Consider the following 57671-nt stretch of genomic DNA (forward strand, 5'->3'; position numbering starts at 1 on the left):
AAACATAATGTTGAAAAAACTGAAATTCCTGTAGAAAAACGTTGGGTTGGACCTGCAAGTGTTGAAGAAGTAACAGTGAAATTATTTGCTAATGATAAAGATACTGGAAAAACTTTAACTTTAAAGAAGAGTGAAAATTGGAAAGGCAAATTTACAAATCTTGACAAGTATAAAGATGGTAAAAAAATAGTTTATACAATAAAAGAAGTTAAAGTTGACGGATACGATAGCAAGATAGAAGGAAGTGCAGAAAATGGCTTTGTAATCACAAATAAGAATGTAGCAAAGACAAAAATTCCTGTAGAAAAGAAATGGGAAGATAATAATAACCAAGATGGTAAGAGAGTTAAAGAAATAATTGTAAAATTAGTAAAGAATGATGTTCCTACTGATAAGACAATAAAATTAAATGAACAAAATAATTGGAAAGGCGAATTTACTGATCTTGACAAATATGATGCACAAGGAAACGAAATTAAATATACTGTTAAAGAAGAAACAGTAGTAGAAGGATATGATACTGAAATAGTTGCAGGACATGTAGATGGTGCTGCTGGATTTATAATCAAAAACAAACATAATGTTGAAAAAACTGAAATTCCTGTAGAAAAACGTTGGGTTGGACCTGCAAGTGTTGAAGAAGTAACAGTGAAATTATTTGCTAATGATAAAGATACTGGAAAAACTTTAACTTTAAAGAAGAGTGAAAATTGGAAAGGCAAATTTACAAATCTTGACAAGTATAAAGATGGTAAAAAAATAGTTTATACAATAAAAGAAGTTAAAGTTGACGGATACGATATCAAGGTAGAAGGAAGTGCAGAAAACGGCTTTGTAATCACAAATAAGAATGTAGCGAAGACAGAAGTTCCAGTAGAAAAGAAATGGTTAGGAAAAGCTGTAGATGAAATCGAAGTAAAACTTTTAGCTGATGGAAAGGAAGTACAAACAGCGAAGTTAAATGAAGCAAATTCTTGGAAACACACATTCAAAGATTTACCTGTATATGATGAAAACGGAAAAGAAATAGAATATACAGTAAAAGAAGTTAATATTGACGGATATGAAAGCAAGATAGAAGGAAATGCAAAAGACGGTTTTGTAATTACAAATAAGAATTTAGCGAAGACAGAAGTTCCTGTAGAAAAGAAATGGATAGGAAAAGCTGTAGATGAAATCGAAGTAAAACTTTTAGCTGACGGAAAAGAAGTACAAACAGCGAAGTTAAATGAAGCAAATTCTTGGAAACACACATTCAAAGATTTACCTGTATATGATGAAAACGGAAAAGAAATAGAATATACAGTAAAAGAAGTTAATATTGACGGATATGAAAGTAAGATAGAAGGAAGTGCGGATAAAGGCTTTGTAATCACAAACAAGAACTTAGCAAAGACAGAAGTTCCTGTAGAAAAGAAATGGATAGGAAAAGCTGTAGATGAAATCGAAGTGAAACTTTTAGCTGACGGAAAAGAAGTACAAACAGCAAAATTAAACGAAGCAAATTCTTGGAAACATACATTCAAAGATTTACCTGTATATGATGAAAACGGAAAAGAAATAGAATATACAGTAAAAGAAGTTAATATTGACGGATATGAAAGTAAGATAGAAGGGAATGCAAAAGACGGTTTTGTAATTACAAATAAGAATTTAGCGAAGACAGAAGTTCCTGTAGAAAAGAAATGGATAGGAAAAGCTGTAGATGAAATTGAAGTAAAACTTTTAGCAAATGGAAAAGAAGTACAAACAGCGAAGTTAAACGAAGCAAATTCTTGGAAACATACATTCAAAGATTTACCTGTATATGACGAAAACGGAAAAGAAATAGAATATACAGTAAAAGAAGTTAATATTGACGGATATGAAAGTAAGATAGAAGGAAATGCAAAAGATGGCTTTGTAATTACTAATAGAAATGTTCAAAAAACAGAAGTTTCAGTAGAAAAGAAATGGATAGGAAAAGTATTAAAAGAAATTGAAGTGAAACTTTTAGCAAATGGAAAAGAAATTCAAACAGCGAAGTTAAACGAAGCAAATTCTTGGAAACATACTTTCAAAGATTTACCTGTATATGATGAAAATGGAAAAGAAATAGAATATACAGTAAAAGAAGTAGAAGTTAAAGGATATGAAAGCAAGATAGAAGGAAATGCAAAAGACGGTTTTGTAATTACTAACAAAGAAAAACCGGTGCCTAGAGTTCCAAAAACATCAGTTGGAACACAAATGTTTGGATACATTGCAATGGCTGGATTAAGTCTTGGACTTTTACAAATTTCAAGAAAGAAAAGAAATAAATAGTTAACTAAAAAAGAGAGTTTGTGCTCTCTTTTTTATTTTACAATTCATTTTACAGCATAGTAATTAGATAAGAAAAGCTCCCAACACGTCATTTCGACCGAAATGACGTTTAAAGGTGAATACTTCGTTTTATGGCTAGACGTTAACAGTAAATAAAAATCAAATTATTTTTATAAATAAAATAGAAAAAAATTAATATTATTGTATTTTAACATATTATATAGAACAAAATAATTCACGTCAAAATGTTTTGCATAGAGATATTCCTAATACGTCATCTCGACTGTAGCGGAGCAAAATGGAGAGATCTCATTACTATTATTTGTTTACAAATAATAGTAAGTACTATAAAGGACTTAAAAAAAGCACACTCATTTTTATTGAGTATGCTTTTTGTTTTAATTTATTTATTAAAATTTTCCTACATCTTCTCTGTAGAAGAAAGAGTCAGTTTTTAATTTTTCTATATCTCTGTAAACTAATTCTCTTGCTTTTTCAAAATCTTCTGCCATAGCTGTTACGATTAAATTTCTTCCGCCTTTTGCATAGATTTCATTATTTTTTTCTTCAACACCCATAAAGTAAATATCACTTTCTACGGGAACGAGATTAATTTTATCTTGACATTTTTCTTTTGACGGATAACCATTTGATGCAAGAACTACACCTACGCAAACTTTATCATTCCATTTGATTTCAGGCTCTTTGTCGTCCATTACGTCAAGAATATTTTGAACAAAGTCTGATTCTAAACGTGGTAATAACACTTCTGCTTCAGGATCTCCAAGTCTTGCATTGAAGCTTAGAACTTTTATTCCGTCTTTTGTTACAACAATTTCGCCGTATAAAAATCCTTCAAAGCCATAACCGTCTTCATACATTGATTTTGCCATCGGCTTTAAGATTTTTTCTACAACTTGTTCAATTTCATTATCTGTAATTTTTGCAACAGGACTACAAGCTCCCATACCACCGGTATGTTCAGCCTCGTCGCTATCTGATGTTCTCTTATAGTCTTTAACTATTTGTAATGGATAAACTTTGTTATTTTTTACTAATGCAAAGATTGAAAATTCTTTACCTATAATATATTCTTCTACTAAAATTTTTGAATTTTCGTTTTCGTCAAATATTTCATTAACTATATCTGTTGCCATTCTATTGCTTCTTGCAATAAAAATTCCCATATTCTTTGGAATTGAGTCAATTTTTATAGTTACAGGGAATTTTTCAATTCCGGAAACGAATTTTAAGGCTTGTTCTCTATCTGTAAATACAACATATTTAGTTGTAGGAATTTTTAATTTTTCCATAAGTTGTTTAGTAAAATATCTGCTGGATTCAATTCTTGTTGCAGATTTTGTAGGTCCGAACAGTCTTAAGCCGTTTTTGTTGAATTCATCTTTTATTCCAAGTGCTAAAACATCAGCCGGTCCTACAATTGTTAAGTCGATATTTTCTTTTATTGCAAAATTTTTAATTTGTTCAATATCAAACATATCTATATCTACCTTTGTAGCACCTTCCATCTTGCAATTTCCCGGTAAAACATAAATTTTTTCAACTAATTTGCTTTTTTGACATGCTTTTAACATTGCATGTTCACGACCACCCTTACCTATAATAAGTATTTTCATAAAATCACCTCTTTTTGTATTTTTATATCTAAATTATAAAATAATTATTAGCTTAAATTCATAATATGTTCTATTTTTGATAATCTAATTAAATTTACTAAATCGTGTTTCCGATTAGATAAATTTTTTAGGGTAAACACGATGAAATAAATATAATTTAACAAAGTTCTTGGATAATTATATCGTGTTTCCGATTAGATAAATTTTTTAGGGTAAACACGATGAAATTAATATAGTTTAACGAAGTTAAACTATATTAATTATATCATATTTTCTTTTTGATAACTAAATTAAGGTAAATATGATGAAATATGTATAATTTAACAAAGTTAAATTATACATATTATATCATCAGAGCCAACTTTTTTCAACTTTAATTTTTTAAAGTAATTGGAATTGATAATTTTTCTATGTTCAATTAATTTTTTATATAAAAGGGTATATTATTCTTGTGTTAAGAATTTTATTTTAGTAAAGGAGGACGGGAATGTTACAGCTTAAGAATATCAGTAAAAGTTATAAAACAGGGGATTTAATTCAAAAAGCATTAGATAATGTATCTCTTAATTTTAGAGATAATGAATTTGTCTCTATTCTTGGTCCGAGTGGTAGTGGAAAATCTACTTTATTAAATATAATAGGTGGATTAGATAAATATGAACAAGGTGAGCTTTTAATAGATGGAATTTCAACCAAAAAGTACAAAAATGAAGATTGGGACAGCTATAGAAATCATACAATAGGTTTTGTTTTTCAAAGTTATAATTTAATTTCTCATCAGACTGTTTTAGCCAATGTGGAATTGGCTTTAACCATTTCCGGAATATCTAAAGCTGAAAGAGAAAAAAGAGCTATTGATGTGCTTGATAAGGTTGGGCTTAAAAGTCAAATGCATAAAAAGCCTAATCAGCTATCCGGTGGGCAAATGCAAAGAGTTGCCATAGCCAGAGCTCTTGTAAATAATCCCGGCATTGTACTTGCAGATGAGCCTACAGGCGCACTTGATTCAGAAACAAGTGTTCAAGTTATGGAGTTACTTAAAGAAGTTGCAAAAGATAGACTTGTAATAATGGTTACTCATAATCCAAAGTTGGCAAATGAATATTCAACTAGAATTGTTGAATTAAATGACGGACAAATTATTTCTGATTCAAATCCTTTTATTTTAGAAAATGAGAGCAATGGAGTTCATAAAAATTTTGGAAAATCTTCTATGTCATACTCTACAAGTATAGCTTTGAGTTTTAATAATTTGAAAACTAAATTTAAAAGAACTCTAATGGTTGCAATTGCAGGGTCAATCGGAATAATCGGTATAGCTTTAATTTTGGGTTTATCCAATGGTGTAAATCAGTTTATTAAGGATACCGAAGAGGAAACTATGGTTTCATATCCGATAGAGATTGACAGCAGTAGTTTTTCAATGTCTAAAATCTTTGAAAATTCAAGTAAAGAAGATGATGGAGATATAAGCGAAGTAAAAACTATTCAAAAAATGTTAAAAGCAATTAATAAAAATGATTTATCTTCTTTAAAAGGATATTTTGAAAATGACGGGAAAGCTATTTATGATTATTCAAAGGCGATAGAATATAAATACGATATTACACCTATTATTTATACTTTAAATAATGAAAAATATGTTAAAGTAAATCCAAATGAGGCTTTTAAGTCTATGGGTTTTTCATCTAATAATTTTATGTTTTCAAGAAATTCTATGAGGGCTTTTTCTAAATTACCTAAAGATGAAGAAATATATAAGGATAAATATACTTTAAAATTCGGCTCTTGGCCAAGTAATGAAAATGAAGCTATAGTAATAACTAATTCAAAGGGTTCTCTATCCGATTTTATTTTTTATTCATTAGGACTTCGTGATAATGATGAGCTTTCAAAAATGGCAAAAAAATTTGAAAAGAGAGAAGAAAATGTTATAGAAGAGGATAATATTTCTTGGAAATATGAAGATATAGTTGGTAGAGAATTTAAAGTTTTAAGTAGCTCACAGCTTTATTCTTATGACTCTAAAAATAAAGTATATATAGAAAATTCTTCAGATTTGTCATTTGTTGAAAATCTTTTAAAAAACAAGTCAATAAATTTAAAAATAGTTGGAATAGCTTCTCCAAATAGTGATGAAAATTCTTCCATTTTGCCAACAGGTATTTGGTATAGAGATGAGTTAGAAACAAATTTAAGAAAAATATCTAAAGAAAGTGAAGTTGTAAAGGCTCAAAAAGAAAACCCAAATACCAATATTTTAACAAATGCTCCTTTTGGAGAAAAAATTAAACAAAATTTAGACTTTGCAAAATTATTTTCAATAGATCAGAAAAAACTATCTGAAGTATTTAAAATAGATACTTCTAAATTAAATTTTAATGTAAATTCAATGAATAATATTGATTTTTCAAAAATTTTGAATAATATCGGAAATAATGATTTTTTAAAAAATTTAGATATTAAACTTGATTCGGATAAATTAATTCGATTAATCAGTGATATTTTAAAAGGATATTTAGAATTTTCTTCTAAAAATCCTTCAACTAATTATATTGAATTGCCAAAGTCAATAAGTGATTATATGAAGACTGATGATGCAAAAAATATTCTAAAGGAATTTTTTGGAAAGATGATTTCTAAAAATAGTGGAACTTTGATTACAAATGAAAAGATAACTGATATAATGAAATCTATTTTGTCAGGCTATCCGGAATTTGCGAAAAAGAATAATTACACTGATCCTAATAAATTTAATGAATATTTATTAGAGTATTTTAAAACTCCTGAAGCTAGAGGAAAAGTTTCAGCTGAAACTAGAAAACTATTAAATTCTTTAGGAGAAAATTTAAAACTCGATAATAAGGATATAGCAGAATTATCAAAGGCTCTGTCAAATGGATATTTGAAATATGCCAAAGAAAATAATAAGCCTGATCCATCTAAATTAAAAGAGTCTTTTAATTCTTATATTGGAACAGCAGATGCAAAAAATATGATTTCTTCAGGAGTAAAAGATTTAATTAATTCCAGTTTATCAGGAAATCAAAATTCTTCACAAAATTTTGTAGATGGTTTAATTAAAAATCTTTCATCAGCAATAGCTAATAGCATTAAAGAGGCTCTAACATCTTCTATGAAAAATTTGCCACAGGCAATATCAATAGATCCAAGTAAATTAGGCAATGCCTTTTCTATGAACTTAAATGAGGAAGAGATAAAATCACTAATTACTGCTATGACTAATAGTAATGAAAGTTCTTATGAGAACAATATGAAATTATTTAACTATGTTGAAGATAAGGATATTTCTAAAATCAGTATTTATCCTAAAGATTTTGAAGCAAAACAGTCAATAATTTCTCTACTCGATAAATACAATGAGATGAGAAAAAATAACTCAGAAGATGATAAAGTGATAACTTATACAGATTTAGTCGGAACAATACTTTCTTCTGTAACGACAATTATAAATGTAATAAGCTATGTACTAATTGCATTCGTATCCATATCTTTGATAGTTTCTTCTATTATGATTGGGGTTATAACATATATAAGTGTACTTGAAAGAAAAAAAGAGATTGGGATTTTAAGGTCAATCGGAGCTTCAAAGAAAAATATATCACAGGTCTTTAATGCAGAAACCGGAATAATCGGCTTATTCGCTGGGATTCTTGGAATTGGAATAACATATTTATTACTAATACCGATAAATATTATAATAAGAAAAGTTACCGAAATGCCGAATATAACTGCTTATCTATCAATTCCACAGGCTATAACTTTAATATTAATCAGTATGATTTTAACTTTAATTGGTGGATTTATTCCTTCAAAGAGTGCTGCAAAACAAAATCCTGTTGAAGCTTTGAGAACAGAATAGTAAATTTAGTAAAAAACTAAGGATAATCTCCTTAGTTTTTTTGTTGGATATATTTTATTGGTTTTATATTTATATAAAAATATCTTTACAATAAAATGAAGATTAAAGACGAAAAATGAGTTGATATATTATTTCAAAAGATTTTCTGTTTAAAATTTTACAGGACAACGATATTTTTAATGACAAATAGTATTAATAGACAAATAAAAGTTTTATAGCTTTAAAAAAGATATTACAAATTCTGCTTTATTATTATAATATTATTTGAATTATTTATCCGTATATGCCATATAAAAATATTAATTTTTTTAATACAGGGTGTTGTAAAGTGATTAAAATTGATGTATAATAACATTTGGATAGTAAAAACTTTACCCAATGATTTTGAAAGGAGAATGAATAATGAAAAGGATTTTAATGACAGGAGCACTTGGACAAATAGGTACTGAATTGGCTCTTTATTTGGGGGACATTTATGGAAGAGAAAATATATTAGCTACAGACTGTTCAGATGCAAACAAAGCGGCTATCGAAGATATTCGTTTTGAAACATTAGATGTTACTGATCCAAAGAGAATGTTTGAATTAGCGAAAGAATTTAAGGCTGATACAATTGTAAATTTAGCAGCAATACTTTCTGCTAGAGGAGAAAGTATGCCACAATTAACTTGGAAGGTTAATGTTGACGGGGTAGTAAATACTTTAGAAGTTGCAAGAGAATTAAATGCAAAAGTATTTGTTCCTTCATCAATAGCAGCATTTGGAGTTGGTACTCCACTTGATAATACACCACAAGTTACTATTCAAAGACCTAATACTATGTATGGAGTAACAAAGGTTTCAGGAGAACTTTTATGTGATTACTATTTTAATAAATTTGGAGTTGACGTAAGAGGAGTTCGTTATCCGGGAATTATTTCTTATAAAACACTACCTGGTGCAGGAACAACTGACTATGCAGTTCATATTTATTATGAAGCAATTAAAAACAAAGCTTACACTTCTTATATAGGTAAAGGAACTCAAATGGATATGCTTTATATGCCTGATGCACTTAAAGCAGTTGTTGATTTAATGGAAGCTGATCCTACAAAACTAAAAGACAGAAATGCTTTCAATATTACAGCTATGAGTTTAACACCGGAAATTTTAGAAGAAAGTATCAAAAAATATATGCCTGAATTTAAACTAAGCTACGATGTAGATCCAATTAGACAAGCTATAGCTGAAAGCTGGCCAAATTCATTAGATGACTCTGCAGCAAGAGAACAATGGGGTTGGAAACCAAGTTTTGATTTAGACAAAATGACAGTTGATATGTTAGAAAACTTAAGCAAAAAATTAAAATAGTTATAGATAGGAGATAGAGATATGAGTATTCATGATTTAGAATTTTTACAAGAAAAAGTTAATAAGTTAAAAGAAGATGGAGTTTATCGTACATTACCTGTATTAAACGGAAAGAATTCATCAACAATTATTCTTGACGGAAAAGAAATGGTAAATTTATCAGCAAACAACTATTTAGGACTTGCTAATAATCCTGTTTTAAAGAAAAAAGCTCAAGAAGCTATTGAAAAATATGGTGTTGGAGCAGGTGCTGTAAGAACTATCATCGGAAATATGGATTTACACGAAGAATTAGAAAAGAAATTAGCAACTTTCAAAAAATCTCCAAGAGCATTCATTTTCCAATCAGGTTATGATTGTAATATAGGAACTATCCAAGCAATTACAGAAAAAGGCGATTTAATTATCTCTGATGAATTAAACCACGCTTCAATTATCGACGGTATTAGAATGACTAAAGCTGATAAAGCAGTTTTCAAACACAGCGATATGGAAGACCTTGAAAGAGTTTTAGTTGAAGCTCAAGGAAAATATAAGACAATCTTAATTATTACTGACGGTGTTTTCTCAATGGACGGAGACCTTGCAAAATTACCTGAAATTGTAAAATTAGCTGAAAAATATAATGCATTAACTTATGTTGATGACGCTCACGGTTCAGGAGTAATGGGAAGCCACGGAAGAGGAACTGTAGATCATTTCGGATTACATGACAAAGTTGACTTTGTTATAGGAACTCTTTCAAAAGCTATCGGAGTTAAAGGTGGATATGTTGCTTGTAACGAAGTTGCTTACGAATGGTTAAACCACAGAGCAAGACCTGTACTATTCAGTACAACTTTATCTCCTGGAGATACTGCAGCTTGTATAGCTTCTGTTGAAACTTTAATTGAATCAGATGAATTACAAAAGAAACTTTGGGATAATGCTAAATACTTTAAAGAACAATTAGGAAAATTAGGATTTAATACTGGTCACTCAGAAACTCCAATTACTCCTGTAATTATCGGAGAAGAAGCTAAGACTATGGAATTTTCTAAAAAATTAAGAGAATACGGAGTATTCGGTTCAGCTATAGTATTCCCAACTGTACCAAGAGGAACAGGAAGAATTCGTTGTATGATTTCTGCAGCTCATAGTAAAGAAGAATTAGATAAAGCTGTAAAAGCATTTGAATTAGCTGGAAAAGATATGGGAATCATCTAGTATAAATAATAGTTTTTCATAATATTATCAAAATTTTTAAAGAGGAGAAAAAATCTCCTCTTTTTTTAACTTCATTTAAGTTTTTAACGATATAATGTTTACAGTTGATAGAGAATACATATATTTTATCTTAAAATTCATTGTATTACACTATCGGCAAGTAAAATTATTTTTTGAATATATTTTTAAAAAATTTTTAAAAAAAGTTTTTTCTTTAAGTTTACTTTAAGGTTGACAGATTATAATATATTCAAGATAATAAATGATATTTAAAAACGAGGTGATTTATTATGGATAATAAAAGAGATAATATTTTTGATGAAAATGAAAATAATACTGAAAATATAAAAGAAAATATAGAAGAAACTTCAGAAAAAGTAGAAGAAGTAAAAGATATAATAAATGAAGAAGTAAAAGATGATATTACTGAATCATCTGATATAGACGAAATAAATGAAATGTCTAATATGGATGAAATAAATGAAACACAAAAATTGTTCAATCAAGATGATATAGATGAAATAAATAATATAAGTGATGAAGATTATGGAGAATATATCGAAGAACAGATTGAAGAGCCTTATGATTGTTCCGTTGAACAGGAAATTTACGATGAAGAATATATGGAAGACTCAAATGAAAAAGATAAAAAATTTGAAGCTTATGTTGACGGACTTGTTCAAAAGGAATTTGAAAAAAGAAAAAAAGGAAATAGACTTAAATCTTTCTCAAAATTTGTTTTAGCTATAATCTTAGCTAGTTCAATTAGTATAGGTGGAACAAGTTATTATCTAAAGAAAAATAATAGTGAAAAATCAGCTTTAAATCAAGCTCCAACTGATCAAAATGCAAATACAACAAATGCAGATACATCAGGCGGAACAACTGTAGAAAAAGCTGTTGCACAAAAAGCTATGCAATCAGTTGTAGGGATAACAACTGTAGGGGTTTCCGAAGATATGTTCTCAACTCAAAAACAAACAAGTGGACTTGGCTCAGGGGTTATCGTAAGCAAAGAAGGTTATATTTTAACTAATAATCACGTTGTTGACCCTTCAAAGACAAAATCCGTAACAGTAATATTGAGTGACGGAACTAAAAGAGAAGCCAAAGTTCTATGGAGTGATAAAACTTTAGACTTAGCAGTTATTAAGATAGATCCTAAAGGACTTGATTTAAAACCTGTTGAATTTGGAGACAGTTCAAAAGTTTCAATAGGGGATAAAGCTATAGCAATAGGTAATCCGCTTGGTATAAATTTAAAATCAACTTTAACTTCCGGATATATTTCAGGAAAAGATAGAGTTATAACACTACAAGACGGCTCAACTATGGAAGGTTTATTCCAAACAGATGCGGCAATAAATCCTGGAAATAGTGGTGGTGGATTATTTAATGATAAAGGACAACTTATCGGAATAAATACAGCAAAAGCCGGAAATAGTGACGGAATCGGATTTTCAATTCCTTCAAATTTGGCAAAACCGATTTTGGAACAAATAATTAAAAACGGTAAGTTTGAAAGTGTATCACTTGGTATAAGAGGTATAGATGTATCAAGATATAATGTTCTAGGACAAGAAAAATTACCTGTTGACTCAGGTGTATATGTTCATGAAGTCCTATCCGGTTCTCCGGCAGAATCTGCAGGATTAAAACCAAAAGACATTATAACAAAAGTTGGAGATACAAAGGTTACATCAAACTCAACTTTAAAAGCTGCCTTATTGAACTATAAGATTGGCGATAAAGTTAAAATTGAAGTTTACAGAGATGGAAAGACAACTACAATAGAAGTTAAATTCTCACAATTTGACTTAAATAAAGTTGAGAATAAGACAAAACAAAATCAAAATCAAAACAGTTTTAATCCAAATCGTAATCGTAACAATGACAATTACAATGGAAATGAAGAAGATTTTGATGGAAATGATGATAACAACAGTAACAACAACAATTAATTAGCATATTAGTAGAGATTTTTTTATAAATCCTCCGTAAAAATAAATAAATAAATGCGAAAAAAGTTATGAAAATAATTCATAACTTTTTTTGTTGTAAGTTTTATTTATTTAATTATTATTTGTAAATGCTATCTTTTGATAATTTAAATTCATAATTGTCATCTTCATCAATAATTGTTTCATCATCTACAAATGAAAGTTTGTATTCCAATTTATCTGCTGTTAAATATTTTTTATCGCCTTTTTTTACGATTTTAGGATTTTTAAATGTCGCTGCATTTTCTTTTTTCATTTTATCTTTTGCTTTATTAATATCTTCAGGAGTTGAATTCGGATTTATTTTACTCGGTTCTCCTGAGTATATCACAACTTTTTCGGTAATAATAATATCTCCGCCGTTTTTACCAACAAATTTTCTTCCGTAATAATTTTTAATTTCATTACTTCCCGTACAAGAAGTTAAAAGTAAAATCATAAAACATAATAATACTTTACTAATTTTTTTCATATCTTACCTCCCACTAAAAATAAAACAATACTAATCAACTACTAAATTTAAAAAGACTTAATAAATCTCCGTTTTTATACCTACTATAGTTAATGTAAAACATACTACCCTCCCAAAAAATTTTACATCATTAAGGTGAACCGATTTCTTACTACTATAATATCACAAAAAAAAACAAAGTCAATGTATTATACATTTATATATAAATTAATTTTTTAACAATTAACTTATTATCGAGATTTATCCACAATTTTTGTGGATAAGTCTAATAAATTGTAGATATTACTTGAAAATAGATATCTTTTTATGGTATAATATACACTTGAGCAATCAAGGAGTAATTATACTCCTAAATTTTTTGCTCGTAATATGTCGTGATGTTTAATGTGTAGTTTGTTTTTGTCTTTTTCTTTCGGAACTAACGTTAAGGTTCACGAAAAAAGAAAGGAAAAAATATGATAGAAAATTTTAATGATTTTAATTTGTCGAAGGAAGTTTTAAAAGCCGTTGTTGAAATGGGTTTTGAAGAACCTTCTCCAATTCAAAAACAAGCTATTCCAACTATGTTAAATGATGAAGACATTATCGGTCAAGCACAAACGGGAACAGGAAAGACAGCATCTTTCGGTATTCCGATAGTAGAAAAAGTAAATAAAAACAATAAAACAACTCAAGCAATGGTACTTTGCCCAACAAGAGAATTGTCAATTCAAGTTGCAGAAGAAATTTCAAAACTTGCAAAGTATAAGGGAGTTACTGTTGTTCCAATTTATGGGGGACAACCAATAGAAAGACAAATTCGTTCTTTAAAAATGGGAGTACAAGTTGTTGTAGGAACTCCTGGACGTGTTATTGACCATATTAAGAGAAAAACTCTAAAAACAGAAAATATTAGAACTTTTGTATTAGATGAAGCAGACGAAATGTTTGATATGGGATTTAGAGAAGATATTGAAAAAATTATAGGCTTTTTGCCTTATGAAAGACAAACAACTTTCTTCTCTGCTACAATGGATCAAGAAATTATGGACTTTGCAGCAAGATATCAAAGTGAGCCGAGACTTATAAAAGTTGTACCAAAGGAATTAACAGTTCCAAAGGTAACTCAATACTATTTTGCACTTAAACATAATATGAAACTTGAAATCTTATCCCGTATTTTAGATGTTCAAAATCCAAAGCTTACTGTAGTTTTTTGTAATACTAAAAAAATGGTTGATGACTTAACTGCAGGACTTCAATCCCGTGGATATTTTGCGGACGGACTTCATGGGGATTTAAAACAAATCCAAAGAGATGGGGTAATGAATAAATTTAGAAATTCTACAATTGATATTCTAGTTGCGACAGATGTTGCAGCCCGTGGTATAGACGTTGATGATGTAGATTTAGTTATAAACTACGATATGCCTCAAGATGTGGAATACTATGTTCACAGGATTGGAAGAACTGCAAGAGCAGGTAGAGAGGGGACTGCAATAAGTTTTGTTTCTCCAAGAGAAATGAATACTTTATCTCAAATTCAAAAATACACAAAAACTAAAATAGAAAAAAGAGATATGCCAACGCTTAAAGACTTGATTAAAAGACATGAAGAAAGATTTATGGAAGACATCAAGGAAGAAATTAATAAAAATGAACATACAAAAGAGTTAAATCTAATAAATATTCTAATGAGTGAAGACTATTCACCGATTGATATTGCAGCTTGTCTTTTAAAACATTATAATGAAAATAATAAGCTTAACAATCACGAAGAGCTTATGGATGTTGATATTAAGAAAAACAACAAGAAAAAAGGAAATGATAAGACTTCCATTTCAAACAAGGGTGGAAAGTCAAATGTTACTGAAAAGAATTCCGGAAGAATTTATATCAACATAGGTTCAAGAAAGGGAGTTTCTCAAAGACATATTGTTTCTGCGCTTTGTAATGATGCGAATATAAGTTCAAGAGATATTGGAGATATTGAAATTTTTGAAAAGTTCAGCTTTGTAAATATTCATAAAAATGCACTTAAAGATGCAGTAAACAACTTAAACAATGCACATATTAAGGGCTTTAAGGTATTAGTTGAACTTGCAAATAAAAAAGAAGACTCTTCTAAATTTTCTGCTAAACCGAAAGATAAGAAAAATAAGAAAGATAAAAAAGACAAAAAAGGCGAAAAGTCCAAACGTGATAAAAAGAGAAGATAATTTTTCAAGAAAATTAAGGTAAATTATATGGAATTTTGTAAATATAAAAAAGATTTGAATTTTTCATACACAATGGGAGCTTTCCCGACAATTGAGCTTTTACAGTCAAAAAATTACAAGACAATAGCTGTTTTGGTACATTCAAAATATGACGATAAAGCAGGACTTGAAAAAATTTGTGATGAAAAAGGAATTAATTTAATTTATAATGATAAAATTGTAAATAAACTTCAAAGCAAAGAAAATACATTTGTTATTGGAGTTTTTGAAAAAAACTTTGTAAAGATAAAAAAAGACAATCACATACTATTATGTGAGCCGAGAGATAAGGGAAATTTAGGTACAATTTTACGAACTGCATTGGGCTTTGGCTTTAAAAATATTGCAATAATTGACGGTTGTGATGTTTTTGACCCTAAGACTGTTAGAGCTTCAATGGGAGCAATTTTTAAAATGAATGTAGAAATCTTTAAAACTTTTGAAGAATACAAAAAAACTTTTGAAGAAAATAATATCTACTCTTTCATTTTAAATAAGGATTCAGTTTCACTAAAAAATGTAGAAATTAAAAAGCCTTTTACATTGATGTTTGGAAATGAATCACATGGACTTGAAAACTTTGACTTAAAAGGAACAACTCCCGTATTCATAGAACAGAGTGAAGACATAGACAGCTTCAATTTACCAATTGCAAGCTCAATAGCAATGTATAAATTTACGGAAAAAGGATAAAAAATAAAGTAAAAAGCAGGTGAAATCCCTGCTTTTTTGTTACATTTCTATAAAATAAACTATGGAAATTTCATATTTTTGATTTAGCAAAACTAAATATATAGAATATACATCAATAATATGAGTATAAAACAAAATTTTTTACGTCATAATCTTTGAAAAAATTTCCTCTAACACGTCATCTCGACCGGAGTGAAACGGAGCGGAGAGATCTCATACTTTTGCTTTAGCAAAAGTAAATGTATCGAAGATACATACAATGTAAAAGATTTATTAATCAAAAGTCTTTTGGATAATTTCGTTGTAATTATATATAGCTGTTTTATTTTTATATAAGTCCTTTACAGGACTTACTATTATTTGTAAACAAATAATAGTTGAGATTTCTCCACTTCACTTCACTACGTTCCGTTTCGGTCGAAATGACGCGTTGGGGGTTTTTCTTTGCTGGGTGCTATGACGTGAAATATTTCGTTTCATATATGATGTTTAAATACTATATTATGAGATTTTAATTCTTTTCTATTATACTTACAGAGATAATTTAAAGTTTATTTACTGTTCACGTCTAGCTACTAATCAAAGATATCTCCCCAACACGTCATCTCGACCAGAGTCAATCTAGCCCTAACTTTGTTTACTTGTAAACAAAAGTAGGTCTGACGGGGTCGTTGTATCTTTTGATACAATGACTCTGGAGATCTCATACTTTTGCTTTAGCAAAAGTAAATGTATCGAAGATACATCAAAGACACATATTGTTTTACTAAAGTAAAAAAGCAGGGAAGTCCCTGCTTTTTTGTCTTAGTATGGATGCGTTTAAGCATTAATAAAGTTTTCTAACTTTTCTTTTAATTCGTCGTATTCAAATCCACCTTTAATAGCAATCATTTCAAGAGTTGCAATATCTTTCATCATTGCAAAAAGTTCTTCATTGTCAAGATTTGAATATTCTGGACTTAAAGTCTTTAAGAAGTTTTTAACTTCTGGATATTTTTCAACTAATTCACCAATTTTTGTACTTTTTTCTAATTTCATAGTATTTCTCCTTTTCTCTAATCAATTTAATTACTCTTTATACGATTTATTATTTATGTTAATAATATTATAGCCTAATTTATATTGAAAATCTGTTGCATTTGAAACAAAAGAAAAAATTTTTAAAATTTTTTACATAAAAAAAATTCCTATGAGTAAAACTCATAGGAATTGGTCGGGGTGAGAAGATTCGAACTCCCGGCCCCATGGTCCCAAACCACGTGCGCTACCAAACTGCGCTACACCCCGATACGATTACCTATATATTATATAACTTTTATTCATTTTTGTCAACACTTTTTTAAAAATTTTTTAATTCTTTTAGGATTTATCGTTATTATAATATGTTAAATCGTAATTATTTATTTTTTTGATGTAGGTTTTTTATGTCCTGTTCTGTTGGTTTATCATACAGAAAAGTTTTTACAACTGCAAAAGTTTCTCTTACATATGACGAAATAGTTGCACCTGCCGGAGTTTTTGCAGGAACAGTTCTTGCTAAAACTCCAAATCTGTAAAGTATAAATTTTGCTCTAAATAGATGATAGCTTGATGAGATTACCATAATTTCTGACGGTTTTTTATCAAGTTTTTCGAGTGCAAATTTTATGTTTTCAAAAGTATTTTTACTTTCTGTTTCGGCGATAAGTCTTTCTTTTGGTATTCCTTTTTCAATAAGATATCTTTGCATATATTCGGCTTGGGAGTATTCATTATTTTTTTCTTTTCCACCGCATAAAACAGCTTTTGCAGTTTTGTGTTTATTTAAATATTCAATTGTTGTATCAAGTCTGTTGATTAAAGTTTTTGAAAGTTTTCCGTTGTTTGCCTTTGCTCCAAGGACTAATACATATTCTTCATAAGTATTTATTTCATTTTTTTGAGAATGATAAATTAAAGCTTGAATGAAGATAATCAAACACAAACCTATGAAGAATAAAAATTTAAAAAGTTTTTTCATATTAACCTCCTTATATATGAGTTTCCAGTTGTTTAACAAACGCCTCCAGATAAGTTTGCTCTTCTTTTGAAAATCTATTGAAAATAGGGGAATCTATATCCAAAACTCCAAAAAGTTTTTCATTTTTAAAAATTGGAATAACAATCTCTGAATTACTTTTTCCATCACAGGCGATATGACCTTCAAAATTGTGGACATTTTCAATATTTAAAGTTTTTTTAAGGCTTGAACTTGTTCCGCAAACTCCTTTTCCGTTTTGTATTCTTACACAGGCAGGAAGTCCTTGAAAGGGTCCGAGAACCAGAGTATCTGTTTTTTCATCTAATATATAAAAACCGACCCAATTAATTTTTTCTAAAAAGAAATTTAATAGGGCGGATGCATTTGCTAAATTAGCTATTGTGTTTTCTTCATTACTACATAATTCATACAAATCTTTTATTAAATAGGAGTATTGTTCTCCTAAATTACCTTCGTATTTAATCGGATTAAACATAAAAGCCTCCTTTGTAATTTATATAATTATATTAACATAAAAATCTATTAATTTCCAGTTTGATACTCAATTTAATACAAAAAGCTGACCATTCAAGTCAGCTTTTAGTTAAATCAAGTCTGATAAATTATTCATATTAAATTCGTTTAACAAGTCTTTTAATCCTGTTTTTATTTCATCTCTTTCAAAATTATGTTCATTTAAGAATTTAGAATCTTTTTCGTTGAGATATGAGTAAAAAAGGAGACCCATTAACAAGCTGTCTTGAGTTTTGAATTTCAATATATCAAATAAAGCATCTTCAGCTTCATTTATATTTCCATTGTCTATTTTTAATTTTAAGTCTTTTAAAATTTCAGTGCTTGCTTCTAATTTTAATAGTTTTTCAGGTGAAGAACTTTTGTCGATTTTAAAGACAAATTCTAAAATCATACTTATCCATTCTTCAATTTTTCTCATTATATAATCATTTTTTAACATTTTATCTCCTAGTCTATGACTTCAAGATATGATACAAAAAAGTATAAAGTTGAAATGATTAAACTTAGATTTAAAAATAACCATAATCCTACTTTTTTTGAATATCTTGAAAAATAAGCACCCACTGCTCCGATTAATTGTGGGAAAAAGAATCCCAAATAAAAAAGATAATTTGGAAGGTGAATTCCCTGTCCTGTTTTAAAGGATTTCACATATAGTAGCAAAATTAATTCTATTATTGTACCGAGTAAAAACAAAATTGTTGATGGATTTTCTTTTTTCATATCAAACCTCCTAAACTTAATATAAAAAACATTATAGGTTTAATATTAAATGTAATTAAGAAAAGAATTACACTTATTATAGAATAAATTTTACTTAAATTTCTTGTAAAATACATTGAGAGCCCAAGCAAAATAAAAGTTGTTATATATAATATATAAAAATATATCGAACTCAAATTATCTACCCAATTTGTAAAATGAATTACAATAAATGATAATACTATGATACAAAATGAAATCAAAGATAGAGTAAAAACTATTTTTGGTAAATTAGTTTTTTTGTTTCCATATTGACCTCCTTTATTTATATTTAATTCGTTTAATAATTATTGTATCTCCTAACCAACTGCTTCAACAAAGGCTACATAAAAGTAGGTAGCAGAAAGCATCAAACCTATGTTTAAAAACAACCACAATATTTGTATTTTTGCATATCTTGAATATAAAGCTCCAATTGCACCCATTACTTGTGGAAAAAGTACTCCAAAATATTTAAGATAATTTGAAAGGTGAATTCCTTGTCCTGTTTTAAAGGATTTTACATATAGCAACAAAATTATTTCTACTATAGTACCAAATAAATATATTATCATAGATAAATTTTCTTTTTTTGCTTTCATAGCTACTCCTTTATTAAGAAAAATCTAAAAAAGTTTTTTAAATTCCTCTTGTGCTAAAATAAGCTCGTGAGTCATTGCAGGATCGAAAGAAGTATGACCGGAAATTGGAAAAATCAATTTTGAATTATTTAGTTTTTCGTGCAATAAATAAGCCCCAACAGGTCTGCAATCTACATCATATCTGCCATGAACAATTATTGTAGGAATATCTTTTATTTTTTCAACATTATTTAAAATATAATTTTCTTCAAAGAAACAATGATTTACAAAGTAATGGCATTCCATAATTGCCATTGAAATATCTTCATCAGTGATTTCTTCTGAAATAACTCTCGGTTCAAGAGCAACAACTGAATTTTCAAATGCACTAAAAGATTTTCCGTATTTTTTCTTTGTTTCATAGTCATCTGAAGTTAAGTATTTGTAATAACTTTGAACATAATCTTTTCTTTCTTCTTCATTAAAAGGAGATTTAAAGATTTCAAAAGCTTCAGGGAAAAACATTCCTGCTCCGCCTTGATACAACCACTTAATATCTTCATCTCTTCCCAAGAAAATTCCTCTAAGAATTAAGCCTACAACACTTTGTGGATAATTTTCTGCATAGTATAAGGATAGAGTAGTTCCCCAAGAACCGCCATAAACAAGCCATTTATCTATCTTTAAATGTTCTCTTATCTTTTCCATATCCTCTGCAAGATTTTGTGTATTATTGTCTTTTAATTCCAAAAATGGTTTACTCTTACCGCAACCTCTTTGGTCTATTGTTACTATTCTATAAAAAGATGGATCTAAAAATCTTTTAGATTTTTCTCCACAACCACAACCTGGACCACCGTGAACGAATACAACTGGAGCTCCATTTGGATTTCCTGATTGTTCGTAATAAATTTCGTGAATATCATCAACCTTTAGATATCCAAAGTCAAATGATTCAAATTCGGGAAAAAGTGTTTTAAATTCCATATTTACCTCCTAATTTATATGTTATTTAGTCTATACTATAATAAATAAAATCTTTTGTCAAGTTGTATTTTTTAGTCGAAATATGGTAAAATCATTAAATGAAATATTAGGAGGTTATATGATAGGAATAGTAGCGGCTTGTCTTACAACTTTTGCATTTGCACCGCAAGTTATAAAGATAATAAAAGATAAAAATACACAATCTCTTTCTTTGATTATGTGTATTATGCAAACAACAGGAATTTTCCTTTGGCTAGTTCATGGATTAAAGATAAAAGATTTTGCTCTTATTTTTGCTAACAGCATTTCTTTTGTTTTAGTTTTAATAATACTTGTTCATAAAATTAAATATAAATAGATTTATATAGAAAAATATGTTAAAATATAGCTAGAGTAAAATTTACTTAATAATTTTTAAGGAGCGAAGATATGGATTTACAAAAATTTAACAGAATCAAAAACGATGAAGGTTTTATAGCGGCTTTGGATCAAAGTGGTGGAAGTACACCGAAAGCACTTAGATTATATGGTGTAAATGAAGATGCTTATTCAAATGAAGCTGAAATGTTCGATTTAATTCACGAAATGCGTACAAGAATTGTTACTTCAAAGGCTTTTACTAAAGAACGTATATTAGGAGCAATTTTGTTTGAAATGACAATGGAAAGAAAAGTTAACGGTAAATTCACTCCGGATTATTTATGGAATGAAAAAGGCATTGTTTCATTTTTAAAGGTTGACAAAGGTCTAGCTGAAGAAAAAAATGGTGTTCAACTTATGAAAGAAATTCCAAACTTAGCTGAAACTGTAAAAAAAGGCGTTGAATATGGAGTTTTCGGAACAAAAATGCGTTCTGTAATTAAAAAAGCAAATGAAGAAGCTATCAAAGAAGTTGTAGCACAACAATTTGACTTTGCAAAACAAATTATCGCAGGTGGACTTGTTCCAATTGTTGAACCAGAAGTTGATATAAATTCAGCAGAAAAGGAAAAATGCGAAGAAATTTTAAAAAGGGAAATATTAAAAGAACTTGATAAATTAGAAGAAGGACAAGAAGTAATGTTAAAACTTACATTACCAACTGTTGCTGATTTCTATAAAGAGTTAGTTGACCATAAGAAAGTTGTTAGAGTTGTTGCTCTTTCAGGTGGTTACTCAAGAGAAGAATCAAATGAACTTCTTGCTAAAAACCACGGAGTTATAGCAAGTTTCTCAAGAGCTTTAACAGAAGGACTTAATGTAAATCAAACTGGGGAAGAATTCGACAAAATGCTGGACAGCTCAATTCAAAGTATATTTGAAGCATCAAGAAAATAATTTTTTAAAACAAAGGACTGTGAATCTAAATTCATAGTCTTTTTTTGGAATTAATTGAAATATTAGATTATATAATGTAAAATATAAATTAGTAAGGGTTTTGAATTTTATATTATAAAGGAGAGAATTTAAAATGAGAAAAATAAATTTTAGATATAACAAAAACACTCCAACTTTGCTACATATTATGGTTATTATAGGAATAGTGATAGGAATTCTTCTTTGTTATGAGTTTCTTATTTATTTAGGATTTGCAAGTACAAATGAGCCACAATATTTTAAAGACCATCCTAAGCATGCAGTATATTTGATTTTTGGATTAATTCCGATTTCTATGTTAGTACCTTTTTGGATTGTCTTTAAATTTTGGAGTAGAGAAGATGAAGATGCAGAGCTTGAACTATATGACGATTATGCAATTTTAAAGATGAAAAATGAAAAAATTAAAATTCAAAAGGGAGAATTGGAGATTAAATTTCCACAACCACAGGCAATTTTATATACTACATATATACTAAAATTACCTGACCAGAAAATTGTCTTTGTAGGCTCTTTAAAAGAAAAGAAAAAATCAAAGCTATCTTTAAACATTGCAATAAAAGAGCTATCTGCTTATAAAAAGAGAAAATATTTAAAGAAGATAAATTTATTTAAACAGTAGAAATTAAAAAGCTACTGTTTTTTTATTGTGATTTGCTTTTTTAATTTCAATGTAGTATAATAAGTATGAATAAACATACTTATTATACGGAGGTAGATATGAAAAGTAAAAAAGATGAAAAACTTCACGCTTGGACTGCGAAGGTAGGAACTAAAGGACAGATTGTTATTCCAAAAGAGGCAAGAAAAATTTTCTCCATAGAAACTGGAGATAATTTGTTAATTCTTGGAGATGAAAGAAGAGGGTTAGCCATTATGAATGGAGATGTGGCAACAAAAGTTTTGATGAATATTCAAGGTGATTTAAGTGAAGAAGATTAAAATATTGAAATTTATAGTGATATTACTTTTAGTTATAGTTGTTTCTGTTGTAATATATGCAATTTATAATCTAAATTATGACTATTCTGGTGAAAAGTTCAGAAAGAATAAGGCTTCAAGTTTAGGATTGGAAGAAAAACAATTTAATTTAAAAAATGGTAATGTAATAAATTATGTTGAAGGTCCAAATAATGGTCCGGCTATTCTATTATTACATGGACAAATGGTAGATTTGAAAGATTATCGTACTGTATTTCCTGAATTAGTAAAAAAGTATCATGTATTTGCACTTGATTATTATGGACATGGAAAGTCAAGTAAAAATCCTGATTTATACAATATTGAAAGCATAGGTTCCGATATTGCATCATTTATTCAAGAAAAAATTGGAGAAAAAACAATTATTTCAGGACATTCATCAGGTGCACTTATTACTGTTTATATAGGTGCTAAATTCTCGAAAAATGTAAAAGCGATTATTTTAGAAGACGGACCATTTTTTGCAACAGAAAAAGGACGTGCCGAAAATACATTTTCTTATAAAACTTTTGAAAATATTCACAATTATTTAACTGAAAAACCTAATACTACTTATTTTGAACATTATCTAAAGAATGATCCGATGCGAAAACTGTTTAATGAGGGTGGAAAAGATAATTGGGATAAAATTGTGGCTAAACCTGCAATGAAAAGATTTCAAAAGGATAAAACTAAGATACCGGTTGTTTGGTATTATCCACCAAAGTTAGGAGTAAATACTTTACTTCAATTAACAGCTAATTTACAAGATAAAACAGGTGATTATGACTTAAGATTCGGAGATGCATTCTATGATTTCAGTTTCTTTAAGGGAATAAAACAAGAGGAATTGTTAAAAGAAATTAAGGTTCCAACTTGTATATTACATGTAAAGGCACCGAAAAACACAGCTCCTTCTTATTATAATAAAGATGGACTTCTGATTTCTGCAATGGATGAAAAAGATGCAAAGCGTGTTAAAGAATTAATTAAAGGTAGTACTTTAATTGAGGGATTTGATTCCATGCACGACATTCACGGGGATCAGCCAAAAGAATATTTGGAAAAAGTAGAAGAATTTTTAAATAATATAGAAAAGTAAAATTGGTAGATTAGAATTCATTGGAGGAATATATGATAGGCATTTATTTAAGTGGAACAGGAAACACGAAACATTGTGTTGAAAAACTTGTAAATTTGATAGATGATAAGTCAAAATGTGTTCCTTTAGAATTTCCACAGATTATAGATTTATTAAAAGAAGAGGATGTGATTTTTTTAGGATATCCAACTCAATTTTCTAATGCTCCGTTTATGGTACGAGACTTTATTAAGAAAAATAGTTCTCTTTGGAAAGGAAAAAAAGTTTTTTGTGTAAATACAATGGGACTTTTCAGTGGAGATGGAACGGGATGTACTGCAAGAATTTTAAAAAAATATGGAGCAGAAATTCTGGGAGGCATACAGATAAAAATGCCTGACTCCGTTTGCGACAGTAAGCTTTTGAAAAAATCTATTGAAGAAAATAGGCAAATAGTAAAAAATGCCGATAAAAGATTAGAAGAAGTTGCAGAACAGATTAAAAAGGGAAAATATCCAAGAGAAGGTCTGTCTTTCATTGCACATTTGAAGGGATTTTTTGGGCAAAGATTATGGTTTTATCGTAAAACTATGGGATATACTGATAAATTAAAAATAAGTGATGATTGTAATGGTTGTGGTTTATGTAGTAGGGTTTGTCCAATGAAAAATATCCGCATAAAAGAGAAAAAAGCTGTTCCTGAAAACAAATGCACAATGTGTTATAGATGTATAAGTCTATGTCCACAAAAGGCAATTACTTTACTTGGCGATAAGGTAATTGAACGGTCTAGGTTTGAAAAATATGTATAATAATGTGATGATGAATATAAAGGATTAAATAAGTTGAAATTGTAGGATAAAATTATGAAGATATTGGAAATTAGAAAAAACAAAAAGCAGTATATGGAGCTTCTGATTCTTGCTGATGAACAAGAAGATATGATTGATAAATATATTGATAGAGGAATGATGTTTGTTTTAGATGATAATGGCATTAAATCTGAATGTGTAGTTACTGATGAGGGAAATGGAGTTCTTGAAATAAAAAACATTGCTACAAACCCTGACTTTCAAAGAATGGGTTACGGAAAAATTCTAATTGATTTTGTTGTTACTAAATATAAAAATCAATTTTCTACATTACAAGTTGGCACGGGAGATAGTCCTAAAACTATTGATTTTTATTTGAAATGTGGATTTTCTCGCTCTCATACTGTCAAAAATTTTTTTACGGATAATTATAATCACCCAATATATGAAGACGGTATCCAATTGGTTGATATGATTTATTTGCGTAGAGATTTATAAATTTGATTTTGTTTAAGCTAAAATACAGCAGTTTAACAGTAAGTCAATATGATTTACTGTTTTTTTATATTTGAATTATCAATAAATATGATGTAAAATATAAATTAGCAAATAAAAGTGGAATTTAAGGAGGCAATATGTGGTTAATAATTGGTATTGGAGCGATAGTTTTTGCAATATTGAATATTGTATTTTCACTTAATAATAAAAATTCAAAATGGTTCGGGTTTATAAGTTTATCACTAACAGCATTGACTTTATGTGCATTTTATTCTCAAGCTTCAAGCTATGTCCTTAAAGAAGATTGGAGTGCACTTATGGATGTCGTTCCATCAGTTAGTAGGATATTATGGTTTTGCGTTTTTATGTCTATTTTAATAAATGCGATTCCGCTTTTTAGAGATAAGAAATAGAAAAATAATTTAAACAGTAAGTCAATATGGATTTACTGTTTTTTTTGTATTTGAAATATCAATAAATATGATGTAAAATATAAAATGATAAGAAAATATTTTTAGGAGGCAGATATGTGGTTAATAATTGCAATTGCAGGAATTATTTTTGCCTTAATAGGTCGTGTTAAGGAATTTCGAGATGAAAATTTCATAGTTTTTAAAAGGATAAGTTTGTTGATAACTGCATTATGCTCTATAAATTTTATTTATTCCGCTATAATTTATAATTCTTATTTTACTGGAGGAAATTGGAGAATGTTTTTAGAGACAATGCCTGGAGATTCTAAAAATGTATTAATTTGCATTGGTCTATCTATTTATGTAAATTTTGTTCCGATTTCTATTTTTAGAAAATAGTCAAAATATAGCTAAATAAAATTCATTTAAAAGGGGGATATAATATTGGCTAGTTGGAGCGGTATAAGGAAAAAACTTGAAAAAGAATATCTTGCTGAAAGCCTACAAGGGCATATTCAATATTTTGCTACAACTTATAGCAAAAGTCCTGACCATGAGGGACGAGCAGCAATAAGATATGACGGAAAAGAAATCATCAAAGGTTGTTTTTGGAATAACTGGTTTAAAGCCGATTTATTTCCTAAAGATGAAAAATACGAAGAAAGAATGAAAAAAGAAAATGCATTTATGGACGATACAGCTTTAAAATTGGGAGTATTTGACCAACGTTGTTTTTATAAAGCCTTTGCAGAATTTGACAATCAAAGCATAGAAATGAGCCTAAAAAGTGAAAATTTACTAGTAAGAATTTTTGCAATTTTAGATAGACGAGTTGGAAAAAGAAAGTTGATTCAAATGAAAGAAACAATAGAAAATGAGCCGGATACATTTCAGGAGTTCTATGCAATTCGTATGAAGGCTGAAGGAATTATTTAAGTTTAAATAAATTTGGAGGAGAAGAGATTATGTTATTATTGGGCGTAAAAAAAGAAAATGATTGGCTTTTAGCTGAATATAATTTGACATATAAAGTTGGCTGGGAGAATATTTGTAAAGCAGTTAGTTTAGTATATGAATACTATGATAATGTAGAAATTCTAGTTGATAATAATAAAGTGAATATCCATTCAAAAGAAGAAATTTTACAATTAGACGAAGCGAGAACAATGACAATTCGAGGAGTTTCAAAGATTATTCAAGTTCCATTAATGATAACATTCTTTAATCAATTACAAACTGTAAGAGTTTCCGTTGCCTGTGCAACAGATGAGTTCAAAGATGCAGACTATAAGAAATTCAATATGTCATTAGGACAATACATGGATAGCATAGAATTGGCTATGTATAGGTAAAAAGAAAAAATTGAGGTATAGGAAATGAAAAAAAGAATCGCATTATTGGTTTATCCTGATTTTAGTTTGCAAGAAATTGCAAATCTAATGTATATATTTCGTTGGTATTTTGATACTTTTACTGATGTCATATATTCAGAATTAAGCTCTGTTAGGAGTGAAGAGGGAATTTTGATAAATCCTGTAAAAACTTGCTCTGAGTTTTGTAAAGATGATTATGATTGTCTGATTCTTTCAGGATGTAGTGACTTAAGACAACCCATACGAAATAAAAAAATCAAAGAATTTTTAGAAAGTTTTGTAAATGATGATAGTTTTGTCATTGGTGCAATTTGTTTCGGTCCAATATTCCTAGCACAAGCAGGTTTGTTGAAAGGAAAAAAATATACAGATTCTTTATTTGTTGAAATGAGAGAATCATTTGACTTTATTGAAGAAAATAATTTTTTACCACAATCAGTAGTTGAAGATGGAAATATTATAACAGCTGTTGGAAATGCATTTAATGAATTTGCAGTACAAGTTGCTAGGAAATTAGGATATGATTGTCCGGATAAAATATTAAGTGGTTATACTGACTCAAATGACATTAATGACTATATACATCATCTTCCTGAAGATGAAATATTAGAATTTAAAGAAGAATTTAAAGAATTTTTTTAAACAGTAAGTCGTAAGATTTACTGTTTTTTGCTGTATAGAGTTTGAATTTTATTTATTAATAACGTTAAGCCCTTAATCGAAGATATTTCCCAAACACGTCATCTCGACTGGAGCAGAGCGGAATGGAGAGATCTCATACTTTTGCTTTAGCAAAAGTAAATGTATCGAAGATACATAAATTATGTAAATCTCATAAGCCCACAAGCATATCAACTTAAATTGAATGAAATATATACTTATGATATAATCATAATAAAGTATTTGCAATGAAAATTTAGATATAATCTTCTTAAATAGAAAGGAGTAAAAAATGGTTTTAAATGAAAAACAATTAATATACGGTTATGATTATTACTTCAAAAATGAAAATAGACCTAAAAGTATTGTTGAGGTTTCTGAATATAATGGAGAAAGTGCAATTATAATAAATTGTACTCAATTGGATGATAGTTCTAATTCAAAGTACAAAACTGCAAAGGCAAGAAAAAATGTTGTAAATGAATGGTGTGATTTTTTAATTAAAAATCCAACGGCTTTTACAGAACTTACATTTTGTACAAGAATGCCACAAGAGTTGTTTAATGCGGTTTGTTCACAACAAAATCTTAAAAAATTATATATAAAATGGGGAGTTTATCCAGATATTTCAAAGATTTCAAATCTTGTAAATCTTGAATATTTGCATTTAGGCTCAGGTTCAAGTGTGGGAAGTATTGAACCAATTTCGAAATTAGAAAATTTAGTAGCTTTAACAGTTGAAAATTTTCAAAAAATTGACGATTATAGTCCACTTACAAAACTTAAAAAATTGGAAAGTCTTACAATTGAGGGGGATTGTTTTGCCCCAAAGAATATTCATATAGATTCTATTGATTTTTTGAAAGATATGAAGCAATTAAGATTTTTTAGATTTTTTACAAGTATTGTAAAAAGTAAGGATTACACTCCACTTTTAAGTCTTGAAAATATAGAACATTTATCTATTAAGCCGTTTAAAGAAGTTAATAAATTATATGATGAGATAATTAAATTACCTAAATTAAAATATGGAACAATTGTATTTAATCCCGAATTTTATAAAAAATAGAGGTGTTATAATGAAAAATGCAGTTATATACATACATGGGAAAGGCGGAAATTCTGTTGAAGCAGAACATTATAAAAAATTTTTTAGTGATGAATATAAAATTATTGGCTTTGATTACAAATCTGAATTTCCTTGGGATGCGAAGATAGAATTTTCAAAGTTTTTTGATTCCATAGTCTCTGAATATGATGATATTTACTTAATAGCAAATAGTTTGGGAGCTTATTATTCTATGCTTGCATTATCGGATAAGAAAATTAAAAAAGCTATGTTTATTTCACCAGTTGTAGATATGGAAAAAATAATTTTAAATATGATGAAAATGTCTAATGTTTCAGAGGAAGAATTATATAATAAAAAAGAAATTGCAACATCCTTTGGTGAAACTTTGTCTTGGGATTATCTTACTTATGTTAGGAATAATCCGATAGTTTGGAATATACCAACAGATATTCTCTATGCAGAAAATGACTTTCTAACTTCTTTGGAAACAATGACGAATTTTGCGAATAAAATCAATTCGAGTCTTACTATTATGAAAAATGGGGAGCATTATTTTCATACTGAAGAACAAATGAATTTTTTGGATAATTGGTTTAGTGAATTTATATAGTATTAGCTTAAGTTTAATCGAATTTGAGAGGATTAAGTCAGAAGTTGTGTATAATAAATTTACAAAAATGCTACTAAGATATTAATTAGTAGGTTTTTGTTTTAAAATAATATAAAGTAAATGCTGAATATATTGAATAGAATATGTTATTATGATATGGTTTAATAAAATTTAAACAAAATTAATGTTATGTTAATACGAAATTATAAATTTAAAGATATGAATGTTTTGAAAATGAAGAGAGATAGAATTTTAGAAAAACTAAGAAATTCTTAAATAGAAAAATCTAAAAATTGGACGAGAAGACTATTTATCAGAAGTAGATAAATAGTCTTTTTTGTGTGAACAAAAAGTTATTATTTATTTGTTTATTATGATTTTTGTAATATTAAGGTATTGACAATTAAGTTAGTTAGTGTTAATCTATTATTACCGATAGTTATGTCGGTAAGGAGGACAAAATGACTAGAGAACGACTAACATCAAGAGAAAGAAAATTGAAAATACAAAATATTGCATTAGATGTTTTTACAAGAAAAGGATATAAAAACACAAGTATGTATGATTTAGTAAAAGCTACTGGACTGTCCACAGGAGGTTTGTACCACTATTATAAAAGTACAACTGAAATTCTATACGATTTGATGTTAAGAGGTTGTAAATATCGAGAAGACATTATTGAAAAAAAGATATGTGAAATTTCTAAGCCTTTAAGTGTAGAGTTATTAGCTGAAATTACTGTTGATAGGGCACTTTCTACTAATATATTTATTCCAATATATGTTATGTTTTTGCAGTCAATGAAGGAAGATGAAGACTTACAGGAACTTTATAAAAAATTACAGGACAATTATATCAAAAATTTTAAACGAATGCTGGATGAATATGACTATGGAGAAATTTGTGAAGAATCTTTGAAATTACTCAATGATTTACTTAATACTATTATCTTGAGTTGTGAGACATTGGGAATTAGGGAACATTTAGTTTCACAACGTCAAGTTCTTGAGAAAATGATAATTGATGTTTTAATGATAAATAGAGAAGAGGTGTAATTAGATGAATAAAGATAGTAAAGAGCTCTTAACAGCTAAACCGTTACAAATATTAATTAAACTTTCGTTGCCGGCAATATTAGGGATGATTGTTATCGGCTTATATCCGCTAATGGATGGGATTTTTGCCGGCCAGATACTTGGAGAGAAAGCTATGACCGCTGTAGGAATTGCCACTCCGTTCACATATATCAATACGGGTATCGCAACTTTAATTGGGGTAGGTTCAGCGTCACTATTATCCAGAGCCATTGGAGAAGGAAATCAAAAAATAATAGATAAAGTTATGGGAAATCTTTGTTTTTGGATTCTAACATTGTCAACAATTGTTACTGTTTTAGGGATCTTATTTTGCCAACAATTACTTAGTGTATTTGGTGCAAAAGGAGAACTTTTAAATCTTTCTACTCGTTATTTACGAATTATTTTTATAGGGTCTATTTTTGTAAATTTCGCGCAGGCAGCAAATATGGTTATGCGTGGCGAGGGGTTGATGAAACGAGCAATGCTTATTATGGGAATTGGTGCAGGTGTAAATATATTGTTGGATCCGATTCTTATGATACTATTTAGAGAGCGTGGTATTGAAGGTGCTGCTGTCGCTACGATAACAGCACAATTTGTTCAGGCAATTTTTACTCTTTGGTATTTTAAGAAAAAAAGTAAAGTTGTAAAAATTGGGATAATTAGAAAAGAAGGGGATATAACCGTAGATATGTTTTCCGTAGGTGTTTCTGCTATGCTTATGCAGGTGTTAACTATTATTCAGCAGAGTTTTCTTTATAGTCAAGCTTTTCGTTATGGTGGAGAAACATCCGCAGCTATTATGGCGGCTATCTTAAGAATACAGGCTTTTTCATTCATTCCACTTTGGGGAATGAGTCAAGGATTACAACCTGCTATTGGTGCCAATTTTGGAGCAGAGCAGTATGACAGAGTCAAAAAAATATTCAATGTTTTCGCTATCAGTTCTATTATATTAGCTGCTTGTTTTTGGATACCTTCAGAAATTTTTGCTAAACCAATTCTTGGATTATTTGGATTATCCGATGAAACACTATTTTTAGCTATTCCGAATTTCCGCATAATGTACAGTATTTTTATTGCTTATGGGGTAATGATTATGACTATAACATTTTTTCAAGCGATTGGAGATGGTAAAACAGCCGGTATTTTAGTTATGTTAAGACAGATAATTTTGTTTATTCCAGCTGTAATTTTATTACCTCGTATGATTGGGGCACAGAGCCTTTGGTACGTTTTGCCAATAATTGATGGAGTCGTTGTGTTACTAGGAATTCAGAGATATTTTATGGCAGTAAAAAAAATGGAGAAAAAATAGATTATATAGAAAAACGGTAAATTGTGAATGATTTACTGTTTTTTATTGTGAAACAACAAGGTTCCCAGGAACCCACCCGATGCGAAGCATCGTGGAAGGGTAGGGTTCTTATTGATGAAAATAAAAGATAATATATTATGTAATTGAAAAAATTAGTCGAAAAATTGAAAAATCCCCAAAAAAGATAAAAAACTAATTCGAGTATTACTATTATGAAGAATGGAGAGCATTATTTTCATACCGAAGAACAAATGTATTTTTAGGATAATTGGTTTAGTAAATTTATAAAAAATGAGTAAAAAATATTTACTAAAATAGTTGTTATAAATTAAAAAGCAAGGATTAGAAAAATACAGTGATGTATTTTTGGGAGAATATGTAGATGGAAAGTTAATTCTAGCTCCTTATAGTTCAAAATAACAAAGATTAAATAGATAGTAAAAATGCTATTTTTTGTTTATAAATAAGGAATAAAATAGTGAAAATTTAAATATGTGCAAGGATGGCTGCGTTAAAAAATTTATATAGGGATTTAAATTTTGTTATATTTAACAATGAAATGAATATCTTAAATGGTAAATGTGATATAATTACAAAAAAATATAACAAAATCTATTTATTAACAAATTACTTGTATAATTCACAGTTGGGTTTATTTTTTATATTTTTATTCATTAGGGCAATTTTTTTCAAAAAAACACCTACATAATATGTAGATGCTCAAATTGAAATTTAAAATAAAAAAATATATCTTATTATAAATATTTTTAACCTATTTACTATTGATTAATATTCTTTTTTCTCCATAATTATAATTGAAGATTTTACTGATAATCCAATCATAATAAGACCTATTAAAACTATTCCTATACAAATCATTGACATTGAAGATTTATTGAAAAGTTCAGCCAATTTTGTAATTAAGTCGGATTTTTCTTTTAGGAATGTAGATAATGCAAATATAACAAAGTAAGTTATCACCATAATAAGTCTACCTTTTTCTGCGCCGTATTTCAGTATAAAGGGCAACTGAATAGCAGACATCAGAATACTTGCTATCAAAGTAATAATTGAAATGAAAACTATATATTCTATAGTCATTATATTTTGAATTGTTAACAAAATAAATATACATATAGAACCAATTAGTCCAAATGCAAAGGCAAAAAATAATTTACTCAAAACGTAGCTACTCTTTTTGATAGGCATTGAAAAGGCATATTGCTCAAAATTTGATTTGGTATCATATCCAAAAGAAATAGCGGTTAAAATTAGCGGTATCATTGCACATATGAGAGGAATCATAAAAATTGCATTTTCATAAATTCCATAAATAGCAAGGGCAACACAAATAGTAATTGTTAATAATAAAGTCTTTTTTAAAGTTGCTATGTCTTTTAAAATTAATGCAGTCATTATTTTTTCACTCCTTTCACGAAATAAATCATAATATCTTCAATAGATGGTTTTTGAAATATAATGCCATTTGGAATGAGGTTCTTTTTAACAAGTAACTCTTGTCCAAAGGAATGTACTCTTCTTCCTACGATTGCTTCTTCATCAATACTTGTTACCTCTTCATTTGATAAAGTACAAATACCATAGTTTTCTTTTAATTCATCCTTTGTTTCCATAAACAAAATTTTTCCATCATTAATAAAAGCAATATAATCAGCCACCTTTTCCAAGTCGGATAAGATATGTGAAGAAATAAGAATTGTGTGGTTTTCATCTTGCATAAAATCAAGTAACAAATCTAAAATTTCTTCTCTTACAATAGGATCTAATCCACTTGTTGCTTCATCTAGAATAAGAAGTTCTGCATTATGAGATAAAGCAACAGCCATAGAAAGCTTCATTTTCATACCTCGAGAATAGTTTTTAATAATTTTTTTCTCTGGTAAATTGAATTTTTCTTTAAATTTATAGAATGAGTTTTTATTCCATTTTGAATAAACCCTTGAACAGAATTTTTCAACATCTATCAATGTCATTTCTTCTGGTACTAATAAATCATCAAATACAATACCTAGTTTATCTTTAAGACCAACACTACTAGGATTTATCTCATCTAAAATTTTTATCTCTCCAGAATCTTTGTTTAACAAGCCTATGAGTAGCTTTATTGTTGTACTCTTTCCCGCTCCGTTCTGACCAATGTACCCAACTATTGTTCCTTTAGGAATAGTAAGACTTATCGGTCCTAGCTTAAAGTTATCAAACTGTTTTACTAAATCTTTAATTTCAATAGCATAATTACTCATACTTTCCCTCCACATAGCTTTTTAACATCTGTACCAATTCATCATTAGTAATTCTTGCAATTTCTGAAAGTTCTACTATTTCTTGTAGTTTTTCTTCAATTTTTTTTAAATATTCTTCTCTGATTAATTCTTTATTTTGAGCTGCAACAAAGTTACCTTTACCTTGTACCGAGTTTATAAATCCATCAAGTTCCAATTCGTCATAAGCTCTTTTTGCTGTAAGCATACTGATTCTGAGTTCCTTAGCTAAAAATCTGATTGATGCTAATTGTTCTCCAACTTTTAAATCTCCTGAAATTATTTGTACTTTTATTTGATTTTTTATTTGTAAATAAATCGGGTCATCGCTCGAATTGTTAATTTGTATATTCATCATCTATCTCCTGCTGTTTATTGTGTTCTAACTGTTATTATTATATCATAACACTAAAAAGAATTCAACCCCTATATTATTGAATGAAGTGAATATATTTTATTCTATATTCCAAATACTCCTGTTTTTGCATTTGTTAGTATAGTAATTGTGTAATAATATGGAATAATATTTTCTAAATATAGCAAAAAGCAAAGATATATGATAGAATTATGCTATGTAAGTAGGTATTATATGAAAGGAGATTTCACTGTGGCTAAAGTAACTAAAGAACACATTTCAGCGAAAGGATTTGCAATTCAAATCTATACAGAAGACTTTAAAAATGACTATATAAGTCTAACAGATATTGCAAAGTATAAGAATATTGAAGAACCAAATGTAGTTGTTGCAAACTGGATGAGAAACTATAACACTATTGAATATTTAGGTATATGGGAACAGTTAAATAATCCGAACTTTAACCCCCTCGAATTCGCGGGGGTTAAATGAAAGTAATTCTTAAGGTTATGAATAATAGACAATACTATTTTATTGTAGAAGAGCAGATGAAATTTCTTTATAGTTATTTATAAGAAACTATTAAATAATATTCATTATTATCTTATATAAAATTATTTATATTAAGATATTTAAAATTTAATTTCGTTGGAGGTGAATATAATTTGGAAAAAGAACAAAAAGAAATTCCTTTTTTAAAAATTATATATTTTGATGAGGAAGCAGCTACAGACTTAATATATATGAAAAACAAAGGGAAAGCAATAGAGTCGATAGTTGATAATCAAAAATCGAATTCATCAGCTGATTTAACTGCTAATGCTGAAATTAGGACAAAAACTAGTATATTTTCTTTATTTGGACTTAAGTTTAATATTGGTACAGGGGCATCTATTGGTTATAGTTCAGAACAATTAATTAATCAAGCAATAACTAATACAGTTTTGACTGATTATTTAGAATTAATAGCTGAGGATGATATTATCCAAGAATTTAAGAAATCAGTAGTTAATCCATACAAAAACTCACTTAGTTATTATAAAATTATAACACCATATATGCTAATGACTGAGGGAAAAATGGATGCTGGTGATTTTAAAGTAAATGTACAGCTTATTGATAAAGCGATAAAAAACGGGAAAGGATATTTTGAAATGATTTTAAATAATTCAAGTTCAAATGAATCTTATGTATTAAGATTTAATTTAAAATCTTTTAAAAATTCTTATTCTTTGACCGATTTGGTTAAAATGGAATTAACATATCATGCTGTAAAGGTAGGTAGAATTCGATTAACAGATCTTGATATAGAAAGAGAAATTTCATTTGACAATAGTAATAATTTTGTTGATGGAACAAAGATTGCAAGAGAAGATGTTGAAAATGACAAGAATTCTTTTGTTGACGTATTTGATGTAATTTTATCTGGAGTTGAAAATGATTAAAATTTTTTATGGACCAGCCATCGAGTTTGAAAAAACTATACCTAAGAATGCTGATAGAGTTACTTTAACTAAACTTTTATCAGAGTTAGATTCTAAAAATAGAGAATTAAAAATTGTTCGAGAAGGTGATAATAATGACAGAAGTTCAATGAAAAATATTGAAAATTTGGTTATAACAACAGAAGAATATGCTAGGCTAAGTGAATCTGGAATAAATGGATTTCTAACACTTATAAGCGAGGTCAATATAACAAATATGTATATTCAAAATCCTCCAGAAGTTATATTTGAGCAATTAAAAAAGTGTTATGAAAGTAATATAAAAAGGCAAGAATTTAAACACAAGAAGATTAATGAAAATGATTTAAATTATTTTTATAAAGGTTTTTCAAATATAATTTTAGGGCAAGATGGCGCAAGGGATAAATTGATGATTAATTTATATAAAATTGCAAAAGGATATAATAAAGGAAAACCACTTGTAATTATGTTATATGGACCTTCAGGTGTAGGGAAAACTGAAACAGCAAAATATTTAAGTAAAACTATTGGGGTTAAATTATTCAGAAAACAGTTTTCTATGTATCAGAATATGGCATTTGCTGATTATGTTTTTGGTTCTAATCATAATTCTTCTTCACTAGCTAGAGATTTATTAGATAGGGATAGTAATATTATTTTATTTGATGAATTTGATAAACCAAGCAGTATTTTTTATAGTGCATTTTATCAGATGTTTGATGAGGGAAAATTTGTTGATAAAAATTACAAAGTAAATTTAAAAAATAGTATTATTATTTGTACTTCTAATTTTTTGAATTTAAAAGATATAAAAAAGTCGCTTGGAGATGCAATTTTTAGTCGTTTTGATTCATTTATAGAATATGAAGAACTTTCTGACAATGTTGTAAAAGAAATGATTAAAATAAAATTTAATAGCATTTATAAATCTTTAAATAATGAAGATAAGAAATTCATAAATTTTGATGATGATGTAGATAGAATTCTAACTTGTTCAAAAAAATTAAAAAATGTAAGAGATATTGATAGAGTTATTAATGAATATGTTTTTTCTAAAATTATAAATGAGAAATTTGAAATATAGTCTGATATGTATGACTATTTTACAACTTTTTAATAATATTTGAAAATTATATAATTTATATAATTTTGTTTTCTTATGTATTTAAATTAGAATTATTAATTTTAAAGGCCTTGGGTTTATCTTTGATTTAAAGATATTTAAGAATATTTTTTAAAATATTAGTATTCTTAAACCTTCTTTTTTGTGTATAGTAAAATTTATATTGTTATATTACCTATTCTCTCTTTTCACTAAACAAACCTACTCGCAAATCACGAGTAGGTTTGTTTTTTCTTTATTTACTCACTACAAATACTACTGACGGGGAGTTTTCTTCGTCAAATTCGTCTTTTTTGAAGTTTCCGTAGATTTTGTATTTTAGTCCGAGTCTATTTACGAATGAAATTAGGTCATCAACTAGTAGTGGAACTAGGAGTTGTGTGTTTTCAAATTTTTCGTTTTCTGTTGTAAGAACTGTGTTGAAACGAATTTTGCTGTTTTCTCTGTAGTAGTTTCTTGTAAATTTTACTTTTGTTCCAAGAGTCGGTAAGGCTCCAAGGAATAGGTCGTTTTTAAGAATGAAAGGTTTGAAGTTTACCCAGCTTAAGACTAATTTTCCGTTTTCTTTTAGTAAACCCATAGTTTTTAGGATGAAGCTACATATTTGGTTTATGTCTTCCAAATGTGCAATTGTTGTTCCAATGCAATAGCAGACGTCAAATTTTTCTTCAAAGTCTAATTCTAACATATTTTTTTCATATACTTTGAGTCCTTTTTTTCTTGCTTCTTCTACCATGCTTTGTTCTAAGTCAATACATATTACATTTTTCCCTAAGTTTTCCAAGTTTTTTGCAACGAGTCCTGTTGCACAGCCTATGTCTAAATAGTCTTTTCCGTCTGATATATTATTTAAAAAATTTAGTTGTGCTTCATTTGTTGGGAAAATATCTTCGTAGTATTTACATATTTCTTTATAAAATTTATTCATAGAAACCTCCATTCTAAAAAATATAATGTTATAGTTGATTATACCCAAAAACTTTTATTATTTATATCAAAAAATACCTAAAAAAACTTGTTTATATATATATTTTTTTGATATAATCATCTTAGGAGGGTGATTGATTATGAACAAGAAAATAATATTTGGAATTGTTTTGTTGCTATCTGTTGTATTAGCAATATATGGATATATGGTTTTGCCGGATGTTATAACTGTACAGATTGATTTAAAAGGGAATCCTTCGAATGTGGTATCAAAATTACTAGGACTTGGTACAACTTTTGCTATTTCAGTTATTGGAGCAATATTTTACTATTTCTCGGAGGAAAAAGGATTTAAGTTTTTGTCCATTTCTCTTATTGGAATAATCCTTTCTGTTATTACCATATTATTTAATATATAAGTTTTAAAGTTGTTTTAATTTTATTTAAAACAACTTTTTGTTTATTAGCATTTTACATTGTTTTGTGGTAAAATATATTCGAATAGATTAATTATATTTAGGAGGCAATTGATGAAATTTTTTATTGACACAGCGAATGTTGATGAGATAAGAGAGATTAGTAAATGGGGCATTCTTGACGGTGTTACTACTAATCCGTCTTTGATAGCGAAAGAGGGAAGAGATTTTGTTGAAGTTATAACTGAAATCACTTCAATCGTTGATGGTCCTATTTCAGCGGAAGTTATCAGTCTTGAAGTGGAAGGAATGGTAAAAGAAGCTAGAGAACTTTGTAAGATAAATAAGAATATTGTAATAAAAATTCCTATGACTGAAGAGGGATTAAAGGCAGTTAATGTTTTGAGCAAAGACGGAATAAAGACAAATGTTACTTTGATTTTCTCAGCAACTCAAGCACTTCTTGCAGCAAAGGCTGGAGCAACTTATGTAAGTCCTTTTTTAGGAAGACTTGATGATATTAGCTCTGAAGGAATGATTTTAATTGAAGATATTTTTGAAATTTTCAGTAATTATGCGATTACAACTGAAATCATTGCTGCATCTGTGAGAACTCCAATGCATGTTCTTCAAATTGCAAAAAGTGGAGCGGATATTGCAACAGTACCTTATAAGGTGTTCAAACAAATGTTAAAACATCCGTTAACTGATATAGGAATTGAAAAGTTTTTAAAAGATTGGGAAAGTGTAAAATAATAGGAGGAAACTATGGATAGAAATTTAACTTTAAATTTAGTAAGAGTTACAGAAGCTGCGGCAATTCGTTCTTCATATTTTTTAGGAAAAGGCGATAAAAACGGTGCTGACGGAGCGGCTGTTGAAGCCATGAGATCAATGTTCAACGAACTTCCAATGGAAGGAACTGTTGTAATCGGTGAAGGAGAAATGGATGAAGCTCCTATGTTGTATATCGGTGAAGTTGTAGGAAACGGACAAGAAGGAGTTGCAAAGGTTGATATAGCAGTTGACCCTGTTGATGGAACTTCTCTTGTAGCTAATGGATTGCCAAATGCGATTGCAGTTGCGGCTTGTGCACCTAAAGGTTGTTTATTACATGCTCCTGATATGTATATGGATAAAATCGCAGCTGGTCCTTTAGCTGTTGATTGCATACATATCGATTTACCTATTGAAATGAATATTAGAAGACTTGCGAGAGCTTTGGGAAAAGAAGTTGGCGAAGTTACAGTTAGTATTTTAAATAGAGAAAGACATCAAGATATTATAGATAGAGTTAGAAAACTTGGTGCGAGAATAAAACTTTTTGAAGCGGGAGATATTGCTCAAGCCATTGCGACTTGTATTGAAAACAGCGGTTGTGATTTAATGGTTGGAATCGGTGGAGCACCTGAAGGTGTTTTAGCAGCGGCGGCTATTAAAGCGTTAGGTGGAGTTTTCCAAGGAAGACTTGTTCCTGCTAATGAAGAAGAATTCAAAAGATGTGAAGCTATGGGACTTGAAGATCCATTAAAGGTTTTAGAAATGAATGATTTGGTAAATGGTGATGAAGTTTTATTTGCTGCAACAGGTGTAACTGATGGAGAACTTTTAAACGGAGTTAGACATATCGGTAATGATAGAGTTAAGACTTACTCTGTTGTAATGAGAGCAGAAACAGGAACAATTAGAAATATTGAAGCAACTCATAGAATTTCTAAAAAACCTGAATATGCAAAGATAAAGAGATAGTATGAATATAGAACTTTTAAAAGGAAAATATCTTGATGAATTAAAAACTATTGCAAAGTCTTATGGAATTGCAAATGTTTCAAAATATAAAAAGAACGAATTAATATCTGAAATTTTAAAGGCGGATAATGGCTTTGAAAGTGAAGAATCTGAAAAAGTAACGATAAACGAGCCTGTTGAAAATGAAAATGACTCAAAGACTAATACAAAAACTGTTTGTGGACTTATTGATATTACTGCAGACGGTTATGGTTTTTTGCGTTCAAATGGATATGACTCAGGAGAAGAAGACATTTATGTCTCACCAACTCAGATAAGAAGATTTAGACTTAAAAAGGGAGATAAAATTTTAGGTTTAACTAGAGAAAGTAAAGAAAGTGAAAAATTTTCTCCACTTATCTATATAAATGAAATAAATGATATTAAGGTTTCAGAATTAAAAACTAGAAAAGATTTTGACGATTTAATTCCGATTTATCCGAATGAAAAATATACTTTAGAAACTGAAAAGAACGAAGTTTCAACTAGAATAATTGACTTTTTAGTACCTATTGGAAAGGGACAGAGAGCTTTGATAGTCGCTCCTCCAAAGGCTGGAAAGACAAGCTTGCTTCGTTCGATTTTAAAAGGCATAGAAATCAATAATCCAAAGAGTAAAATTTTTGTTTTATTAATTGGAGAAAGACCTGAAGAAGTTACGGAAATGAAGAGATTTACAAAAGCTGAAGTAATCGCTTCAACTTTTGATGAATTACCTCAAAATCATATAAGACTTGCAGAATTTGTACTTGAAAGAGCAAAAAGACTTGTAGAGCTTGGAGAAGATGTAGTTATTTTGGTTGACAGCATAACAAGACTTTCAAGAGCCTACAATGTAAATACACCGTCCTCCGGAAAAACTCTTACGGGTGGACTTGATCCTTTTGCATTGCATAAACCTAAAAGATTTTTCGGCTCAGCGAGAAATGTTGAAAATGGTGGAAGTTTAACCATAATTGCGACAACTCTTGTGGATACGGGAAGTAAAATGGACGATATGATTTATGAAGAATTTAAGGGAACGGGAAATATGGAAATTCATTTGAGTAGAAAACTTTCAGAACTTAGAATTTTCCCTGCCATAGATATTTATAAATCAGGAACTAGAAAAGACGATTTACTTTTGAGTGAAGAAGAAATTCAATCTGCAAATTTAATTCGTAGAAAACTTTCAAATACAAATACTAATGAAATTATGGAAAATTTAGTAAAAAATATAAAGAAAACTGAAAACAACAAAGAATTCTTCAAAGCTATCTTAAAAAATAATTAAAAATTTAGTTTCAATTTGAAACTTTAAGGAGATTTTGATGAAAATTTTAGTTGTGTATTATTCCTATTCAGGAATAACTAGAAGATTAGCGGAAGATATCGCTTTGATTACAGATGGAGATTTATTGGAATTAAAACCACTAAGACCTTATTCATTTTCATATAATACAGCTGTAAAAGAAGCTAGAATTGAAATTGATAAGGGATACTGTCCGCCTTTAACTGAAGAAATAGGAAATATTGATGATGTAGATATAGTTTTTATAGGCTCACCTAATTGGCTTAAGACTTTTGCACCACCAGTTCTTACTTTTTTACGTAATGCAAATTTGGATGGCAAAACAATTATTCCTTTCTGCACTCATGGTGGTGGGGGATTTGGAATGATGATTGATGATATAAAGAAAGAATGTAAAAATTCCATAGTAAAAGATGGATTAGCATTAAGTGGATTTTACGATTTTGATGAATTACAAAAATGGCTAGAAAATAATTTATAGAATTATGGATTTTATAGAAAAACTCAACTTTGTGAAAGGTTGAGTTTTTACTTTTGGTATAGTATATTAGTAGATTTTTTGATGTATCTACTATACATTTACTCTGGAGATATTAACTATTGCTTCTAAAAATCGAGAAGATAGGAGTACTGTGGTGATACAGTCAACTTAAAGACTAAAAAACATTACAAAGATAAGCTGATAAAGGTAATACAATCGAAACAGAAAAACCAAAGAACAGAACGTAGCGGGTGGCAAACATATCAATGGTAAAATTAATCTAAATTTGCTATAATACTTATATATTGAAAGATTTTGAAAGGAAGGGAAATTATGAAAAATTCTTTATGCGAAAAGATAATGTGGTATGTCTTATCGCCTACCATATTTCAATTTATAAAACAATATTGGAAAGATATTGATATAAAGAATGTAAAAAGGATTTCTAAAAAAAATTATAAGGATATGATTAAACGGACACCGGATATAGGAAGCCTTAGAAAAAATCCTCTGAGAGTGTGTCTTACCAGCGGAATTTTGTGGCTGTCCATATATGAAGCGATGGAAGGAAAAATGGATCAAGAACAGTTTGGGGAAATGGTAAGCGCTACAATGGAAGCTCCTATATTAAAGAAAAACTTCCAAAAACAAAAGGCTTTTGATATAAAAACGCAAAAAAAGAAAATAGAAAAAAACAAGATTGCAAATGCAGTTTCTGATAGTGAGTTTAATTGGAATACAGAACTCATTTTAGGTAGAGACGAAAATGAATATACAGTGATATATCATAGATGTGGGCTTTGTGCCTTGGGTAAACAGGAACATCACGAGGAATTGATACCATATATGTGTAAGATGGATTATGATACTATTGCTATGATGGGCGGTGTACTAAAAAGAAAAGGAACAATAGCTACAGGTGCAGATTGTTGTGATTTTTATATATGTAAAAAAGGTTCAAAGTGGGATAAGTAAAAAGATTTTATGATTGAAATTTTTTATAGCGTAGTTAACAAATAACACGCTATACCATAGTAATTCACGAAGCAGTAAATCAAATTGGTTTGCTGTTTTTTTGCTGAAATTTAGAAGGAGAGTAAAGGAGAAAATGAAAAATATAGATGAAAAAATTATACAGAAAAAGATGGATTAGCCTTAAGTGCATTTTACGATTTTGATGAATTACAAAAATGGCTAGAAAATAACTTATAAAATTATGGATTTTATAGAAAAACTCAACTTTGCGAAAGGTTGAGTTTTTTTTCTATGCTATTTTTGTAAAGTTTTATACTATTTTAAATTTTTTATTCAATTATAATTGACTATGAAACCTTATGAGATCTTCAGAGCAATTGTATCTAAAGATAAAATTACCCCGTCAGACCTACTTTTGTTTACAAGCAAACAAAGTTAGGACTAGATTCACTTCGTTTTGCTTTGCTCAACTCCAGTCGAAATGACGTATAAAGAAAACTCTTCGATTTATAGCTTAACGTGAGTAGTAAATAAACTTCTAACTATATTTTAATCTGAATAAAAAAGAAATATTTCACGTCTTAGTATCTAGCAAAGTAAATCCCACAACACGTCATCTCGAGCGTAGTCGAGAGATCTCAACTATTATTTGTTTGCAAATAATAGTAAGTCCTGTAAAGGACTTATATAAAAAACAAAACAGTCATAATTATAACAAAATTATCCAAAAGATTTTTAGTTGATAAATTTTTTATCTTATATATCTACGATACATTTAGTTTTGCATGTAAACAAGCAAAACTATGAGATCTCCAGAGTCATTGTATCAAAGATACAACGACCCCGTCAGACCTACTTTTGTTTATAAGTAAACAAAGTTAGGGCTAGATTCACTTCACTATGTTCCGTTTCGGTCGAGATGACGTGTTGGACAATGTCGACTAGTTTGGTACTATGACGTGAAACTTTTTGCTATTCTAATTTTTTATAGAATTAAAAAACTCAACTTTGAAAAAAGCTGAGTTTTTGTTTTTGTCCTATTTATTTATGATTTGAAAGTCCAAACTTGTTTAGAAAATGGAATATTAAACTTAATACTACTGCAACCATACTTGCAAGAACCATTCCTTTTAATTGCATTCCAAAGAAATTAATTGAAATTCCACTAAGCCCTGTTACGAATACAACTGAAGTCAAAATCAAATTTTGGCTATTTGAATAGTCAACTTTTGAATCAACTAAAAGTCTTATTCCTGAAGTTCCAATCATTCCATAAAGTAAGAATGTTATTCCGCCGATTACATTTCCCGGTATGCTTTGAATTAACATACTTAATGGTGCTATAAATGCCATACATATTGAGATTACTGCTGCACCTGCAATTACATAAACTGAATAAACTTTAGTAACTGCCATAACACCGATGTTTTCTCCGTAAGTTGTTGTTGGAACTCCACCTACAAGAGCGGATAACATAGTTGAGAAGTTATCGGCAAAGATACTTCTATGTAAGCCCGGATCTTCTAAAAGATTTTGTCCGATAATATTACTTGTTACAACTTGATGACTTATATGTTCTGAAGTTATTACGAGTAATGCAGGAAACATTATCAAACTTGCTTTGAAGTCAAAAATCGGGAATTGAAATTCCGGTATTGTAAATAATGTTGAAGATGTAACTGTAGAAAAGTCAATCATTCCAAAAGCTAAAGAGGCTATATATCCACAGATGATAGCAATAAGTATTGGGATAGTTCCTAAAAATTTTCTAAATACAACTGAGCCTAAAATTGCAACTGAAAGTGTAATCATGAACACCCAAACGTCTGCACTTGTTGAAGTTTCAGTCAATATATTTGCACCGATTTTTCCGCCTGTTATTGTATTTCCTGCAAGTTCAAGACCAATAAGAGATACAACCGCACCCATTGCTGCCGGTGGAAGTACAATATTTATCCAATCAGTTCTAAATTTGTATATTAGGTAAGCCAAGATACAACCTAAAAATCCTGTTGTTGCAAATGCTCCAAGTGCATATCTATAACCCATAGTATTAATAATAACAGTACCTACTCCTAAAAATGCAAAACTTGAACCTAAATATGCAGGAGCTTTTCCTTTTGTGATAAAAATAAACAACAATGTACCTATACCATTCATCAAAAGAACAATGCCAGGGTTTACATTAAATAAAATTGGGACTAAAACTGAAGCTCCAAACATAGCAAAAGTATGTTGTAAACTCAAAGGTATAAGCATTGTTACGGGAACTTTATCCCTTACACCGATAATTTCTTTATTATTCATAAATCCTCCTTTGACTTAAGCTTTAAAAACATATAAAAAAAATGAAATAACAACAGTTATTCCATTAATAATTAAGTAAAATATTTTTAAAGACAGTAAGTCCACTATTAAAATTGAAAAAGAGTATCGTTAAAACAAAGTTAAAAAAGTTAAATAGATTTGTTTTAAAAAACTTAACTAAATTTGCCATAACTTACCTCCTTAAATTTATCTTTACAATTATACATCATAAAAAGCAAAAAGTAAAGTTTTAAAAACTATAAAAATTAAAGAATATCATTAAAAATTAAAATTTCCATTTTGAGTTTTAGCTTACTATAATTAGGTTTACATTAAACATTTTAAAAAGGAAACTTAATGTCATCATACTTTTAAGTTAAAATCATTTTAAAAATGAAAAGTATGTTATAATATAAAGGTGTGAAGGTATTATTTTATACTATTATAAATTATTTAGGAGTAAGAAATGAAAGATTATTTATCTAAAGTTAAAAAATATATTATTCTTCAAATAATTTTGGATTTTATTGGAGTTATTTGTTTAGCATTAACTCCATTGATTCAAAAGTGGTTATTCGACTATGGATTACAAAGTACGTCAAGTCAAATAATTTTAGCCATTCTATTATATGCTTTATTACTTGGAATTTATTCTCTAATGCAATATTTTTGCATTTTAGTAGCATTTAAATCAGGAATTTCATTTGAAACAAGACTTAAAAAGAGTTTTTTTGATAAAATTTTTAATATGAATGCTAAAGTTTTTCAAGAGAAGCCGATAGGGGAATATATTTCTATTCAATCAAATGATATTACTGCATTAGAACAAGATTATTTACAACCTATTGTAGATGTAATTCGTTCTGTAAGTATGATGTTGATTTATGGAGTTATTATTTTTATGAATATCAACTATAAAATTGGTTTAGTTGTAGTTTTATCTTCTATTTTTGCGATTTTTATCCCAAAGATATTTGGAAAAATGTTGGATAATAGTAGAAGTAATTATCAAAGACATCTTGGAAAATATACTTCAACTATTTCCGATTTGCTTGAAGGTTTTGGTTTAATAAATTCTAAAACAATTGAAAATATAAAAAATAGACATAATGAAATTCTACATAAAACAGCAGATAAAAGGTATGAATTTGGGAAGAAAAAGGCTCTTGTACTTGGAGTAAGTGATTTTATGACCAAAATGGTTAGGGCGTTAACTTTTGCTATTGTAGGATATTTATTCTATAAAAAAGAGATAACAGTAGGTGTGGCAATAGCAACACTAAGCTATTCTTCTGCATTTATTGACCCTATTGATAGTTTGCTCTATGACATTACTGCTATACGTTCAGTTAATTCTACAAAACAAAATATACTTTCATTTTTAAATCAAAAATCAGAAATAATAAATAAAAAAGAATTGGAAACTTTTAAAAACGAGCTGATTTTTGATAATGTAAATTTCACGGTTGATAAATTACAACTAGAAGATATAAATTTAAAAATAGAAAAAGGAAAAAAATATGCAATTGTTGGTAAATCAGGTGCAGGAAAGTCAACTTTTTTAAATTTATTACTTGGAATACATAAGCCAAATCAGGGGAAAGTCATTATTGATGGAGAAAATGTAAAAGAGCTTAATTTATCAAATACATTGCTTTATATGAGTCAACATGAGCATATTTATCGTGCATCTGTAAAAGAAAATATAACTGTTTTTGATTCATATTCCTATGATTATATTCCTAATAATGCCAACGAAGTTACGATAGTCAAAGATATACTCGGTAGAAATACTCCTGATTGTTCAAACTTTAGTGGTGGTGAAAAAAGAGTTCTAGCATTACTTCGTATATTATGCAGAAAAGGAGAAATACTAGTTTTGGATGAACCTTTTACGGGCGTTGATACGGAAAGTGTTTCAAGACTAGAAGATATTTTATTGAAATCTGATCAAACAGTTTTGATTGTAACACATAATACATCTACTGAGCATCTTAAAAAATTTGATAATATAATTAAGGTGATAGATGGAAATGTAATTATGAAAAAAGTAGATTTTTAAAATAGTTTAAAAAAACGGTTAATTTCTGAAAATAGCTGTTTTTTTATTTTATAATTTTAAAATATATAATATAGAAAGATAAATGATTATTTTAAAAATTATTATTTAAAATACAAGATAATGTCTATTTTAAGTTTATATCAGTTTATTTTATTAAGATTTCTTATAATATTTGATTTCGAGCTTTATAATTTATTTGTAAATAGACTTTAAATTCTTATTATAATAAATTATTTTTAAAATTAACTGACTATTTTTCATAAAATATTATTATTTTTAAAAATTATAATTCAACACTTTAAAAGTTAATTTTATTAAAAAGTATAAAATTTATTTATAATATGTTGACATACCTGTTATTTTGTGTTATCATTCAAATTGAATAAATTAAGAATTGGAGGGATATTATGTCTAAAAAGAAATTGAGTTTAAGAGCACTCGTTTTAATGGTGTTCACTTCTGTATTTGGTTTTACTAATGTAACAAGATCATATTATCTTATGGGATACGCAGCTATTCCTTGGTTTATTATATCTTGTTTAACTTTCTTTTTACCATTTGCATTTATGATTGCAGAATACGGAGCAGCTTTTAAGGATTCTGAAGGTGGAATGTATTCTTGGCTTGAAGGAACTTCAGGAGGTAAGTATGCATTTGTTGTAACATTTATGTGGTATTCAGCATTTATTGTATGGATGGTAAATGTTGGCTCAGGTATATGGATTGTTTTATCAAATGCAATTTTTGGAGTTGATAAAACTCAAAGCTGGTCACTATTCGGACTTGACTCTGTAAAAACATTAGGTATTCTTGCTATTATATGGATTATTGTTTTAACATTCATATCCACAAAGGGTGTTGATAAAATTAAGAAGTTCACATCTTTTGGGGGTAGTGCCGTAGCATTGATTAATGTATTTTTATTTGTTGGTGGAATTTTAATGTTAATCCTTAATAAAGGTGGAGTTGGAGATCCTATAACTGCTGATGCTTTTGTTCGTTCACCAAATCCTGCTTATGCCGGAGGCTTACAAGTTTTGTCATTTGTTGTTTATGCTATATTTGCATACGGTGGTTTGGAAATTGTCGGAGGACTTGTTGATCAAACTGAAAATGCTGAAAAGAACTTTCCAAAAGGGGTTGTTATTTCAGCCATTGTAATATCTTTAGGATACTCATTAGGTATTTTAATTTTTGGTACATTTACTAAATGGTCATTTGCATTTGCAGAATTTTCTAGCCAAAAAATTACTTTAGGTAATGTATCATATATTGCTATGAACCATATGGGATATCAATTAGGTCTTGCTTTTGGTCTTGCAGAATCTGCTGCTAGAAATGTAGGACTTTGGGTTTCTCGTTATATGGGTATTTCAATGTTCCTAGCATTAACAGGAGCTTTCTTTGCTCTTATTTATTCTCCACTAAAACAATTAATTGGTGGAACTCCTAAAGAATTATGGCCAGAATCATGGACTGAACAAAAAAATGGAATTTATACTAAACCAATGATTTATCAAGCAGTTTGTGTAATTATAATAATCTTTATAGTATCATTCGGTGGAAAGAGTGCACAACAATTTTTCCAAGTTTTAGTTTCAATGACAAATGTTTCAATGACTTTACCATATTTCTTCATCGCTTATTCATTCTTGGCGTTTAAAAGAGATGATAAGATAGAAAGACCTTTTGTAAAATTCAAAACTTATGCATCAGCTAAAGTTGCGGTTGCGGTTGCTTGTTTTATAGTAGGTTTTGCAAATTTATTTACAGTTATTGAACCTGCAATCACATCAGGAGACTGGTTAACAACTATAATGTCAGTTGCAGGACCATTAGTATTTACTTTAATTGCACTATATCTTTATGGAAGAATGGAAAAATCAAAGGGAATAAATTAATATTAACAAATAATATAAAAAACGACAAATCTTAAAGATTTGTCGTTTTTTGATTGTATTTATGTTTAATTTTTTTATTTTCTTTTTAATATTGGTGATATTCTTTTGTATAATAATGATGTTACTATTGAAGTAACAGCTGTTTTAACTAAGTTAAAAGGTAATACTGAGAATAGCATTAATGTAAAGTAACTTTTTACCAGTGGATTAATTTTTGCTACCATTCCGACAAAAGCATTTAAGTCAATTTTTAAAAGTTTTGCATAAAGTGGAAATATTATAAAATAATTGCTCAAAGTTGCAATTATTGACATTGAAATACTACCTATTACAAGTCCTAGTAAAGCAGATTTTTTGCTTTTATTGTGTTTATAGATAAAAGCAGTTGTCAAAACGAAAGCTGATGAAACTATTAAGTTTGAAAGCTCTCCGACATAAAAAGTTTTTGTTCCGTTAATTACAATATTAAGTAAAATTTTTATACATACAATTAAAAATCCTGCTAATGGTCCCATTGCAAATCCACCGATTAATGCAGGAAGCTCTGCAATATCCATTTCCATAAATGTAGGGGCAAAAGGTAGTGGGACTTTAATAAACATTAAAAGCACTGATATTGATGCAAGAATTGCAATTTTTGTAATTTCTGAAATGCCAAATTTTTTGTTGTTCATAATAACCTCCTAAATTTTAGCAAAAAAAAATGCCATCTTTAGGGCATAACAATTTCTTCTCTCATCCAGACTTTAACTGTCGGTATTGGAATTTCACCAATTCAGCATAATGCTCGCAGACTTTACTGCCGGTGAGGAAACGACCCTCGCCCTGAAGACAAGTTGAGTATAACATAAATAATAAACATTGTCAATATAAAAGACAAAAATATGCTTAATTTACTTTTAAAAGAGTTTTTAATAAGAAATTCTAATAAATAAGGGGATATTCATTAGAAAAACTTATTAATTGATAAAATATTTGCAAAAAAATTTTTTATGATATATAATTTAAGGGCGTAAAAATATTTTTAAGGAGGTAGCATTGTAATGAAAATGCTTAAAAAAATCTTTGCATTTGTACTTTTGTTTTCGATAACATTTAGTTCCATCGGAATAAGTAGTTATGCAAAAGAGACAAGTGCTTTAACTGAAGTTGAAGATTCAACTGTTATGTCTCCTACTGAGGACGGAAAGAGAACTTTCACACTTAAGGGGTCCGACCTGGAAGAAAAAGACATTAAGGCGAAAGTAGTGCTAAAAGGGAGTACTGAACGTTTAACAGAAGTTGAAAATTCAATTACTTTTTCTGATGAAACAAAAGAAAGTTCAAGTAGAAAAATAGTTACTTTAACTTTTCCAAAAAATGAAACAGGAAAAAGCATACAATATGAAGTTGCTTTTGGTGTAAATGGTAATTCCGGTTCATTTTATGAAGAATTTAAAAAGCTTGTTAGAATTAGAAAGAGTACATCAAATGGCGGTGGAGGAGTTGTAGTTCCTCCGGTAAATCCTGAACAACCTAATCCTGTTGAAGAAAATGCGATTTTAAATGCAATGGCAGATAAAGAAAATTTGCCAACAGAAGGTGGAGAAGTAAATTTAACTGTATATACTAAGAAAATTAATGATAAACATATTTCTCCTGAAAATGTAAAACTTCAAATATCATTAGATGGGGTTGTAACTGAATTAGGAAAAAATGTAGAAGTTAAAGGGGATAAAGCTAAAAAGACTATTACTTTGAATTTTCCTAAAAATACTACTTCTAAGGAACAAGTTTATACTATAAAATTTAATGCAAAAGGCTCTGAAACAGATTTTCAAGCTGAACCGACAGTTACTATTAAAGTTGCTCCTTCTGAACAAAATAATGATGAAAATGCAATTGTCAGAGTAACACCTGAAAATCAAAACTTAGCGGCAGAGGGTGGAGAAGTTAATTTAGAATTAATTACTAAAAGAATTAATGACAATCATATTCCTGCTAATCAAGTAAAGGTTCAAGTTTTATTAAATAATGTACCAACTGATTTAGGAAAAAGTGCTGTAGTAACAGGGGACAAGGCTAAAAAGACTGTTTCAATTGATTTTCCTAAAAATAATACAACAAGTGAACAAGTTTATACTTTAAAATTCAATACAAACGGGTCTGAAACAGTATTTCAAGATAATCCGACAGTAACTGTTACAGTTGCTCCGGGATCTGAAGAAAATAATATGGTAATAAATGAACTTAAAGTAAAAACTCCTAATATGCCAAAGGTAGGTGGGGTTAATACTATTACTGTAAAAGGTGAAAATTTAGAGTCTGATAAACTTAAACTTGAAATTTTTAAGGTTGAAAACGGTATTGAAAATAAAATTAATATGGATTATACTTTCAACGGAACAAATAAAGTTCAAAGTGCAACTTTAAAATTCCCTGAAGCAAAATCAAATAAGGAAGAAGTTTATAAGATTAGATTAAATGATAAAGAAGTTACTGTTACTGTAGGTGGCGAAGAAAGTGGAGATATTATAGATTTATTACCAAGTAATGTATATCTTGACAATAGTAAGACAAAAATAACTGTAAAATTTGATGAGAGAGTTTTTGAAGTTAAAGATAATGAAACTTTAAAAGCCGGTATTTCTTATAAAAAATCTACAACAGACAATTTTGAAAAGTTAAAAGCGGAAGATAAGGTTGAAGTTGTTGGAGATAAAATTGTCATAACTTTGGCTAATAAAATAGATATTAAAACCGGTGCGACAATTAGATTTGAAGAAAGAATAATAAAAGACGGGGAAAATAGAGAAAATAGAGCTTTTGAACAATTTATAAAAGATGCTTTTCCAACAGTAAATGAAGCTAATTTTGTTGAAGGAGAAATTTTAACTAAATTAGGTGGAAATTCAAAAGTTAAATTAGTTGGAGAAAACTTAAGTGAAGCTGTTAAGGTCAAAATTCTAATAAATAATAAGGATAAAACTTCAAATTCAGAAATAACAGAATCAGCAAATGTAAATGTAGAAGTTGTAAATAATACTGAACAAATTATAAGTTTTACCTTACCTGAAAATAAAACCGACAAAGCTGAAACTTATTCAGTTATGGTATCATTGGATAATGGAAAGACATATTCTTCAGCAATTGGAGTAAATATATTGGAAAATAGAGCTAAAAGATTAGTTGCAACAGTTTTGCCTACCGATAAAATAACTGACAAGCCAATCTTAAGTTTTATGTCAATTCAATCTTATGGAACTTCAGGTGGCGGTACTGAACAACCTGATGTAACTCATACTTATACTCCGGTAGGTCAAGAAAGTAAAAAAACTTGGGTTACTATGTTCGGAGCTAATTTCAATAAGACTTTGACAAAGATAAAAATTGTAGATGAAAACGGAATAGAATGGTATCCATTACAAAATGAAGGTACATCCGATAGTATGGACAACTTTATAATGGTTAGTTCAGATGGAACAGGAATCTATGGAAATGGCAATACACAAATGTTTGAACTTATTTGTCCTAGAAATGTTACAAATCCTAAAAATCCAAATGGAGATGTTACTTTTAAATTTTTAGTTGCTGTTGACGGAGAAAATTATGACGAGGAAGTTTTTGTAAGAGCAACTGTTGTAAATGACAAAGTTGGCAAAAAAGAAAATATGACAGCAGATGAAATATCTGAAGTAAAAGTAAAACATGAAACAGAAGATGGAAAAGTGGCTTTCAAAGGGGCTACTGTTAAAGGTTATAAATGGTCTAAACTAAGATCTTTTAATGTAAGACCTATAGAAAATAATGCAAATTTTGAAGCTTTAAAATACAAGATTGTTAGAGCCGACGGAAGTGTTGAAGAAAAAGAAATTGGACATATCCACGAAGAAAAAGTTAGAGATATTAAAGAAGTAACTTTTATCTATAAGAGCAATATAAATCTTGACGAATTAAATAAAGCAATAACAAATGCGAATATAGCAAAAGGTACAGATAAATACAAATATGCTACAGAAGAAATCAAAAATGAGTTCGACAAGGCATTAGAAGAAGCTGTTAATGCTGTAGAAAATCCTGTAAGTCAAGAAAATGTAAACAATTTGGCAAAGGCCTTAAAGGAAAAGACAGAAAAATTAGACGGTGTTAAACCTGAAAATTCTGAAGAAGAAGTTACTAAAGTTACTGATGAAAAAACAAAAATTTCAGTTACGGGTAAAAATTTATCCGGAAAGGAACTTGTAGTTGAAAAAATAGATGCTAATCAAATTCCTTCTTTGAAAGGTAAAAATGTGTCATTATTTGATATTTCATTTAGAGATGCAGTTACAAAAGAAAAGGTAAATTTACCTATTGGACATTATGTCGTTGAAATTCCTAAAGAAAAAGGAAAAATTGCAGATCAACTTTATTATGTTGCTGATGACGGAAAGCTTGAAGCTTTAACTTTTGTGCATAATGATGGTTATATAAAATTTGTTGCAAATCATTTTTCAAAATATGCAGTAGAGTATAGAGCTGAAAAACCTGAAGATAACAACAAACTTGGAAATGACAACAACAAACCGGGAAATGATAACAACAAATCGGGAAATAATGAAAAACCTGATAATAGAACAGCTAGAAAACCAAAATTAGCTAAAACAGGTATTGCACAAATTTCATTATTACCTACAATTCTTTTAGGAATTGCATCGGTTGTAATTTCTAAAAAGAGAAGATAAATATTAATTATAAAGAACTTCAATAATTTTATTGAAGTTCTTTTTTTATAAACATTATAAAACGAGCATTATATTATAAATAATTATAATGAATAAACATTTTCAATTAATAATTCTAATTTTACTACATAATATATATGTGTTATAATACAAATGTAAATATGTGAAGTATTGTATTTGGCTAAATGATAATAACAAATATTTTCTGCCGGAGGTGAATTTTAAAAATAGTCAGATACAAAGCTAAAAGTTATTTTATCATAGAATTTCTTGAAAATATCTAAAAGAATAACGAGTATAAATTAAGGAGATATGGTTTAATATCAAAAATTATGGAAAATTTGAGAGAAGAAATTTTAGAACTTAGGCGAAATGCTTTTGTAGAGACAATAATGGGCTTGGATAATGAAAGATACATAATAGGTTACTTGGGAAGAACTGTTCCAAAAGAGATATTTTACGGTTTTGACTTAGTACCTTTACCTTTAGACGGAGTAGATAAATACATATTAGAATATTCCAACCAAAAAGATTTGTGTAGCATAGTAGATTCAACTCTTACTTATGCTATGACAAAAAAATGCCCTTTACTTTATAATGCAAAATTGGTTGTTGTAGATAATTCATGCCCTTTACTTTTAAAAATATTAAAAGAAAATTTAAAGGACAAGATTTTTTTCTATGATGGTAATATAAATAATTTAAAAAATAGAGTGGAGGACGTTTATAAAAGAGATTTTTCTGAAATAAATTTCTTAAAAGCCGTTGAATTATCTAAAAATATTTCTTCAAAATTGGAAAGTCTTTCCAAAACCGATATTGACTCCAGATTTTTATATGAAGTTGAATTTTATACTCAATTCATTTTCTCTTTGGAAGACAAAATTAATATGATTGATAGGGTCTTGGCTAATTTTAAAGATGTTGATAAAAAAAGACAAAAGTTATATGTTCCAAGAGCAATTCAGATTTTGGACGATATAGATAAAAAATATAAGGACTATCAAATCATAGAAAATTTTTGTCTGGGAGAAGTTTTTAAAACTTATAAAAGTAGTGGTTATGAGTTTTTGAAAGAAAAGTATAATAATAAGAAAACAAAAAAATTAGATATTTTGTATCAAGATTGTCCCTATGATAATAAATAGAATTTTATAGGAGGCAATAAAATGGCTGATTACAGAAAAATGTGGAAAGATTTGAATATGGATGTCGATACTCATGATATTTTATGTGAAGTTTTACCTGTCGCATTCGGAGATGTTTTTTTAAGTCAAGAAAATAGACCTGAGAGTATGGACTATTTTAATATGGTTGTTGCAGAAATTCACGGAATTAGACCTGCAGAACTTATTGAATTTCAAAAGAAGGGTGGAAAAGTTGTAGGTTCTTTCTGTATCCACGTTCCTGATGAAGTGGTAGTTGCATCGGGAGCTATTGCAACAGGTCTATGTAGCGGATCTCAATTTTGGGTTCCGGGTGGGGAAAAAGTACTTCCAACATCTACTTGTCCATTGATTAAGGCATCTTTGGGAGCAAGATTTGACAGAACTTGTCCGTTCTTTAGAATTGCTGACCTTTTCGTTGGAGAAACAACTTGTGACGGAAAGAAAAAAGCTTGGGAAATTTTAGCAAAAGATGCTCCAATGTATATAATGGATATTCCACAAATGAAGAGAGAAAAAGACTTTGTTAAATGGAAAGAAGAAATAGAAGGCTATATGGTTGAACTAGAAAAATTGACAGGAAATAAGATTACAGAAGAAAGCCTTAGAAATGCTATTGTAACTTTGAATAATAAGAGAAGGGCTTTACAAAGATTAAATAGTTTTAGAAAACTTGAAAATGTGCCTATTTCAGGAAGAGATGTACTACTTATTACACAAATAGCATTCTATGATGATCCTGAAAGATTTACTGCACAAGTAAATAGACTTTGTGACGAACTTGAAGAAAGAGCAAAGAATAATGTAAGCGTATTTAAAAAAGGTACGAAGAGAATTTTACTTACCGGTACACCATTATCAATTCCAAACTGGAAGATTCACCAAATAGTTGAAAATATCGGAGGAATGATTGTATGTGAAGAAATGTGTACTGGTAATAGGTATTCTGAACATCTAGTAGATGAAAATGGAAAGACAATGGATGAAATGGTTGAAAATCTAACTCGTAGATACTTAGGAAGCATAAACTGTGCATGCTTTACTCCAAATACTGAAAGAGTTGAAGATATAATAAGATTAATTAAAGAGTATAATATTGATGGAGTTATCGATGTAAACTTGAAGTTCTGTACACTTTATGATACAGAGGGAACAATAGTTGAAAAAGCTTTGAAAGAAGCTAAAATTCCTGTTCTTGGAATAGAAACCGACTATACGGATGCTGATAGCGAACAATTAAAAACAAGAATTGGTGCATTTATAGAAATGTTAAGCTAATGTTGTATTATGTTTTCTTTAAGGATACCAAAAACGGTCAGGAGCTTTATCAATTAATGAAGCAAAATGGAATAAAATGTACAATAGCACCAACTCCAAAAACGGAAGATCACTGTTGCGGAATAAGTATTTTGTTTGATAATTTTGAAGATAAAGCATTAATTGAAAAGTTGATTTTGGAAAATGGTATCGAGATTTTAAAATTTTATGAAAAAGAGAAAGATATAAATCCTAATCGAATGAGATTTTGCTAGAAAGAAAAACCCTTCTTGTATTTAGTACAAGTTTAGGGTTTTTCTTTTTCTATGAAATTTTCATATATTTTTGCACAAAAAAACTCCAACGGAAATTGTTGAAGTTTTCTCTTTGTTCAAATTATCTTTCAACACTTAATTTAAAAGTTTCTTCCTCTTTATCGAAAGCTAAAGAATAAGTTTTTCCCTTTTCAACTTCAAGTGAAAGTTTTGTAGGACCCCAAGTTGTAGTTACATTTTTATGCAATATTCCCGGTCTTGTATAACTGTAAGTGAGTTCAACATCAACAGTTCCCGGTAAAGCATAAATTACAGACTTAGTTCCTTCATAAGCAATACTTGGATAAGCATTTTGACTTAAAATTCTTCCTACAAGAGATTTTGAAGTGATTGGGCTAAAACTTGTAGATAAATAAATTTTAACCGCATCAGGATGATCTGAAAGCCATCTTTCATATCCTTGTTTTCTTTTCTTTGACCAAATTACAATTCCAACAACATAAATAATTAAAACGGCGGGAATTATATAAGCCATAACTCCCATATTTTTAATCATCTGTGAAATATTATTCATAGTATCCTCCTAATATAAAATTATTTTGCTTTTAACGTAATTGATTCCGCTTCATCTCCGATAATAGTAAGATCTTCAATGAGCTTTTGAAATTGTTTATAACCTAATAATGAAAGATCATAACTTTTAGTATTATCATTTGAATCAGTTACATATAAAGTTAGAATATCATTATTTTTTATTCTAGCTTTCATTGCACATTCTTCTATATTATATTCATCAATTTTTTTGCCTTTTACGACTGTTAAAGTTTCATCAGTAACTTTAACATATAATTTTTTATCACTAAGTGTAAAATATAATGACACAATTCCTACAATTGCTACCACTATTACATTGACATATAGTTGGACAAAGAAATGTAAAATAAAGCCTAAAAATGCACAAGCAATAACCAACGTTACCAATTCTTTTACAAATTGAAAAGAAGTTGATTTGTAGATTCTTTCGTTCATAAATTTCT

55 protein-coding genes, 1 tRNA gene, 1 pseudogene and 1 riboswitch are annotated in these 57671 nt (G+C 28.7%); of the genes and pseudogenes, 38 read left to right on the plus strand and 19 right to left on the minus strand.

Annotation, left to right across the window (positions count from 1 at the left end):
* On the plus strand, positions 1-2304 hold a 2304-nt coding region (locus ACMX2D_RS03445; protein WP_414972708.1), incomplete at its 5' end, for a Cna B-type domain-containing protein.
* A gap of 410 nt (positions 2305-2714) precedes the next feature.
* On the opposite strand, the gene purD is transcribed toward ACMX2D_RS03445, so the two are convergent.
* Positions 2715-3941 carry a phosphoribosylamine--glycine ligase gene (purD, locus tag ACMX2D_RS03450; RefSeq protein ID WP_414972709.1) on the minus strand — a complete coding sequence of 409 codons (1227 nt, stop codon included), beginning with the start codon at positions 3939-3941 and terminating at the stop codon, positions 2715-2717.
* A gap of 487 nt (positions 3942-4428) precedes the next feature.
* On the opposite strand from purD, the gene ACMX2D_RS03455 reads away from it, so the two are divergent.
* The 4 genes from ACMX2D_RS03455 (at position 4429) to ACMX2D_RS03470 (ending at position 12341) form a co-directional block, all read left to right on the plus strand.
* Positions 4429-7824, plus strand: coding sequence for an ABC transporter ATP-binding protein/permease (locus ACMX2D_RS03455; protein WP_414972710.1), 3396 nt, complete (start codon positions 4429-4431; stop codon positions 7822-7824).
* A 402-nt stretch (positions 7825-8226) separates the two neighbouring features.
* Positions 8227-9174: an NAD-dependent epimerase/dehydratase family protein gene (locus ACMX2D_RS03460; RefSeq protein ID WP_414971355.1), complete on the plus strand. Its 948-nt coding sequence runs from the start codon at positions 8227-8229 to the stop codon at positions 9172-9174.
* A 21-nt stretch (positions 9175-9195) separates the two neighbouring features.
* Entirely contained in the window at positions 9196-10380 is a 1185-nt protein-coding gene (locus tag ACMX2D_RS03465) for a glycine C-acetyltransferase (protein WP_009447816.1), read from the plus strand.
* Positions 10381-10670: 290 nt separating this feature from the next.
* Positions 10671-12341 carry a S1C family serine protease gene (locus ACMX2D_RS03470; RefSeq protein ID WP_414972711.1) on the plus strand — a complete coding sequence of 557 codons (1671 nt, stop codon included), beginning with the start codon at positions 10671-10673 and terminating at the stop codon, positions 12339-12341.
* Positions 12342-12459: 118 nt separating this feature from the next.
* On the opposite strand, the gene ACMX2D_RS03475 is transcribed toward ACMX2D_RS03470, so the two are convergent.
* Positions 12460-12852, minus strand: coding sequence for a hypothetical protein (locus ACMX2D_RS03475; protein ID WP_414972712.1), 393 nt, complete (start codon positions 12850-12852; stop codon positions 12460-12462).
* 455 nt (positions 12853-13307) lie between these two features.
* Here ACMX2D_RS03475 and ACMX2D_RS03480 point away from each other — a divergent pair, with 455 nt between their 5' ends.
* Complete coding sequence (locus ACMX2D_RS03480) at positions 13308-15050, plus strand: DEAD/DEAH box helicase (protein ID WP_414972713.1); 1743 nt, start codon at positions 13308-13310, stop codon at positions 15048-15050.
* 27 nt (positions 15051-15077) lie between these two features.
* Entirely contained in the window at positions 15078-15782 is a 705-nt protein-coding gene (locus ACMX2D_RS03485) for a TrmH family RNA methyltransferase (protein WP_414972714.1), read from the plus strand.
* Between the two features lie 819 nt (positions 15783-16601).
* Here the strand turns inward: ACMX2D_RS03485 and ACMX2D_RS03490 are convergent.
* From ACMX2D_RS03490 to pip, 8 genes are all read right to left on the minus strand, one after another.
* Positions 16602-16820: a DUF1858 domain-containing protein gene (locus ACMX2D_RS03490; protein WP_414972715.1), complete on the minus strand. Its 219-nt coding sequence runs from the start codon at positions 16818-16820 to the stop codon at positions 16602-16604.
* A gap of 172 nt (positions 16821-16992) precedes the next feature.
* Positions 16993-17069: transfer RNA gene (locus tag ACMX2D_RS03495), tRNA-Pro, on the minus strand.
* 109 nt (positions 17070-17178) lie between these two features.
* Positions 17179-17781 (minus strand): YdcF family protein, encoded by a 603-nt coding sequence (locus ACMX2D_RS03500; protein ID WP_414971362.1) that lies wholly within the window; start codon positions 17779-17781, stop codon positions 17179-17181.
* Positions 17782-17791: 10 nt separating this feature from the next.
* Positions 17792-18277: a GAF domain-containing protein gene (locus ACMX2D_RS03505; protein ID WP_414972717.1), complete on the minus strand. Its 486-nt coding sequence runs from the start codon at positions 18275-18277 to the stop codon at positions 17792-17794.
* Between the two features lie 108 nt (positions 18278-18385).
* Positions 18386-18757, minus strand: coding sequence for a DUF6483 family protein (locus ACMX2D_RS03510; protein ID WP_414972718.1), 372 nt, complete (start codon positions 18755-18757; stop codon positions 18386-18388).
* A gap of 8 nt (positions 18758-18765) precedes the next feature.
* Positions 18766-19041 carry a hypothetical protein gene (locus tag ACMX2D_RS03515; RefSeq protein ID WP_414972719.1) on the minus strand — a complete coding sequence of 92 codons (276 nt, stop codon included), beginning with the start codon at positions 19039-19041 and terminating at the stop codon, positions 18766-18768.
* Between the two features lie 338 nt (positions 19042-19379).
* Positions 19380-19661, minus strand: a complete 282-nt coding sequence (locus ACMX2D_RS03520) for a hypothetical protein (protein WP_009448113.1) — start codon at positions 19659-19661, stop codon at positions 19380-19382.
* Between the two features lie 24 nt (positions 19662-19685).
* Entirely contained in the window at positions 19686-20627 is a 942-nt protein-coding gene (gene pip / locus ACMX2D_RS03525) for a prolyl aminopeptidase (RefSeq protein ID WP_414971366.1), read from the minus strand.
* Between the two features lie 118 nt (positions 20628-20745).
* Here pip and ACMX2D_RS03530 point away from each other — a divergent pair, with 118 nt between their 5' ends.
* The 16 genes from ACMX2D_RS03530 (at position 20746) to ACMX2D_RS03605 (ending at position 31859) form a co-directional block, all read left to right on the plus strand.
* A complete protein-coding gene (locus ACMX2D_RS03530) occupies positions 20746-20985 on the plus strand; it encodes a SemiSWEET transporter (protein ID WP_009448346.1) in 240 nt (79 codons plus the stop codon).
* Positions 20986-21056: 71 nt separating this feature from the next.
* Positions 21057-21944, plus strand: coding sequence for a fructose bisphosphate aldolase (locus ACMX2D_RS03535; protein ID WP_414972720.1), 888 nt, complete (start codon positions 21057-21059; stop codon positions 21942-21944).
* Positions 21945-22077: 133 nt separating this feature from the next.
* A complete protein-coding gene (locus ACMX2D_RS03540) occupies positions 22078-22605 on the plus strand; it encodes a hypothetical protein (protein ID WP_414972721.1) in 528 nt (175 codons plus the stop codon).
* 98 nt (positions 22606-22703) lie between these two features.
* Positions 22704-22925 (plus strand): AbrB/MazE/SpoVT family DNA-binding domain-containing protein, encoded by a 222-nt coding sequence (locus ACMX2D_RS03545; protein ID WP_414972722.1) that lies wholly within the window; start codon positions 22704-22706, stop codon positions 22923-22925.
* The gene (locus tag ACMX2D_RS03550) at positions 22912-24045 is read left to right on the plus strand and encodes an alpha/beta fold hydrolase (RefSeq protein WP_414972723.1); all 1134 of its coding nucleotides are present in this window, start codon (positions 22912-22914) and stop codon (positions 24043-24045) included. The genes ACMX2D_RS03545 and ACMX2D_RS03550 overlap by 14 nt, the downstream gene beginning before the upstream one ends.
* Before the next feature lie 32 nt (positions 24046-24077).
* A complete protein-coding gene (locus ACMX2D_RS03555; protein WP_414972724.1) occupies positions 24078-24836 on the plus strand; it encodes an EFR1 family ferrodoxin in 759 nt (252 codons plus the stop codon).
* A 54-nt stretch (positions 24837-24890) separates the two neighbouring features.
* Positions 24891-25334, plus strand: coding sequence for a GNAT family N-acetyltransferase (locus ACMX2D_RS03560; protein WP_414972725.1), 444 nt, complete (start codon positions 24891-24893; stop codon positions 25332-25334).
* A 137-nt stretch (positions 25335-25471) separates the two neighbouring features.
* On the plus strand, positions 25472-25747 hold the full coding sequence (locus tag ACMX2D_RS03565; protein WP_414972726.1) for a hypothetical protein: 276 nt from the start codon (positions 25472-25474) through the stop codon (positions 25745-25747).
* A 114-nt stretch (positions 25748-25861) separates the two neighbouring features.
* Positions 25862-26146 carry a hypothetical protein gene (locus ACMX2D_RS03570; RefSeq protein ID WP_414972727.1) on the plus strand — a complete coding sequence of 95 codons (285 nt, stop codon included), beginning with the start codon at positions 25862-25864 and terminating at the stop codon, positions 26144-26146.
* A gap of 45 nt (positions 26147-26191) precedes the next feature.
* A complete protein-coding gene (locus ACMX2D_RS03575) occupies positions 26192-26683 on the plus strand; it encodes an SF0329 family protein (protein WP_414972728.1) in 492 nt (163 codons plus the stop codon).
* A 29-nt stretch (positions 26684-26712) separates the two neighbouring features.
* A complete protein-coding gene (locus ACMX2D_RS03580) occupies positions 26713-27099 on the plus strand; it encodes a hypothetical protein (RefSeq protein ID WP_414972730.1) in 387 nt (128 codons plus the stop codon).
* A gap of 24 nt (positions 27100-27123) precedes the next feature.
* On the plus strand, positions 27124-27762 hold the full coding sequence (locus tag ACMX2D_RS03585) for a DJ-1/PfpI family protein (RefSeq protein WP_414972731.1): 639 nt from the start codon (positions 27124-27126) through the stop codon (positions 27760-27762).
* A 310-nt stretch (positions 27763-28072) separates the two neighbouring features.
* Complete coding sequence (locus ACMX2D_RS03590) at positions 28073-28849, plus strand: leucine-rich repeat domain-containing protein (RefSeq protein WP_414972732.1); 777 nt, start codon at positions 28073-28075, stop codon at positions 28847-28849.
* A gap of 10 nt (positions 28850-28859) precedes the next feature.
* Positions 28860-29462, plus strand: coding sequence for an alpha/beta hydrolase (locus ACMX2D_RS03595; RefSeq protein ID WP_150263393.1), 603 nt, complete (start codon positions 28860-28862; stop codon positions 29460-29462).
* Between the two features lie 461 nt (positions 29463-29923).
* On the plus strand, positions 29924-30517 hold the full coding sequence (locus tag ACMX2D_RS03600; RefSeq protein WP_150263391.1) for a TetR/AcrR family transcriptional regulator: 594 nt from the start codon (positions 29924-29926) through the stop codon (positions 30515-30517).
* A gap of 4 nt (positions 30518-30521) precedes the next feature.
* Positions 30522-31859 carry an MATE family efflux transporter gene (locus ACMX2D_RS03605; RefSeq protein WP_118059187.1) on the plus strand — a complete coding sequence of 446 codons (1338 nt, stop codon included), beginning with the start codon at positions 30522-30524 and terminating at the stop codon, positions 31857-31859.
* A gap of 786 nt (positions 31860-32645) precedes the next feature.
* Here the strand turns inward: ACMX2D_RS03605 and ACMX2D_RS03610 are convergent.
* Genes ACMX2D_RS03610 through ACMX2D_RS03620 form a run of 3 tightly spaced genes read right to left on the minus strand, consistent with a single transcriptional unit; the run spans position 32646 to position 34496 of the window.
* A complete protein-coding gene (locus ACMX2D_RS03610) occupies positions 32646-33275 on the minus strand; it encodes an ABC-2 transporter permease (RefSeq protein ID WP_150263383.1) in 630 nt (209 codons plus the stop codon).
* Positions 33275-34123, minus strand: a complete 849-nt coding sequence (locus ACMX2D_RS03615; protein ID WP_414972733.1) for an ABC transporter ATP-binding protein — start codon at positions 34121-34123, stop codon at positions 33275-33277. The genes ACMX2D_RS03610 and ACMX2D_RS03615 overlap by 1 nt, the downstream gene beginning before the upstream one ends.
* Positions 34116-34496: a GntR family transcriptional regulator gene (locus tag ACMX2D_RS03620; protein ID WP_414972734.1), complete on the minus strand. Its 381-nt coding sequence runs from the start codon at positions 34494-34496 to the stop codon at positions 34116-34118. The genes ACMX2D_RS03615 and ACMX2D_RS03620 overlap by 8 nt, the downstream gene beginning before the upstream one ends.
* A 252-nt stretch (positions 34497-34748) precedes the next feature.
* Between ACMX2D_RS03620 and ACMX2D_RS03625 the strand changes: the two are divergent.
* From ACMX2D_RS03625 to ACMX2D_RS03635, 3 genes and pseudogenes are all read left to right on the plus strand, one after another.
* Positions 34749-34973: pseudogene (locus tag ACMX2D_RS03625) on the plus strand (KilA-N domain-containing protein); the annotation flags it as partial.
* A 188-nt stretch (positions 34974-35161) separates the two neighbouring features.
* Entirely contained in the window at positions 35162-35941 is a 780-nt protein-coding gene (locus ACMX2D_RS03630) for a DUF6414 family protein (protein WP_414972735.1), read from the plus strand.
* On the plus strand, positions 35934-37046 hold the full coding sequence (locus tag ACMX2D_RS03635; RefSeq protein WP_414972736.1) for an AAA family ATPase: 1113 nt from the start codon (positions 35934-35936) through the stop codon (positions 37044-37046). The genes ACMX2D_RS03630 and ACMX2D_RS03635 overlap by 8 nt, the downstream gene beginning before the upstream one ends.
* 274 nt (positions 37047-37320) lie before the next feature.
* On the opposite strand, the gene ACMX2D_RS03640 is transcribed toward ACMX2D_RS03635, so the two are convergent.
* Positions 37321-38013 (minus strand): class I SAM-dependent methyltransferase, encoded by a 693-nt coding sequence (locus ACMX2D_RS03640; RefSeq protein ID WP_414972737.1) that lies wholly within the window; start codon positions 38011-38013, stop codon positions 37321-37323.
* A 139-nt stretch (positions 38014-38152) separates the two neighbouring features.
* Between ACMX2D_RS03640 and ACMX2D_RS03645 the strand changes: the two genes are divergently transcribed.
* From ACMX2D_RS03645 to ACMX2D_RS03670, 6 genes are all read left to right on the plus strand, one after another.
* Positions 38153-38431 carry a DUF1648 domain-containing protein gene (locus tag ACMX2D_RS03645; RefSeq protein ID WP_118059183.1) on the plus strand — a complete coding sequence of 93 codons (279 nt, stop codon included), beginning with the start codon at positions 38153-38155 and terminating at the stop codon, positions 38429-38431.
* Between the two features lie 111 nt (positions 38432-38542).
* Positions 38543-39184 (plus strand): fructose-6-phosphate aldolase, encoded by a 642-nt coding sequence (gene fsa / locus ACMX2D_RS03650; protein WP_414972738.1) that lies wholly within the window; start codon positions 38543-38545, stop codon positions 39182-39184.
* A 12-nt stretch (positions 39185-39196) separates the two neighbouring features.
* Positions 39197-40177 carry a class II fructose-bisphosphatase gene (glpX, locus tag ACMX2D_RS03655; RefSeq protein ID WP_009447991.1) on the plus strand — a complete coding sequence of 327 codons (981 nt, stop codon included), beginning with the start codon at positions 39197-39199 and terminating at the stop codon, positions 40175-40177.
* A 1-nt stretch (position 40178) separates the two neighbouring features.
* Positions 40179-41489, plus strand: a complete 1311-nt coding sequence (gene rho / locus ACMX2D_RS03660; RefSeq protein WP_414972739.1) for a transcription termination factor Rho — start codon at positions 40179-40181, stop codon at positions 41487-41489.
* A gap of 37 nt (positions 41490-41526) precedes the next feature.
* Positions 41527-41988: a flavodoxin gene (locus ACMX2D_RS03665; RefSeq protein ID WP_009448016.1), complete on the plus strand. Its 462-nt coding sequence runs from the start codon at positions 41527-41529 to the stop codon at positions 41986-41988.
* 333 nt (positions 41989-42321) lie between these two features.
* Positions 42322-42963, plus strand: a complete 642-nt coding sequence (locus ACMX2D_RS03670) for an L-2-amino-thiazoline-4-carboxylic acid hydrolase (RefSeq protein ID WP_414972740.1) — start codon at positions 42322-42324, stop codon at positions 42961-42963.
* Positions 42964-44004: 1041 nt separating this feature from the next.
* Here ACMX2D_RS03670 and uraA read toward each other — a convergent pair.
* Both uraA and ACMX2D_RS03680 read right to left on the minus strand, forming a co-directional pair.
* Positions 44005-45270: a uracil permease gene (gene uraA / locus ACMX2D_RS03675; protein ID WP_414972741.1), complete on the minus strand. Its 1266-nt coding sequence runs from the start codon at positions 45268-45270 to the stop codon at positions 44005-44007.
* A gap of 64 nt (positions 45271-45334) precedes the next feature.
* Positions 45335-45460 carry a hypothetical protein gene (locus tag ACMX2D_RS03680; RefSeq protein ID WP_414971387.1) on the minus strand — a complete coding sequence of 42 codons (126 nt, stop codon included), beginning with the start codon at positions 45458-45460 and terminating at the stop codon, positions 45335-45337.
* A 276-nt stretch (positions 45461-45736) separates the two neighbouring features.
* On the opposite strand from ACMX2D_RS03680, the gene ACMX2D_RS03685 reads away from it, so the two are divergent.
* Positions 45737-47332: an ATP-binding cassette domain-containing protein gene (locus tag ACMX2D_RS03685; RefSeq protein WP_414972742.1), complete on the plus strand. Its 1596-nt coding sequence runs from the start codon at positions 45737-45739 to the stop codon at positions 47330-47332.
* 407 nt (positions 47333-47739) lie between these two features.
* Complete coding sequence (gene yjeM / locus ACMX2D_RS03690) at positions 47740-49233, plus strand: glutamate/gamma-aminobutyrate family transporter YjeM (protein ID WP_414972743.1); 1494 nt, start codon at positions 47740-47742, stop codon at positions 49231-49233.
* A 74-nt stretch (positions 49234-49307) separates the two neighbouring features.
* Here yjeM and ACMX2D_RS03695 read toward each other — a convergent pair whose 3' ends face one another.
* Positions 49308-49907 (minus strand): ECF transporter S component, encoded by a 600-nt coding sequence (locus ACMX2D_RS03695; protein WP_009447923.1) that lies wholly within the window; start codon positions 49905-49907, stop codon positions 49308-49310.
* A gap of 49 nt (positions 49908-49956) precedes the next feature.
* Positions 49957-50070: riboswitch (FMN riboswitch) on the minus strand.
* Between the two features lie 206 nt (positions 50071-50276).
* Here ACMX2D_RS03695 and ACMX2D_RS03700 point away from each other — a divergent pair.
* The 4 genes from ACMX2D_RS03700 to ACMX2D_RS03715 all read left to right on the plus strand — a co-directional run bounded on the left by ACMX2D_RS03700 (position 50277) and on the right by ACMX2D_RS03715 (position 56634).
* Positions 50277-53936 (plus strand): N-acetylmuramoyl-L-alanine amidase family protein, encoded by a 3660-nt coding sequence (locus tag ACMX2D_RS03700; RefSeq protein WP_414972744.1) that lies wholly within the window; start codon positions 50277-50279, stop codon positions 53934-53936.
* 332 nt (positions 53937-54268) lie between these two features.
* Positions 54269-55084, plus strand: coding sequence for a 2-hydroxyacyl-CoA dehydratase (locus ACMX2D_RS03705; RefSeq protein ID WP_414972745.1), 816 nt, complete (start codon positions 54269-54271; stop codon positions 55082-55084).
* A gap of 21 nt (positions 55085-55105) precedes the next feature.
* Complete coding sequence (locus tag ACMX2D_RS03710; RefSeq protein ID WP_414972747.1) at positions 55106-56380, plus strand: double-cubane-cluster-containing anaerobic reductase; 1275 nt, start codon at positions 55106-55108, stop codon at positions 56378-56380.
* The gene (locus ACMX2D_RS03715) at positions 56380-56634 is read left to right on the plus strand and encodes a putative Se/S carrier protein (RefSeq protein WP_414972748.1); all 255 of its coding nucleotides are present in this window, start codon (positions 56380-56382) and stop codon (positions 56632-56634) included. The genes ACMX2D_RS03710 and ACMX2D_RS03715 overlap by 1 nt, the downstream gene beginning before the upstream one ends.
* A gap of 121 nt (positions 56635-56755) precedes the next feature.
* Here ACMX2D_RS03715 and ACMX2D_RS03720 read toward each other — a convergent pair whose 3' ends face one another.
* Complete coding sequence (locus ACMX2D_RS03720) at positions 56756-57208, minus strand: hypothetical protein (RefSeq protein ID WP_150263347.1); 453 nt, start codon at positions 57206-57208, stop codon at positions 56756-56758.
* 20 nt (positions 57209-57228) lie between these two features.
* A complete protein-coding gene (locus tag ACMX2D_RS03725) occupies positions 57229-57663 on the minus strand; it encodes a hypothetical protein (protein WP_414972749.1) in 435 nt (144 codons plus the stop codon).
* Positions 57664-57671: the final 8 nt, after the last annotated feature.

Origin of the sequence: Parvimonas oralis, from assembly GCF_047608425.1 — a bacterium.
In the GTDB taxonomy this organism is placed as follows: Bacteria; Bacillota; Clostridia; order Tissierellales; family Peptoniphilaceae; genus Parvimonas.

What these genes read in the sequence shown, in the direction of transcription:
- ACMX2D_RS03600 (WP_150263391.1), top strand. Translation starts at nt 29,924, where the DNA reads ATGACTAGAGAACGACTAACATCAAGAGAAAGAAAATTGAAAATACAA.
- ACMX2D_RS03595 (WP_150263393.1), top strand. Translation starts at nt 28,860, where the DNA reads ATGAAAAATGCAGTTATATACATACATGGGAAAGGCGGAAATTCTGTT.
- ACMX2D_RS03590 (WP_414972732.1), top strand. Translation starts at nt 28,073, where the DNA reads ATGGTTTTAAATGAAAAACAATTAATATACGGTTATGATTATTACTTC.
- ACMX2D_RS03560 (WP_414972725.1), top strand. Translation starts at nt 24,891, where the DNA reads ATGAAGATATTGGAAATTAGAAAAAACAAAAAGCAGTATATGGAGCTT.
- ACMX2D_RS03505 (WP_414972717.1), bottom strand. Translation starts at nt 18,277, where the DNA reads ATGTTTAATCCGATTAAATACGAAGGTAATTTAGGAGAACAATACTCC.
- ACMX2D_RS03640 (WP_414972737.1), bottom strand. Translation starts at nt 38,013, where the DNA reads ATGAATAAATTTTATAAAGAAATATGTAAATACTACGAAGATATTTTC.
- ACMX2D_RS03470 (WP_414972711.1), top strand. Translation starts at nt 10,671, where the DNA reads ATGGATAATAAAAGAGATAATATTTTTGATGAAAATGAAAATAATACT.
- ACMX2D_RS03475 (WP_414972712.1), bottom strand. Translation starts at nt 12,852, where the DNA reads ATGAAAAAAATTAGTAAAGTATTATTATGTTTTATGATTTTACTTTTA.
- ACMX2D_RS03710 (WP_414972747.1), top strand. Translation starts at nt 55,106, where the DNA reads ATGGCTGATTACAGAAAAATGTGGAAAGATTTGAATATGGATGTCGAT.
- ACMX2D_RS03465 (WP_009447816.1), top strand. Translation starts at nt 9,196, where the DNA reads ATGAGTATTCATGATTTAGAATTTTTACAAGAAAAAGTTAATAAGTTA.
- ACMX2D_RS03480 (WP_414972713.1), top strand. Translation starts at nt 13,308, where the DNA reads ATGATAGAAAATTTTAATGATTTTAATTTGTCGAAGGAAGTTTTAAAA.
- ACMX2D_RS03540 (WP_414972721.1), top strand. Translation starts at nt 22,078, where the DNA reads ATGAGAAAAATAAATTTTAGATATAACAAAAACACTCCAACTTTGCTA.
- ACMX2D_RS03580 (WP_414972730.1), top strand. Translation starts at nt 26,713, where the DNA reads ATGTTATTATTGGGCGTAAAAAAAGAAAATGATTGGCTTTTAGCTGAA.
- ACMX2D_RS03510 (WP_414972718.1), bottom strand. Translation starts at nt 18,757, where the DNA reads ATGTTAAAAAATGATTATATAATGAGAAAAATTGAAGAATGGATAAGT.
- ACMX2D_RS03720 (WP_150263347.1), bottom strand. Translation starts at nt 57,208, where the DNA reads ATGAATAATATTTCACAGATGATTAAAAATATGGGAGTTATGGCTTAT.
- pip (WP_414971366.1), bottom strand. Translation starts at nt 20,627, where the DNA reads ATGGAATTTAAAACACTTTTTCCCGAATTTGAATCATTTGACTTTGGA.
- ACMX2D_RS03615 (WP_414972733.1), bottom strand. Translation starts at nt 34,123, where the DNA reads ATGAGTAATTATGCTATTGAAATTAAAGATTTAGTAAAACAGTTTGAT.
- fsa (WP_414972738.1), top strand. Translation starts at nt 38,543, where the DNA reads ATGAAATTTTTTATTGACACAGCGAATGTTGATGAGATAAGAGAGATT.
- ACMX2D_RS03620 (WP_414972734.1), bottom strand. Translation starts at nt 34,496, where the DNA reads ATGAATATACAAATTAACAATTCGAGCGATGACCCGATTTATTTACAA.
- ACMX2D_RS03530 (WP_009448346.1), top strand. Translation starts at nt 20,746, where the DNA reads ATGATAGGAATAGTAGCGGCTTGTCTTACAACTTTTGCATTTGCACCG.
- yjeM (WP_414972743.1), top strand. Translation starts at nt 47,740, where the DNA reads ATGTCTAAAAAGAAATTGAGTTTAAGAGCACTCGTTTTAATGGTGTTC.
- ACMX2D_RS03545 (WP_414972722.1), top strand. Translation starts at nt 22,704, where the DNA reads ATGAAAAGTAAAAAAGATGAAAAACTTCACGCTTGGACTGCGAAGGTA.
- rho (WP_414972739.1), top strand. Translation starts at nt 40,179, where the DNA reads ATGAATATAGAACTTTTAAAAGGAAAATATCTTGATGAATTAAAAACT.
- ACMX2D_RS03555 (WP_414972724.1), top strand. Translation starts at nt 24,078, where the DNA reads ATGATAGGCATTTATTTAAGTGGAACAGGAAACACGAAACATTGTGTT.
- ACMX2D_RS03725 (WP_414972749.1), bottom strand. Translation starts at nt 57,663, where the DNA reads ATGAACGAAAGAATCTACAAATCAACTTCTTTTCAATTTGTAAAAGAA.
- ACMX2D_RS03585 (WP_414972731.1), top strand. Translation starts at nt 27,124, where the DNA reads ATGAAAAAAAGAATCGCATTATTGGTTTATCCTGATTTTAGTTTGCAA.
- ACMX2D_RS03535 (WP_414972720.1), top strand. Translation starts at nt 21,057, where the DNA reads ATGGATTTACAAAAATTTAACAGAATCAAAAACGATGAAGGTTTTATA.
- ACMX2D_RS03490 (WP_414972715.1), bottom strand. Translation starts at nt 16,820, where the DNA reads ATGAAATTAGAAAAAAGTACAAAAATTGGTGAATTAGTTGAAAAATAT.
- ACMX2D_RS03515 (WP_414972719.1), bottom strand. Translation starts at nt 19,041, where the DNA reads ATGAAAAAAGAAAATCCATCAACAATTTTGTTTTTACTCGGTACAATA.
- purD (WP_414972709.1), bottom strand. Translation starts at nt 3,941, where the DNA reads ATGAAAATACTTATTATAGGTAAGGGTGGTCGTGAACATGCAATGTTA.
- ACMX2D_RS03700 (WP_414972744.1), top strand. Translation starts at nt 50,277, where the DNA reads ATGAAAATGCTTAAAAAAATCTTTGCATTTGTACTTTTGTTTTCGATA.
- uraA (WP_414972741.1), bottom strand. Translation starts at nt 45,270, where the DNA reads ATGAATAATAAAGAAATTATCGGTGTAAGGGATAAAGTTCCCGTAACA.
- ACMX2D_RS03565 (WP_414972726.1), top strand. Translation starts at nt 25,472, where the DNA reads ATGTGGTTAATAATTGGTATTGGAGCGATAGTTTTTGCAATATTGAAT.
- ACMX2D_RS03670 (WP_414972740.1), top strand. Translation starts at nt 42,322, where the DNA reads ATGAAAAATTCTTTATGCGAAAAGATAATGTGGTATGTCTTATCGCCT.
- ACMX2D_RS03520 (WP_009448113.1), bottom strand. Translation starts at nt 19,661, where the DNA reads ATGAAAGCAAAAAAAGAAAATTTATCTATGATAATATATTTATTTGGT.
- ACMX2D_RS03460 (WP_414971355.1), top strand. Translation starts at nt 8,227, where the DNA reads ATGAAAAGGATTTTAATGACAGGAGCACTTGGACAAATAGGTACTGAA.
- ACMX2D_RS03610 (WP_150263383.1), bottom strand. Translation starts at nt 33,275, where the DNA reads ATGACTGCATTAATTTTAAAAGACATAGCAACTTTAAAAAAGACTTTA.
- ACMX2D_RS03605 (WP_118059187.1), top strand. Translation starts at nt 30,522, where the DNA reads ATGAATAAAGATAGTAAAGAGCTCTTAACAGCTAAACCGTTACAAATA.
- ACMX2D_RS03705 (WP_414972745.1), top strand. Translation starts at nt 54,269, where the DNA reads ATGGAAAATTTGAGAGAAGAAATTTTAGAACTTAGGCGAAATGCTTTT.
- ACMX2D_RS03695 (WP_009447923.1), bottom strand. Translation starts at nt 49,907, where the DNA reads ATGAACAACAAAAAATTTGGCATTTCAGAAATTACAAAAATTGCAATT.
- ACMX2D_RS03485 (WP_414972714.1), top strand. Translation starts at nt 15,078, where the DNA reads ATGGAATTTTGTAAATATAAAAAAGATTTGAATTTTTCATACACAATG.
- ACMX2D_RS03635 (WP_414972736.1), top strand. Translation starts at nt 35,934, where the DNA reads ATGATTAAAATTTTTTATGGACCAGCCATCGAGTTTGAAAAAACTATA.
- ACMX2D_RS03715 (WP_414972748.1), top strand. Translation starts at nt 56,380, where the DNA reads ATGTTGTATTATGTTTTCTTTAAGGATACCAAAAACGGTCAGGAGCTT.
- glpX (WP_009447991.1), top strand. Translation starts at nt 39,197, where the DNA reads ATGGATAGAAATTTAACTTTAAATTTAGTAAGAGTTACAGAAGCTGCG.
- ACMX2D_RS03645 (WP_118059183.1), top strand. Translation starts at nt 38,153, where the DNA reads ATGAACAAGAAAATAATATTTGGAATTGTTTTGTTGCTATCTGTTGTA.
- ACMX2D_RS03665 (WP_009448016.1), top strand. Translation starts at nt 41,527, where the DNA reads ATGAAAATTTTAGTTGTGTATTATTCCTATTCAGGAATAACTAGAAGA.
- ACMX2D_RS03455 (WP_414972710.1), top strand. Translation starts at nt 4,429, where the DNA reads ATGTTACAGCTTAAGAATATCAGTAAAAGTTATAAAACAGGGGATTTA.
- ACMX2D_RS03685 (WP_414972742.1), top strand. Translation starts at nt 45,737, where the DNA reads ATGAAAGATTATTTATCTAAAGTTAAAAAATATATTATTCTTCAAATA.
- ACMX2D_RS03570 (WP_414972727.1), top strand. Translation starts at nt 25,862, where the DNA reads ATGTGGTTAATAATTGCAATTGCAGGAATTATTTTTGCCTTAATAGGT.
- ACMX2D_RS03680 (WP_414971387.1), bottom strand. Translation starts at nt 45,460, where the DNA reads ATGGCAAATTTAGTTAAGTTTTTTAAAACAAATCTATTTAACTTTTTT.
- ACMX2D_RS03500 (WP_414971362.1), bottom strand. Translation starts at nt 17,781, where the DNA reads ATGAAAAAACTTTTTAAATTTTTATTCTTCATAGGTTTGTGTTTGATT.